Source organism: Salegentibacter lacus, from assembly GCF_020164555.1.
GTDB classification, from domain to species: domain Bacteria; phylum Bacteroidota; class Bacteroidia; order Flavobacteriales; family Flavobacteriaceae; genus Salegentibacter; species Salegentibacter lacus.
The window spans coordinates 1-57,671 of sequence record NZ_JAIQZB010000013.1 but is presented as its reverse complement, the minus strand read 5'-3'; the positions used below and the strand labels follow the sequence as shown (position 1 = coordinate 57,671).

At 35.3% G+C, this 57,671-nt stretch carries 48 protein-coding genes (1 of these 48 running past the window's edge); 28 read left to right on the top strand and 20 right to left on the bottom strand.

All coding sequences use genetic code 11. The features are described 5' to 3' along the window. Nucleotides 1–593 carry the 3' portion of a polysaccharide deacetylase family protein gene (locus tag LB465_RS11870; RefSeq protein WP_224470082.1) on the top strand. It extends 376 nt beyond the left edge of the window, so the window shows 593 of its 969 coding nt (coding positions 377–969); its start codon lies beyond the left edge, outside the window; its stop codon occupies nucleotides 591–593. Here LB465_RS11870 and LB465_RS11865 read toward each other — a convergent pair. Continuing rightward, on the bottom strand, nucleotides 567–1,526 hold the full coding sequence (locus LB465_RS11865) for a glycosyltransferase (protein WP_224470081.1): 960 nt from the start codon (nucleotides 1,524–1,526) through the stop codon (nucleotides 567–569). The two genes, LB465_RS11870 and LB465_RS11865, sit on opposite strands and share 27 nt — an antisense overlap. An 87-nt stretch (nucleotides 1,527–1,613) precedes the next feature. Between LB465_RS11865 and LB465_RS11860 the strand changes: the two genes are divergently transcribed. Genes LB465_RS11860 through LB465_RS11800 form a run of 13 tightly spaced genes read left to right on the top strand, consistent with a single transcriptional unit; the run spans nucleotide 1,614 to nucleotide 16,946 of the window. Beyond that, the gene (locus LB465_RS11860; RefSeq protein ID WP_224470080.1) at nucleotides 1,614–3,413 is read left to right on the top strand and encodes an ABC transporter ATP-binding protein; all 1,800 of its coding nucleotides are present in this window, start codon (nucleotides 1,614–1,616) and stop codon (nucleotides 3,411–3,413) included. Between the two features lies 1 nt (nucleotide 3,414). Continuing rightward, nucleotides 3,415–4,953: an aldolase catalytic domain-containing protein gene (locus tag LB465_RS11855; RefSeq protein WP_224470079.1), complete on the top strand. Its 1,539-nt coding sequence runs from the start codon at nucleotides 3,415–3,417 to the stop codon at nucleotides 4,951–4,953. Beyond that, nucleotides 4,953–5,639, top strand: coding sequence for an acylneuraminate cytidylyltransferase family protein (locus LB465_RS11850; protein ID WP_224470078.1), 687 nt, complete (start codon nucleotides 4,953–4,955; stop codon nucleotides 5,637–5,639). Before LB465_RS11855 ends, LB465_RS11850 begins: the two co-directional genes overlap by 1 nt. Further along, entirely contained in the window at nucleotides 5,620–6,243 is a 624-nt protein-coding gene (locus LB465_RS11845) for an HAD family hydrolase (RefSeq protein ID WP_224470077.1), read from the top strand. The genes LB465_RS11850 and LB465_RS11845 overlap by 20 nt, the downstream gene beginning before the upstream one ends. Next, nucleotides 6,240–6,962 (top strand): glycosyltransferase family 29 protein, encoded by a 723-nt coding sequence (locus LB465_RS11840; RefSeq protein ID WP_224470076.1) that lies wholly within the window; start codon nucleotides 6,240–6,242, stop codon nucleotides 6,960–6,962. The genes LB465_RS11845 and LB465_RS11840 overlap by 4 nt, the downstream gene beginning before the upstream one ends. Nucleotides 6,963–6,964: 2 nt before the next feature. Further along, complete coding sequence (locus LB465_RS11835; protein ID WP_224470075.1) at nucleotides 6,965–8,131, top strand: glycosyltransferase family 4 protein; 1,167 nt, start codon at nucleotides 6,965–6,967, stop codon at nucleotides 8,129–8,131. A 56-nt stretch (nucleotides 8,132–8,187) separates the two neighbouring features. Beyond that, a complete protein-coding gene (locus LB465_RS11830; RefSeq protein ID WP_224470074.1) occupies nucleotides 8,188–9,354 on the top strand; it encodes a glycosyltransferase family 4 protein in 1,167 nt (388 codons plus the stop codon). 45 nt (nucleotides 9,355–9,399) lie between these two features. Further along, on the top strand, nucleotides 9,400–10,005 hold the full coding sequence (locus LB465_RS11825; RefSeq protein ID WP_224470073.1) for a sugar transferase: 606 nt from the start codon (nucleotides 9,400–9,402) through the stop codon (nucleotides 10,003–10,005). A 1-nt stretch (nucleotide 10,006) separates the two neighbouring features. Then, on the top strand, nucleotides 10,007–10,609 hold the full coding sequence (locus LB465_RS11820; RefSeq protein WP_224470072.1) for an acetyltransferase: 603 nt from the start codon (nucleotides 10,007–10,009) through the stop codon (nucleotides 10,607–10,609). Beyond that, nucleotides 10,602–11,762, top strand: coding sequence for a DegT/DnrJ/EryC1/StrS family aminotransferase (locus LB465_RS11815; protein WP_224470071.1), 1,161 nt, complete (start codon nucleotides 10,602–10,604; stop codon nucleotides 11,760–11,762). Before LB465_RS11820 ends, LB465_RS11815 begins: the two co-directional genes overlap by 8 nt. Nucleotides 11,763–11,770: 8 nt before the next feature. Then, a complete protein-coding gene (locus LB465_RS11810) occupies nucleotides 11,771–13,747 on the top strand; it encodes a polysaccharide biosynthesis protein (RefSeq protein ID WP_224470070.1) in 1,977 nt (658 codons plus the stop codon). Nucleotides 13,748–13,757: 10 nt separating this feature from the next. Beyond that, a complete protein-coding gene (locus LB465_RS11805; protein ID WP_224470069.1) occupies nucleotides 13,758–14,540 on the top strand; it encodes a polysaccharide biosynthesis/export family protein in 783 nt (260 codons plus the stop codon). Then, nucleotides 14,541–16,946: a GumC family protein gene (locus LB465_RS11800; RefSeq protein WP_224470068.1), complete on the top strand. Its 2,406-nt coding sequence runs from the start codon at nucleotides 14,541–14,543 to the stop codon at nucleotides 16,944–16,946. 225 nt (nucleotides 16,947–17,171) lie between these two features. Here LB465_RS11800 and LB465_RS11795 read toward each other — a convergent pair whose 3' ends face one another. Then, complete coding sequence (locus tag LB465_RS11795) at nucleotides 17,172–17,903, bottom strand: tyrosine-protein phosphatase (protein ID WP_224470067.1); 732 nt, start codon at nucleotides 17,901–17,903, stop codon at nucleotides 17,172–17,174. 75 nt (nucleotides 17,904–17,978) lie between these two features. Between LB465_RS11795 and LB465_RS11790 the strand changes: the two genes are divergently transcribed. From LB465_RS11790 to LB465_RS11775, 4 genes are all read left to right on the top strand, one after another. Continuing rightward, on the top strand, nucleotides 17,979–19,337 hold the full coding sequence (locus tag LB465_RS11790; protein WP_224470066.1) for a capsule assembly Wzi family protein: 1,359 nt from the start codon (nucleotides 17,979–17,981) through the stop codon (nucleotides 19,335–19,337). A gap of 30 nt (nucleotides 19,338–19,367) precedes the next feature. Continuing rightward, nucleotides 19,368–21,539, top strand: a complete 2,172-nt coding sequence (locus tag LB465_RS11785; RefSeq protein WP_224470065.1) for a PAS domain-containing sensor histidine kinase — start codon at nucleotides 19,368–19,370, stop codon at nucleotides 21,537–21,539. A 145-nt stretch (nucleotides 21,540–21,684) separates the two neighbouring features. Continuing rightward, nucleotides 21,685–23,439, top strand: coding sequence for a PAS domain S-box protein (locus tag LB465_RS11780; protein ID WP_224470064.1), 1,755 nt, complete (start codon nucleotides 21,685–21,687; stop codon nucleotides 23,437–23,439). Between the two features lie 23 nt (nucleotides 23,440–23,462). Next, entirely contained in the window at nucleotides 23,463–23,873 is a 411-nt protein-coding gene (locus LB465_RS11775) for a response regulator (protein ID WP_224470063.1), read from the top strand. Here the strand turns inward: LB465_RS11775 and LB465_RS11770 are convergent. Beyond that, nucleotides 23,870–24,946: an endonuclease/exonuclease/phosphatase family protein gene (locus LB465_RS11770; RefSeq protein ID WP_224470062.1), complete on the bottom strand. Its 1,077-nt coding sequence runs from the start codon at nucleotides 24,944–24,946 to the stop codon at nucleotides 23,870–23,872. The two genes, LB465_RS11775 and LB465_RS11770, sit on opposite strands and share 4 nt — an antisense overlap. Before the next feature lie 11 nt (nucleotides 24,947–24,957). Next, entirely contained in the window at nucleotides 24,958–25,773 is an 816-nt protein-coding gene (locus LB465_RS11765; RefSeq protein ID WP_224470061.1) for a phosphatase PAP2 family protein, read from the bottom strand. A gap of 195 nt (nucleotides 25,774–25,968) precedes the next feature. Between LB465_RS11765 and LB465_RS11760 the strand changes: the two genes are divergently transcribed. The 6 genes from LB465_RS11760 (at nucleotide 25,969) to thrC (ending at nucleotide 34,110) form a co-directional block, all read left to right on the top strand. Beyond that, a complete protein-coding gene (locus LB465_RS11760) occupies nucleotides 25,969–27,099 on the top strand; it encodes a vWA domain-containing protein (protein WP_224470060.1) in 1,131 nt (376 codons plus the stop codon). Between the two features lie 78 nt (nucleotides 27,100–27,177). Then, nucleotides 27,178–27,543, top strand: a complete 366-nt coding sequence (locus LB465_RS11755) for an endonuclease domain-containing protein (protein WP_394370933.1) — start codon at nucleotides 27,178–27,180, stop codon at nucleotides 27,541–27,543. 102 nt (nucleotides 27,544–27,645) lie between these two features. After that, on the top strand, nucleotides 27,646–29,109 hold the full coding sequence (locus LB465_RS11750) for a magnesium chelatase (protein ID WP_224470058.1): 1,464 nt from the start codon (nucleotides 27,646–27,648) through the stop codon (nucleotides 29,107–29,109). A gap of 331 nt (nucleotides 29,110–29,440) precedes the next feature. After that, on the top strand, nucleotides 29,441–31,888 hold the full coding sequence (gene thrA / locus LB465_RS11745) for a bifunctional aspartate kinase/homoserine dehydrogenase I (RefSeq protein WP_224470057.1): 2,448 nt from the start codon (nucleotides 29,441–29,443) through the stop codon (nucleotides 31,886–31,888). Nucleotides 31,889–31,891: 3 nt separating this feature from the next. Beyond that, entirely contained in the window at nucleotides 31,892–32,815 is a 924-nt protein-coding gene (locus LB465_RS11740) for a homoserine kinase (protein WP_224470056.1), read from the top strand. Continuing rightward, nucleotides 32,815–34,110, top strand: a complete 1,296-nt coding sequence (gene thrC, locus LB465_RS11735) for a threonine synthase (protein ID WP_224470055.1) — start codon at nucleotides 32,815–32,817, stop codon at nucleotides 34,108–34,110. The genes LB465_RS11740 and thrC overlap by 1 nt, the downstream gene beginning before the upstream one ends. A 145-nt stretch (nucleotides 34,111–34,255) precedes the next feature. Here the strand turns inward: thrC and LB465_RS11730 are convergent, their stop codons facing one another. Next, a complete protein-coding gene (locus tag LB465_RS11730) occupies nucleotides 34,256–35,740 on the bottom strand; it encodes a S10 family peptidase (protein ID WP_224470054.1) in 1,485 nt (494 codons plus the stop codon). 58 nt (nucleotides 35,741–35,798) lie between these two features. Then, complete coding sequence (locus tag LB465_RS11725; protein WP_224470053.1) at nucleotides 35,799–37,469, bottom strand: ABC1 kinase family protein; 1,671 nt, start codon at nucleotides 37,467–37,469, stop codon at nucleotides 35,799–35,801. Nucleotides 37,470–37,663: 194 nt separating this feature from the next. Between LB465_RS11725 and LB465_RS11720 the strand changes: the two genes are divergently transcribed. After that, nucleotides 37,664–39,910 (top strand): bifunctional SulP family inorganic anion transporter/carbonic anhydrase, encoded by a 2,247-nt coding sequence (locus LB465_RS11720; protein WP_224470052.1) that lies wholly within the window; start codon nucleotides 37,664–37,666, stop codon nucleotides 39,908–39,910. Here LB465_RS11720 and LB465_RS11715 read toward each other — a convergent pair. The 10 genes from LB465_RS11715 to LB465_RS11670 all read right to left on the bottom strand — a co-directional run bounded on the left by LB465_RS11715 (nucleotide 39,907) and on the right by LB465_RS11670 (nucleotide 52,158). After that, entirely contained in the window at nucleotides 39,907–41,910 is a 2,004-nt protein-coding gene (locus LB465_RS11715) for a monovalent cation:proton antiporter family protein (RefSeq protein WP_224470051.1), read from the bottom strand. The genes LB465_RS11720 and LB465_RS11715 overlap by 4 nt on opposite strands. A gap of 110 nt (nucleotides 41,911–42,020) precedes the next feature. Continuing rightward, complete coding sequence (locus LB465_RS11710; protein WP_224470050.1) at nucleotides 42,021–43,886, bottom strand: M61 family metallopeptidase; 1,866 nt, start codon at nucleotides 43,884–43,886, stop codon at nucleotides 42,021–42,023. 144 nt (nucleotides 43,887–44,030) lie between these two features. After that, the gene (locus LB465_RS11705) at nucleotides 44,031–45,230 is read right to left on the bottom strand and encodes a glutamate-5-semialdehyde dehydrogenase (RefSeq protein ID WP_224470049.1); all 1,200 of its coding nucleotides are present in this window, start codon (nucleotides 45,228–45,230) and stop codon (nucleotides 44,031–44,033) included. 46 nt (nucleotides 45,231–45,276) lie between these two features. Beyond that, nucleotides 45,277–46,047 carry a glutamate 5-kinase gene (gene proB, locus LB465_RS11700; protein ID WP_224470048.1) on the bottom strand — a complete coding sequence of 257 codons (771 nt, stop codon included), beginning with the start codon at nucleotides 46,045–46,047 and terminating at the stop codon, nucleotides 45,277–45,279. Between the two features lie 40 nt (nucleotides 46,048–46,087). Continuing rightward, nucleotides 46,088–46,891 (bottom strand): pyrroline-5-carboxylate reductase, encoded by an 804-nt coding sequence (gene proC / locus LB465_RS11695; RefSeq protein ID WP_224470047.1) that lies wholly within the window; start codon nucleotides 46,889–46,891, stop codon nucleotides 46,088–46,090. Between the two features lie 465 nt (nucleotides 46,892–47,356). Further along, the gene (locus tag LB465_RS11690) at nucleotides 47,357–48,730 is read right to left on the bottom strand and encodes an MBL fold metallo-hydrolase RNA specificity domain-containing protein (protein WP_224470046.1); all 1,374 of its coding nucleotides are present in this window, start codon (nucleotides 48,728–48,730) and stop codon (nucleotides 47,357–47,359) included. A 4-nt stretch (nucleotides 48,731–48,734) separates the two neighbouring features. Then, nucleotides 48,735–49,571 (bottom strand): restriction endonuclease, encoded by an 837-nt coding sequence (locus tag LB465_RS11685; RefSeq protein WP_224470045.1) that lies wholly within the window; start codon nucleotides 49,569–49,571, stop codon nucleotides 48,735–48,737. A gap of 34 nt (nucleotides 49,572–49,605) precedes the next feature. Next, nucleotides 49,606–50,439: a universal stress protein gene (locus LB465_RS11680; protein ID WP_224470044.1), complete on the bottom strand. Its 834-nt coding sequence runs from the start codon at nucleotides 50,437–50,439 to the stop codon at nucleotides 49,606–49,608. 2 nt (nucleotides 50,440–50,441) lie between these two features. Next, nucleotides 50,442–51,290 (bottom strand): universal stress protein, encoded by an 849-nt coding sequence (locus tag LB465_RS11675; RefSeq protein WP_224470043.1) that lies wholly within the window; start codon nucleotides 51,288–51,290, stop codon nucleotides 50,442–50,444. A gap of 13 nt (nucleotides 51,291–51,303) precedes the next feature. Further along, nucleotides 51,304–52,158, bottom strand: coding sequence for a universal stress protein (locus LB465_RS11670; protein WP_224470042.1), 855 nt, complete (start codon nucleotides 52,156–52,158; stop codon nucleotides 51,304–51,306). A gap of 181 nt (nucleotides 52,159–52,339) precedes the next feature. Here LB465_RS11670 and LB465_RS11665 point away from each other — a divergent pair, with 181 nt between their 5' ends. Continuing rightward, a complete protein-coding gene (locus LB465_RS11665) occupies nucleotides 52,340–52,963 on the top strand; it encodes a WG repeat-containing protein (protein WP_224470041.1) in 624 nt (207 codons plus the stop codon). A gap of 81 nt (nucleotides 52,964–53,044) precedes the next feature. On the opposite strand, the gene LB465_RS11660 is transcribed toward LB465_RS11665, so the two are convergent. Beyond that, nucleotides 53,045–53,524: an Hsp20/alpha crystallin family protein gene (locus tag LB465_RS11660; RefSeq protein ID WP_224470040.1), complete on the bottom strand. Its 480-nt coding sequence runs from the start codon at nucleotides 53,522–53,524 to the stop codon at nucleotides 53,045–53,047. Between the two features lie 404 nt (nucleotides 53,525–53,928). Then, nucleotides 53,929–54,942, bottom strand: coding sequence for a Crp/Fnr family transcriptional regulator (locus LB465_RS11655; protein WP_224470039.1), 1,014 nt, complete (start codon nucleotides 54,940–54,942; stop codon nucleotides 53,929–53,931). Nucleotides 54,943–55,213: 271 nt separating this feature from the next. Here LB465_RS11655 and LB465_RS11650 point away from each other — a divergent pair, with 271 nt between their 5' ends. After that, nucleotides 55,214–55,642, top strand: a complete 429-nt coding sequence (locus LB465_RS11650; protein ID WP_224470038.1) for a hypothetical protein — start codon at nucleotides 55,214–55,216, stop codon at nucleotides 55,640–55,642. Nucleotides 55,643–55,668: 26 nt separating this feature from the next. Next, nucleotides 55,669–55,932, top strand: coding sequence for a zinc ribbon domain-containing protein (locus LB465_RS11645; RefSeq protein WP_224470037.1), 264 nt, complete (start codon nucleotides 55,669–55,671; stop codon nucleotides 55,930–55,932). Nucleotides 55,933–56,027: 95 nt separating this feature from the next. Here the strand turns inward: LB465_RS11645 and LB465_RS11640 are convergent, their stop codons facing one another. Continuing rightward, nucleotides 56,028–56,528 (bottom strand): hypothetical protein, encoded by a 501-nt coding sequence (locus LB465_RS11640; protein ID WP_224470036.1) that lies wholly within the window; start codon nucleotides 56,526–56,528, stop codon nucleotides 56,028–56,030. Between the two features lie 18 nt (nucleotides 56,529–56,546). Further along, nucleotides 56,547–57,536 carry an MlaD family protein gene (locus LB465_RS11635; protein WP_224470035.1) on the bottom strand — a complete coding sequence of 330 codons (990 nt, stop codon included), beginning with the start codon at nucleotides 57,534–57,536 and terminating at the stop codon, nucleotides 56,547–56,549. Between the last annotated feature and the right edge of the window lie 135 nt (nucleotides 57,537–57,671).

The following is a 57,671-nucleotide window of genomic DNA, read 5'->3' as shown; positions in this document are numbered from 1 at the left end:
ATTATTATTGCTTGGAGCCGGGACAGGATGCTTTAGCGTTTCAGGCAGATCTCCATAAAGCCTCAGAATTGGCTTCTAAATTTAGGCTTGATTTAAAGTCTTTAGTTTTTCCGAGAAATCAGTATAACGCAGCATACCTTGAAATTTGCAAAAAAAATGGAATTAATACGGTAAGAACAAATCCTAAAAATTGGTATTGGCAGGATACCCAAAAAGACGGTCTATTTCAAAAAATATTTAGAACTGGAGATGCTTATTTTGGTCTACAGGATAAAACCTATAAGTCTTCAGCGATACATAAGTTTTCTACCCAAACCACCGGTCAAATGGCCAGTAGATTGTTGAGGCCCTATTCCGGTAAAAAAGTTTTTGACAGCTTAAAAATAAAAAGAATTTATAGGGAAATGGATTATGCGGCACGAAATAAAGAAATTTATCATTTGTGGTGGCATCCACATAATTTCGGGAATAATTCAGCCGAAAATTTAAGGGAACTTGAGCAGCTCCTTGGTATTTATAAAAAACTAAAAAATAAGTATGCTATGCAGTCATTAAATATGAATCAATTAAAACCAGGTGGTTTTAAGATATAAGCTTAAAAAGTTAAAAAGCTTAATTACTTTTCTTCTTTCTGTATAGTAAGTAAAGACCATTTTTGCATAATTATTAGCCCGCACCTTAAAGTACCTGGATAGTTTTTTATTCTTTTTACGTTTATAATATTGAGATAAGTAACTATAGGTATTAAATTTTGATTTTAATTGAAGAGGTCTTTCTATCGAGCTCCACATTGCTCGTGAGTGTATCCTATAAAAGCTGGGCTTTATATCTGAAAGATATTTTCCGTCGCCATAATTTCCTAATAAACTCATCCAGAAATTGTCACCATTAAATGTTTTTGTGAACTCCAGGGGGATGTCGTCTATTAAGTTTCTAAAACACCAGGTGGAAATAGGGGGCTGAATAAGTGCATGCTGTAATTCGGTAGATGTAAAATCCCTTTCACTTATTTCTATATCTTCTTTTTTGGAAATATTTTCCCCTTTTTCATCTATTAGATTCACTTCATGATAAGTAAAACTGGTTTTAGGATTAGCGAGTAAATAATCTACCTGTTTCTGAAGTTTATATTCATCGGTCCATACATCGTCACCATCACAATAGGCTATAAATTCCCCTCTACTGGAAAATAGGTTGTATAGCGAATTAAATATTCCGGTTGGTTTTGAAGCAATACTAATATTATTCTCACGGTGATGCAGAAATAATCTAATTTTTTCGGGATATTTTTTAGCGTAGTCAATACAAATTTCCCTGGTCCCATCTAATGAGTCATCATCCCCAAGTAGCAGCTCATATTTAAAATTAGTTTTCTGGGAAAGAATGGCATCCAGACTTTTTTCTATAAAAAGTGCCTGGTTATAAGTTTGAATACATACACTAACTAGCGGAGGTTGTTGAATTTTACCGGGGTATTCAAAAACCTTTTTTTTTTCAAATAGAATTTTAAACTGGGAAAAGTTCATTAAATGATTTAATTGTAATAAACTATTTTTATCAGCCAGTAAAGATAGTATAAAATTATACCTTTGTTTGAATAATACCCCTTTAGTATGCTGCTTAAGCAATTTGTTAGAAAACAATTCAGCTATCTGCTGTTTTTTTATTCTTATCTTAAATGGAGAGTATTTCTAAGTTTTTTTCTAAGTTTTTTTACAGGTATATTAGATGGGTTGGGGCTTGCCCTTTTTATTCCACTTTTGCAAATAGTATTAAGTGAAAAGGAACAACCCGAAATACCGGGAAGTCATTTCTTAGATAAAATATTTTTTGATTGGTTAGGATTGGAAACAGAACTCTTAGATGTTTTTATGTTTATTTTCTTGTTGTTTAGTTTAAAAGGAATGGTAAAGTTCCTGGATGCTTACCTTAGAGTAGTATGGCAACAAAAAATGATGCGTAACATAAGGTTTAATAGTATCTCTCTTTTTAGTAATTATAAATATCCATCATTTGTAAGTCTTGATGCCGGAAGGGTACAAAATACCCTTGGGGGTGATGTGGCAAAAATAAGTGTGGCGTATAAATTTTATTTTAAGACTGTTAATTTTTTTGTTTTAGTACTGGCCTATTTCTCATTATCACTTGGGGTAGATTGGAAATTTACGCTATTGGTGCTAATGGGAGGTTTAATTATAAGTCTTTTTTCTAAATTTCTATATAGAAGAACTAAATATTTTTCCAGAAAACTTGTCGTAGAGACCAATTACTATCATAAATTATTGTTGGAAAATATAAATCTTTTTAAGTATCTAAAAGCCACAGGGCTAATCGAATCGTATGTAAATAAATTGAGGTTAAGTATTCTTAAAATGGAAAAGGTACAACAGCGATTGGGAATAGTAGATGCAGCCCTTTTTGGTATTAGAGAACCATTAATAATAATCGTTATTTTTGGTGCTATTTTGCTTTATGTTGAATTTTTTAATCAGGAAATTACAAGTGTATTATTAAGCTTACTTTTCATTTACAGGGCTTTCTCGTTTTTTATGGCTTCTCAACAACAATGGAATTTATTTTTGGGTAATTCAGGTAGTCTGGAAAATTTAAAAAGCTTTGATAAAGTATTGCAAAAAGATCAGGAAAATTATGGGGGCAAGAAAGTAATTAAAAAACTGAAACATGGTTTAACCTTAAAAAATGTTAGTTTTAGTTATAAAATTAATCAGGACCAGACTTTAAAAGATATATCGATAAGTATTAGAAAGAACAGCAGCGTTGCTATAGTTGGACCCAGTGGCTCTGGTAAAACCACATTGATAAATATTTTAACCGGATTATTAACGCCTGCAAGAGGAGATTTTTATGTAGATGATATTAATTTTAAGGAAATAGATCATAGATCTTACAGAAATCTATTAGGATACATAGTCCAGGATGCTACAATTTTTAATGATAGTGTATTTAATAATGTAAGTTTCTGGGAAGAAAAAAATGAATCGAACCTTATAAAATTTTATGAGGCCGTTAAGCAGGCGAATATATATGATTTTATTTTAGGTTTACCCGAAAATGAAGATACGCTTCTAGGAGTAAACGGGGTAAACATTAGCGGAGGGCAAAAACAAAGAATATCTATTGCCCGGGAACTTTATAAAAATGCTGAAATCTTATTGATGGATGAAGCCACCTCCTCTCTTGACACACAAACAGAATTTGAAATTCAAAAAAATATTGATGATTTAAAAGGAAATTATACCTTTATTATTATAGCGCACCGATTAACTACTGTAAAAAATGCCGATATGATTATTTTGTTAGAAGATGGCGAAATCAAGGCAACCGGAAGCTACGGCGAATTACTGATGTCTTCGAAATCATTTAGAAAAATGGTTGAATTACAGGAATTATAAAATGGAGAAACAATCAATAACTAATAAGCTGATAATTCTAGACTGTACTCTGCGTGATGGAGGTTATTATACTAATTGGGATTTTGATGAAAGTTTAGTAGATAATTATCTTTCAGCGATGAATAAATTACCTATAGACATTATTGAAATAGGTTATAAATCCCCTCCAAAAGAAAACTATGCCGGCGGTCATTTTTATTTACCAGATTTTTTAATTGAGAGAATTAAGAAACAGACTAAAAAGGATCTTGCGATAATATTAAATGAAAAAGATGTTCGTACGCATGAAGTTGAAGACCTTTTAACACCCTGTATAGAGAAAGTTAAATTGATTCGCCTTGCTGTTGCTCCCCAAAACTTTTTAAGAGGTATAGAATTGGCAGATAGGGTGAAAAATCTTGGTTTTGAGGTTGCTTTTAATTTGATGTATGCCAGCAAATGGGAGACTGAATTTCCAAAAAAGCAGCAACTTGAATTATTGAATAAAACATGTGATTATTTTTATGTGGTCGATTCTTATGGTGGGCTTTTCCCTCAGGATATAAAAACCATTTTTAACTACCTGAAATCAGGACTCACTATACCTCTTGGTTTTCACGGGCATAATAACCTCGAAATGGCCCTTGCTAATTCCTTAGAAGCTATCAATTGTGGAGTTCAGATTATCGATGCTACCATAGATGGAATGGGAAGAGGAGCTGGAAATCTTAAAACGGAATTGTTACTAAGTGTCTTGTACCAACGAGGAACATTGGAAATAGATTTTGATATTTTAATAAAAATAGTAGAACACTTTTTGAAACTAAAACCAAAATACAACTGGGGTACCAACCTTGCCTATATGGTTTCAGGTAGTTTTTCTCTCCCTCAGAATAAGGTAATGGAACAGGTTAACAAAAGATATTTTTCATTAAATGATATTGTACGAGAAGTCACGGCAGAGATTGATCATGTTAATAAAAAGTTGTCAATAGAGGTGTTTAAGCCTACCACCTCTTATTCTAATGTTTTAATAATTGGTGGTGGGGAGTCGGCAGAAATTCATAAGGCCGCTATTCATAGTTTTTTAAAAAGCGAACCCGAGATTCCTATAATTTTCGCCAGTTCAAAAAACTCTATAATATTCAGGGGCATAAAAAATCCACAGATTCATTTAATTCCGGGTAAGGAGTTACAGCGACTTAAAGATTATTTATCACCAGAGGAGATTAAGAATCGTTCATTGGTCGGGCCACCTTCTTTTGAAATCTTTGAAGATTTTACGGATCTTAAATTTTTTAAATTATCTGCAGAAGAAAATTATCATTTTCCTGGCTCAGTAACCGAATATTGTTTAAAAGTGGCAAAAGCTTTTAAAGCTGAGAGAATTTACCTAATTGGCTATGATGGTTATGGTAATTTATTTAATAAAGCTCAAAAAGAATTGTTTGAAGAAAATGAGATTGTTTTTAAGCATTATCTTGCAGAGGATTTTAAAATTAAAGCGATTACTCCTTCTGAATACAATATTGAAAACTCTTCAATTTATTCCTTTTTTTAATGAAATATTCCATTTTTATACCCGTAAGAAAAGGAAGTAAACGTGTTATTAAAAAGAATACTCGTGCTTTTGCTGGAATTAGCGGAGGACTGTTGTTTTTAAAATTAAGTCAGTTAATGAACCTGCCAGAAAATTTTGAACTAATAATTTCCACCAATGATAAAGCCTGTTTTGAGATTACTAAAAACTTTCAGAATAAAATAAAGAACTTGAAAATAATTGATAGGCCTAATACATTGGGTAAATCAAATACGCCTTTGGGCGAACTTATTAAGCACGCTGGAGAGGTGTGTTCCGGAGATGCTATTTTATGGACTCATGTTACTTCTCCCTTTTGCAATGCAAAGGAGTATTTAGAGGCAATTAAAAAATATGAAGATGGTTTAGGAAAAAATTATGATTCTTTGATATCAGGAAGAGATTATAAAGAATTCCTTCTTGATAAGAATTCGGGAAAAATTGTGAATAATAACACGAAATTGCCTTGGCCAAGAACTCAGGATTTATCGGAGTGGTTTGAAATAAATAACGCAATATTCTTAACTTCTCATAAAAATTTTAAAAATGGCAATAGAACCGGATCAAGACCAATTTTATACACTCAAAATAAGATGGTTTCTTTGGACATAGATTATGAAGAAGATTTTAAGATAGCAGAAGCAATTTATGAGAGATTTTATAGATAAGTCGGTATTATTATGGGATTTCGACGGGGTTATTTTAGATTCTATGCCTATAAGAGAATACGGATTTAAAAAAGTTCTGGAGAAATATCCAAATAATGAAGTTGAGGAGCTTTTAGACTTCCATGAGGAAAATGCAGGATTATCACGATATGTGAAATTTCGATATTTCTTTAAAGAAATAAGAAACGAAGCATTAAGCGAAGAAAAATTGAGTAGACTTACTGATAGTTATTCAGAAATAATGAGAGAAAAGCTGTGTTTAAGAAAAAACTTGATTTCAGAAACTATCAATTATATAAAGAAGAATAGGCATAATTATACTATGCATATCGTTTCTGGATCAGATGAAAATGAGTTAAGTTATTTATGCAATCAATTAAGTATATCTCAATATTTTAAAAGCATAGAAGGATCCCCAACCCCAAAAATAGAACTGGTAAGAAATTTGATTGAAAAATTTAATTATACCCCGAAAGAGCTTTGTCTAATTGGAGACTCTAAAAATGATTTGGAGGCTGCTGAATCAAATAAAATTGATTTCTTTGGGTATAATAATAAGTCCCTTATGGATAAGGGCAAAAATTATATAATTTCATTTCCTTGAAGCTAATTAAATCTTTTTATGCCGTTATTTTAATGTTATTATCCTTAAGGATCTTTAGCATTAAAAAGAATTTTAAAAATAAACGTGTAGCCATAGTGGGAGCTGCTGATTCGGTTTTTGATAAAAAAAGTGGGGGTGTTATAGATTCGTATGATATTGTAATTAGAATCAATAAAGCAGCCCAGGTTTGGGATGAGAAACAATCAGATTATTTGGGGACTAAATTTACTTTTCTGTTTCATAGTTTTTTTGAAAATAATTATAGTGGAGGGGGACCTATAGATTTAAAAAGATTTGAGGATTTGGGGATTCAAAAAATAATACATCCAAATTCTGATATTAAAGGGTTAATAGCCCATCTTAATTTTTATAAAAGGCATTTAAAGTGTGTAAAGACGTATATATTCTCTCCTTTATTATATAATAAAATTACTAAATCTTTGTTCGGGTTTCAACCAACCGTTGGATTTTCCACTGTTTACAGTGTATTAAATACCGAATGTAAAGAGGTATATTTGACTGGTTTCACCTTCTTTAAAACTCCTTATGTACAAGGATATAGGGATGAACTTGGAGATAAAAAGATTAATGATGAGCATATTAGAAAACAAGGGATTCATAATCCTGAGATGGAATTTAAAGTTTTTAAAGCTTTGCTACAGAAATCTAAAAGTCGAAAAATAATCCTGGATTCCAGATTGCAAAAACTGATAGAATAATTATGCGGATACTTTTTTATACAACATCATACTTTGCAAAACACGGCGGTAGTATTCAATCTATAGAATTGCATAAACATTTAAAAGAGTTTCCTGTTATTGAGGCTATTGAGGTATTTCCAAAAGTACATGAGAGAATAGCAGTTGACCGGAATATGAAAATTAATTTTAGGGATAATTTAAGAAATTTTGGGTTTCTGCAAGCTTTCTCCTTTTTTAGAAGAAACAAATTTTATTTAAAGGCTTTAAGCACAAAAATTAAGAAATTTAAACCCGATGTGGTTTTAATAAGGGTTGATTCCAACTTTCTTCAAATAGGTTATTTACGAAAAAAATTTCCCGATCTAATTATCTGTGCGCAAATTAACGGTTCCCCTTTTGATGAAAGTTATAAAAATATAGCTTTCAAAAAGTATTTTCTTAAACTCCAATACAAAGCTTATCTAAAGACTGATCTTAATATTTTTATTTCTGAATATTCAAGAAAAAATATAATGGGACCATGTTTTAAAGATGATAATAATATTGTTATTCATAATGGAACGAATGTTTCTAAGTTTTATCCTATTTCGAATAAAAAAGATTTACGTGCAAATTTAGGTTATCCCGAGAATGCTTTTATTTTTGGGTATATAGGCACTTTGGACCATCATAAAAAAATGGGAATTTTATTGAATTCTTTTTATGATTTACAGAAAAAATATGAAAATTTATTTCTAGTTATAATTGGAGATGGGCCAGCATTTAAAAAAATTAAGAAAAGTATTGATCTTCTGTCATTAGGTAGTAAAACTAGTTTGTCTGGTTGGTTAAATCATAAGGACATTAATGAGCATATAAATTGTTTTGATGTAGCTATTCATCATTATGCAAATCCTTATATGAATCCTTTAAAAATTTTTGAATATCTCTCTGCAGGTTTACCTGTTATAGCACCCGATATTCCATCTGTCAGAAATTCCTTTAAAGTGGGGGAAGATTTATTAATTACTATGGCTAATGAAGACTCTTTGATGTCTAAAATGGAAGCTATAATGAATAATCCAGTACTAAAGTCTCAATTAAGCAATAAACAGGATTTAATTAAAAAAGTGGAAAATAATTTTACCTGGCATAAGTATGCAGAGAGAATATTAACAAGCATACAGCGAATTCAAAGAAGAAGTTAAGCCATCTTAGTTTATAATAAATAGTAAATATTACTTCACAAAAGCAAATCAATCCTGTGCCCAAAAAACTCATCCGCATAACCACCATCCCACTATCCCTGGAAAAACTACTGGAAGGGCAGCTTACTTATATGAACCAGTATTACGAGGTTACCGCCGTAGCTGCTGAGAAAGAGCGTTTAGAGAAATATGGCAAAAAAAATGGGGTGCAAACTTTTTGGGTAGAAATGACCAGGGCAATTACCCCAGTACAGGATTTAAAAGCAGTTTGGAAACTTTATAACTTCTTTAAAAGAGAAAAACCTGAGATTGTTCATACGCATACACCAAAAGCAGGTATTGTTGGAATGTTGGCAGCGAAGATGGCCGGGGTGCCATTACGATTACACACAGTGGCGGGATTGCCTCTGTTGGAAACTACTGGAAACAAACGAAAAGTTTTAAATGCGGTTGAAAAGTTTACTTATAAATTAGCAACTAAAGTTTATCCCAATTCAAGGGGGCTACAAGATATTATTCTTGAGGAAGGATTTGCAAATCAATCTAAACTAAAAGTTCTAGGTAAAGGAAGCTCCAATGGAATAGACACAGGTTATTTTAGCCCTTCCCAATTTGATGAAACCCAAAAGAGAAATAAAAGACAATCGCTAGGCATTCCCCAGGAAGATTTTATCTTCATTTTTATTGGGAGATTAGTTAGTGAAAAAGGTATAAATGAATTGATTGAGGCTTTTAAAAAGTTACAGAAACAAAATCAAAATACTTCCCTGCTTTTGGTGGGGCCATTTGAGAAAGAACTGGATCCTTTAAAAGAAGAGACTTTCAAAGCCATAAAGGATCACGAAAAGATCTTTACTACCGACTATCAGGAAGATGTTCGGCCTTATTTAGCTATCTCAAACGCGCTGGCATTTCCCAGCTATCGGGAAGGTTTTCCGAATGTGGTAATGCAGGCCGGGGCAATGAACTTACCTGCAATCGTTAGCGATATTAATGGTTGTAACGAGATTATTGTTGAAGGCGTTAATGGGGTTGTAATTCCGGCAAAGAATACTTCAGCTCTTTTTACCGCCATGGAGTTGTTTGTTGAGAATGAAAATTATACCAAAAGGCTATCAACTAATGCTCGTGAAGAGATCTGTAAATACTACGAACGAAAGGAATTTTGGCAAATTTTGTTAAAGGAGTACAAAAGCTTAGAACGGGAATATATAAAATCTTAGTTTTGCAATGCCAATTTTTGCAATAATAATTTCCCGAACTCATCTATGTACAGGCACTTTTTTAAAAATTTATTGGATTTTTTTATTGCTTTTACGGCATTATTAGTGCTTAGTCCGTTATTAATTCCAATCATAGTTTTACTAGCTTTGGCGAATCGCGGAAAACCCTTTTTCTTTCAGAAAAGACCGGGTAAAGATGGGCGAATTTTCAATATCATCAAGTTCAAAACAATGACTGATGATAAGGACGATAATGGAAATTTGCACCCGGATGAAAAAAGATTAACCGCGGTCGGTAAATTTGTAAGGAAAACGTCTATAGATGAGATACCACAATTAATCAATGTATTAAAGGGAGATATGAGTTTAATTGGACCAAGGCCTTTACTTCCCCAATATTTGCCCTTATATTCTGAAAGGCAGAAAAAGCGACACGAGGTGAAACCGGGAATTACCGGTTGGGCCCAGGTTAATGGAAGAAACGCGATTAGCTGGACTAAAAAATTTGAGTATGATGTGTGGTATGTAGAAAACCTATCTTTTGGTTTAGATGTAAGTATCATCTTTAAAACAATTAAAAAGGTTGTTATTTCTGAAGGAATAAATACCGCCAATATGGCGACTACGGAAGCATTTAATGGGAAAAATTGAAATGAATATTTACGGAGCAAGTGGTCACGGAAAGGTTGTCTTTGATATTCTAAGTAGTAAGAATATTCAAGTTGATTCCATTTTTGATGATAATGAAGAAATTGAAGAATTTCTCGGATTTAAAGTAACTCACGAACCTAATGAGCATCAACTTCAAACCCCTTCTGTTTTGGCTATTGGTAACAATACAATAAGAAAACAAGTAGCCCGGAGATTTATCGGTTTAATATCTGAAGCGGTAAGTCATTCTTCAGCAATAATCTCTAAAGATATAGAGCTTGGAGAGGGTAGCGTTGTGATGCCGGGAGCTATAATTAATTCGGGTTCCGTATTAGGTAAACATTGCATTATAAATTCTGGAGCGGTTGTTGAACACGACGTTCGGCTTGAAGATTTTGTGCACATAGCGCCCAATGCTGTGTTAACCGGAAATGTAAGTGTTGGGGAAGGTACACAGGTTGGAACTGGTGCTTCAATTATCCCCGGAATAAAAATAGGTAAATGGGCCTCAGTGGGCGCAGGCGCTGTAATTATTGAAGACGTACCAGATTTTGCCGTAGTTGTTGGCAACCCTGGAAAAATTATAAAATACTTAAATGAATAAAGATAAAATTTGGTTATCATCTCCCCACATGGGCGGAAATGAGCAAAAATTCGTCAATGAGGCTTTTGAGGAAAACTGGGTGGCGCCGTTAGGTCCCAATGTTAACGGATTTGAAGAAGATATAAAAAACTATTTATTTAATGATTCCTCGAAAGAAGGAGCCGTGGCTGCTTTAAGTTCAGGAACTGCTGCTTTGCATCTGGCTTTAATAATGTTAGGAGTAAAAGCAGGAGATGAAGTGCTTTGCCAAAGTATGACTTTTGCCGCTTCCGCTAATCCTATTGCTTATTTAGGGGCTACGCCGGTGTTTATTGATAGTGAAGAAGAAACTTTAAACCTTTGTCCTAATCAGCTAAGAATAGCTATTGAAGATAGAATTTCGAAAGGAAAAAAACCAAAAGCAATAATTGCCGTACATTTATATGGCATGCCATATCAAGTAGATAAAATAAATGAAATAGCCCGGGAATTTGAAATTCCTGTGATAGAGGATGCTGCCGAAGCTCTAGGAAGCACTTATAAAGGTGAGAAGTGTGGAACTTTTGCAGACTATGCTATACTTTCTTTTAACGGAAACAAGATTATTACAACTTCCGGGGGGGGAGCTTTAGTGACTAAATCTCAGGCGGATAAAGAAAAAGCGGTTTTTTTAGCAACTCAAGCTAGAGACGCAGCACCGCATTATCAGCATAGTGAAATAGGCTATAATTATCGGCTAAGTAATATTTCAGCTGGAATTGGACGTGGACAAATGGAAGCGCTGGATAAACGAGTAGATGCAAGAAGACAAATGCACGATTTTTATGTAGATTTGTTTTCTGATATAGAAGGAGTTGAGGTTTTTAATGCTCCTAATAAAGATTATTTCGCCAATCACTGGTTAAGTGTAGTTACTCTTGATGAAGAAAAGACCGGCGGAATAAATAGGGAAAATTTACGTTTACACCTTGAAAAACTAAATATAGAAAGCAGACCTCTATGGAAACCAATGCATATGCAACCGGTTTTTGAAAATGCTCCTTTTTATGGAACAGGGGTTGCAGAACAATTATTTGAAAACGGTCTCTGTTTACCTTCGGGGTCTAATTTGACCAAGGAAGAGCAAACCCGAATTAAAACCGGAATTTTATCCTGTTTCAATAAACAGAAGTAAATAAAATTATGGGGAACAAAGTTAATAATGCATTAAGGAATATACTTTCGGGCACCGATAATGCTTTGGATTTGAGAAATATTAAATATCTTCCCAGATGGGCTGTGTATTTAATAGACCTTTCTTTAGTGGCCATTTCTACCTTGTTCACTGTTTTAATTATAGTAGATCTTACTCCTAATTACTATACCGTTCTTAGTTTTTACGACAAGGCATTTATTGTAATAGCAGTGCATATTTTTTACTTCTATGTCTTTAAAACTTATGCAGGGATTATCAGGTATTCTTCTAATATTGATGCCCTAAAGCTACTACTTGCCACTATTAGTTCCTTTCTCACCTTATTAATTATAAATTATATCAGTTATTTTGTTATAGCTGAAAAGTTGTTTTTGGTAGGTGGATTACTGATTAATCTTTGTATTTCTTTTTCTCTACTTTTTCTCTTTAGATTAGGTGTGAAACAGATTTACGAATATTTCAAATTAGTTAGTAGGGATGAAGATATTTTGAACGCAGTTATTCTTGGAGCCGATGAAAATGCTATTTCTATTGCAGGTGCTTTGGATATCGAAATTCCAAGGAGGTTTAAAATAGTTGGTTTCCTAACTAATGAAAGGCATAATAAAAGTATCAGATTGCTGGATAAGCCGGTAATTAATTATTCAGCTCAAATTCATAAGGCAGTTGAATCGGTTAATGCGGAAGCCATTATTCTTTCAGAAAATAATTTTACAGCTGAAGAGAAATTCGCATTTGTGGAAGACTGCTTAGAAAATAATATAAAGGTTTTTAACGCGCCTATTATTTCAACCTGGGGTGAAGACACTCAGCCTATTGCCAAAAAAGTAAAATCACTTCAAATCGAAGACCTTTTAGAACGCGAACCCATCAGGCTTAATCCCGAAAACAAGATCGAACAATTAACCGGAAAAACTATTTTGGTAACCGGGGGAGCTGGCTCTATTGGTAGCGAAATAGTAAGACAGGTCGCGAAATATAATCCGAAGAAATTAATAATTCTAGACCAGGCTGAAACTCCTTTACACAGTTTAAGCCTTGAGGTGAATGCTAAGTTTCCAGAGCTTAGTTGTAAGTTTATTATTTGCGATGTTGGTAACCTTAAGCGTTTGGAGCTGATGTTCCAAAATCAGTCGATTGACGTAGTTTATCACGCAGCAGCTTACAAGCACGTTCCTTTAATGGAGGAGAATCCACATGAAGCCGTTTTTGTAAATATTCAGGGAACTAAAAATCTGGCAGATCTTTCATTGAAGTATAAAGCTTCACATTTTGTAATGGTCTCAACCGATAAAGCGGTGAATCCGAGTAATGTAATGGGAGCTTCCAAAAGAGCTGCTGAAATGTACGTGCAGTCACTTTATCATTCAAGTATTAAAGAAAATCCGGAAACCACAAAATTTATTACCACCCGTTTTGGGAATGTTTTAGGCTCGAATGGTTCCGTAGTGCCATTGTTTAAAAAGCAGATTGAAAAAGGCGGTCCGGTCACTATAACACATCCCGATATTATTAGGTATTTTATGACTATCCCGGAGGCCTGTCAGCTGGTTTTAGAAGCTGGTGCAATGGGCAAGGGAGGAGAGATTTTTATTTTTGATATGGGCGAACCGGTGAAAATTATGGATTTAGCAATAAAAATGATTAAACTTGCCGGTTACGATCCAAATAAAAATATTAAAGTAAAAATTACGGGACTAAGACCTGGGGAAAAACTTTATGAAGAATTGCTAAATGATGAATGTAAAACCCTACCAACACATCATAAGAAAATAATGATAGGCCAGGAGGTGGTTAGAGATTATGAGCATATTAGTGACAGAATAGAAAGTATTATCAAATCAGCGAACTCTTTCAAAGCCGATAAGATGGTTAAAAAATTAAAAATTCTTATTCCGGAGTTTAAGAGTAATAATTCATTATTCGAAAGTTTGGATAATAAAGAAGAAGTAATAAGTAAATAAAAATAACTGCATGTTTAAATCAATTAGGAAACTTGGATTGTTTCTTATTTCGAGTCTAATAATATCAAGTTGTGCCACCAAAGATGATGTGGTTTATTTTAATAATTCTGAAAGCCTTGAAGGAAAGGAAAACCTTTTGGATTATGAACCAAGAATTGAAGCTAATGATGTACTAAGAATTAATGTTTCCTCTTCTTCAGTAAATGAAGAAATTGTTGCTCCCTTTCAAATGAATCAACAAGGAGGTCAATCTGGCGGGGGTGGAGGCCAAAATCTTTCTTTAACCGGTTATTTGGTGAGTCCACAAGGAACTATAAACTTCCCTGTTCTTGGAACGGTAGAAGTAGAAGGCCTTAGCAGAACTGAAATACAACATAAGCTGCAAGAACAAATTACGGAATATGTTCGGGACCCTGTAGTTGATGTTAGAATTGTAAATTTTAGTGTTACTGTTTTAGGAGAAATAGGTTCTCCGGGTAGAAAGCAAATTACAGATGGAAGAATTACGATGCCTGAATTGATTGCAATTAGTGGAGATATAACTTATAATGGGAAACGTGAAAATATTAAGATAATCAGGGAAGTTGACGGCGTTAAAACAGTAGGGTATATTGATATGACCGAATCAGATCTATTTGATAGCCCGTTTTATTATCTAAAACAAAATGATTTAGTCTATGTTGAACCTACTTACAGAACGGTTAAATCAGCGGGGTTTTTTAGCAGTTACCAGGGGATAATTTCAGTCGGCACCACAATTATTAGTCTTTACTTTTTAATTAATAGTCTTTAAATGGATGAATTAAACGATTTCACTGAAGAGAGGGAAGAATCGACTTTTGATTTGAAGGCAGAACTTTTCAAATATCTTACGTATTGGAAATGGATTTTTCTGGGTTTTCTTATTGGAGGTTTAATAGCTTATCTATATAATAGGTATACTATACCTAAATATAATACTGAAGCTACGATGATGATCGTGGATGATCAGGAGAAAAATGCAATGAACGCCACCCCTTCCGGGGGCGGAGCTATTTTTTCTCTGGAAGATGATGGTATTCAAAACCATATCGAAAAATTAAAGTCCAAACAATTAGTAGAAAGTGTTGTAGATGAACTGGACCATAATATCAGTTACTTTATTGAGGGTAATGTAATTACGGTAGAGGCGTACAAATCAAGTCCTGTTCTAATTGAATTCATTACTCCCGATAGTATTATTCATTTTACCTCAAAAAATTTAAAAGTTACTCCGACTTCAGATATTGCCTTTAAACTCGAAGAGGAAGCAAGTGGTTATTCAGAAAGTCACAATATTGGTGAACTAATCAAATTGGATAATATTCAATTCACTATTTTACCAAAATCAGGTGAAGAAGAAGGAACTTTTAGAAAAACCAGTTCTGTAAATATAAAAATTCAGCCCTTGAGACAGGTGGCTGCTGATTATATTTCAAAACTGCAAATTGCTCAAAAAGGACAGGCCAAAGATATACTCGCTTTAAGTTTAGTTCAACCAACTCCAGAAGAATCTGAGGACTTCCTTAATAAATTGATGGAACGTTTTAATGAAGAAGGGGTAAAGGATAAGCAGGAGGTAGCTGAGAATACTACTCAATTTATCCAGGATAGGCTTGAAATGATTACCACAGAATTGGATTCAGTAGAAGTAGGTATAGCCGAATTTAAACGAGAGAATCGTTTAATGGATATTTCTAGTGGTGCATCAGAATTTCAATCAAAATTTTCTGCAGCCGAACAGGAAATTTTTACTCTTGAAACAGAGCTTTCTCTTCTTGAATCTATTGAAGAGGTTCTAAGAAATCAGGGTAATTATGAATTATTACCAGAGGTAGGAATAAGCGAGGGTGGAGTTTCTGGTTTAATAAATTCATATAATACGCTTGTGATGGAGCGTAATATGTATTTGAAAGCAGGAACTGAAAAAAATCCTCTCGTAGAAACTATAACTGAACAACTTGATAGTTTACGGGAAAATCTTTATGAAAATATTGAAAGTACAAGGCGTTCCTTAAATGTACGGTTAAGGGAACTTAATCAACGGGAAAATGTTGCCCAGGGGCAATTTAGCAACTTTCCCGGTTTAGAGAAGGGGATGAGGAGCATTGAGCGGCAACAACAAATAAAGGAGCAACTTTATTTATTCCTGCTACAAAGAAGGGAAGAAGCAGCAATTTCCTTTGCTGCAACTGCTTCTGTAGCCCGTGTAATTGATGCGGCTTTTACCAACAATGCACCGGTAGATCCAAAACCCTGGTTAATTTTAGTTGGTGGATTTATTATTGGGTTAATTATTCCAATTCTTATAATTTTTCTAAAAAATATGTTGGACACTAAAGTGCATCATAAAGGAGAATTGCAGAGCTTAACTAAACATGTACCGTTTATAGGGGAAGTTCCTAGGATTACGGGAGAACAAAGTGAGCAGATAGAACTAAATGATCGCTCCCCATTAGCGGAGTCTTTTAGAATCCTGAGAACTAACCTTGCTTATTTGATTCAAAATAAAAATAAAGATCGGGGCGAAGTAATTTTTATTACTTCCACAATTAAAGGTGAGGGAAAAACTTTTATTTCTTACAATATGGCTAGAACATTAGGCAGCACGGGGAAAAAAGTACTTTTAATTGGAGCAGATATTAGAAATCCGAAATTACATAGGTATGCCGATGTTGCTATGGGAGAGAAGGGACTGTCCGACTACCTATATGATTTTGAAGTAACGGAAAATCAAATAATTTCAAAAGATCAAAGTGGAAGTATAAAAATTGATATGGCCCTTTCAGGGCCGATTCCTCCTAATCCCGCTGAATTACTAATGAATGATCGTATGGAGCAGCTTATTAAATACGCTTCCAAAATATATGATTATGTTCTTGTAGATACAGCGCCTACGATGATTGTAACTGATACCTTACTTATAAGTCCTTTGGCTGATACAACTCTCTATGTTGTTCGTGCTGATTTGACCGATAAGAAAATGCTAGATTTCCCTAAAGAACTTAAGCAACAGGGGAAGATTAAAAGCCCAGCCATTATTTTAAACGATGTGGATTACTCGAAGTTTTCTTATGGAGCTAAATACGGTTATTCCTATGGATATGGTTATGGCTATGGAGTGGATAGAGAATCCCGCTGGCAACGAATAAAGAATAGAATGACGGGAAAGAAATCATAATCTCTTATCATTTTGCCGTCAAGCTGAACTTGTTTCAGCTTCTAACTTGTTTTGATTATCCATATCTTAGATTCTGAAACAAGTTCAAAATGATGATTTAAAAAACTTTTAGACAGCCTCAAGGAAAATCACACAATTTTCTCAATCGTCAGGTCGAGTTGCGTTATTTGAGTCTTAAGCGAAAATAACGCAGTATCGAGACCCGTTAGAAGTTAAAATGAAGAATCAAACAAACAAAGCTTTGGATTTTTCTATTACCGGCTCAATAACGTTAAGCTGTTTTTTCTTAAGCTTTATATTCCCAATTTTTTCAAGATGTTCCATACGGTGGGCGTCGCTACTAATAAAATCGATCATCCCGTTTTCCAGGAGTTGGAAGGCAGTTTTCTGCATACTAATTCCGTAGTGAGGAGTAAGTGACAACATATTTAGCTGAAAATGACATCCGCGTGCTTTTAGATCTTCATATTTACTAAGATTACTTCCATGATAAAAAGCATAACGCTCGGGATGGGCTAAAATAGGTTTTAGGTTTCTATTCTGGATTTTAAATAAAATTTCAGCTAAGTTAATAGGTGCCTGGAAATAAGACATTTCAACTAAAACATAATTATCTACCACGTTTAAAACATTCTCATTTTCCAGTTGATCTATTAAAAACTGATCCATCATATATTCTCCCGCAGCTTTTATTGAGTTTCCGTCAGGTAAATTCTTTTCCACTTGTTCCAGAGCAGGGAGAATGGTTTCCGGAATATTAGGGTAAAACTCCCCCATTACGTGAGGGCTTGCTACAAAATTAGTTACTCCAAATTCATTAAACTTCTTTATCATCGCTATAGACTCCTCAACACTTTTAGCCCCATCGTCTATTCCAGGTAATAAGTGATTGTGGAAATCGGTAAAACCGTCCAGTAAATCGGCTAAAAATATTTTTTTCTGAAAAATGGATAGCATTTCTAAGTTTTAGAAGCATAAAATTACATATTTTTAAATCAAATTAAGCATATTTAAATCTCTTACAGCCTACTTATGAAACAACGATTACTTACTATTTTATTTATTTTGTTTTTCTTATCGGTTAATGCCCAACAAATAGATTTTCGGGGCAATTTAAATACCACCGGCTTAATATATAATGATGAAAATTCGCCTTTTTGGTTACATACCAATCAAAGAGGAAGAATAGATGAACTAACCAATTTTTCTGGCTTTATAAATGCTTCAGGAATCTATAGATTTTCAGAAAATGCTAGTGTAGAGGTAGGAGTGGGAGCACTTTATCAGGATGGTTATGCGGACAAACTGCAGTTAGATGAAGCCTATCTAGCTTTTAATAACTCCTGGCTGGGAATTGTTGCTGGACGCAAACAGCGCAAGGAATTATATCGTGGTTTAAGTGTGACTAATCAAAGTATTTTATGGTCTTTGAATGCGAGACCACTTCCGGGAATCAGACTTTTTACCAATCGACCAATATTTTTTAAGAATAATCGCGGACTCGGTTTTGAAGCTTCGTTGGAAGAATATTTTATGGATGATGAGCGATATGTAGAGAACACTAGGCTTCATCATAAAAGTTTTCATTTAGTTTATAAATTTTCACCTCGTTTCCAAATTTCTGCAGGATTAAGGCATTTTGTTCAGTGGGGTGGTACTCATCCCGAATTTGGTGATTTACCTTCAGATTTTGAAGCTTACAGCAGAGCGGTAACCGGAAGAGGAGTAGGAGATGATGCCGGCGACGGAGTTTCAGAACAGGAAATTAACGGATTAGGAAACCATTTAGGTAGTTACGAGATCAATATCAAAACCATTTTGGCCGGTTATAATGTTGAAGTTATCTACAATCATTTATTCGAAGACGGCTCGGGAAGCCTTCTTAGAAATACACCCGATGGTCGGTATGGGATTTTTATAGAAGATCCTGCGGCTCCGGTAGATTCCTGGTTTCAGGCGGTGATGTATGAGTTTTATTATACCAAAAACCAGAGTAAAAATACCCCAACTACCGATGGGGAAGATAATTACTTCAATAATAATCTATACCGTTCCGGTTGGACTTACGAAAATCGGGTGCTTGGTCTACCATTCATTACATTGGGGCCTGATCGATTTCGAATAAACAACAACAAAATTCTTGCGCATCATATCGGTTTAAGCGGGATGGCTTTTAAGAAAGTTCCCTATAGATTTCTGGGGAGTTTTAGAAAAAACTATGGTGGAAAAGGTAGTAGCAATACAAATGGAAAACACGTGCTTTCTACCTATCTTGACTTGAATCTCTTGCAAAACATTGTTAATCTCAATCTTCAGTTGGGGACTGATTTTAGTGAAATTGACGGACCTAATTTTGGTGCCGGGATTTCTATTTCTAAATCCTTTTTATAATAAATTTCAGCAATTTTAAACTTCACCCCAATGAAGCAAATAGCTACGCCTGTTTTAAAAATCAACCGAGATTTTGAAATTATATCATGGAATTCCTCTGCAGAAAGTTTTGTGAGCGATAATTTCAGCAAAAGATTAAAAGCTCAACTGAGTATTACGAAGATTTTTTCTTCGGAAATTTCTAATAAACTCCAAAATTATTTTACATCTGGTGATGCTGTTTTTCAATGTGATTTTCTTTTTTCAGAAACAAAAAACTTAGAGTTAACATGCAGTCCTTGTTTAGATACTCAGGGAGCTATTGACGGTTTTTCTATATGTTTAAAATTAACATCTCAAACGAAGACTACATCGCCGGAGACTATTATCCAACTTAGAAATATTCTCGAAAATTCTTCTTTGGCCATTTTTTTAACTGATCCCGCTGGACCAATATTAGATGTAAATAAGGCAGCCTGTAGAATGTTCGGTTATACTTTTGAAGAGCTCACGAATTTAAGTCGTGAAGATATAATGCAAAAAAACACCGATTTGAAAGAGGCGGTTTGGCAACGAAATGAAACCGGGGAATTAAGGAGGGAATTAACAGGAATAAAAAAGAATGGCGAGACTTTCCCTTGTGAAGTACATTCGGTTATCTATACCAATAATGAAGGTAAAAAGAGAACCAGTACTGCAATTGTAGATATTTCAGAAAGAAAACATCAGGAGGTAATGGTCGAAAATAGTAAGCAGGCTTTTCAATCTCTTTTTGATTATAATCCCGATGCTGTTTATTCTTTCGATTTGAAAGGGAATTTCCTGAGTCTTAATGATGGTGCCACAAAACTTGGTGAAGCCACCAGGGAGGAATTACTTGATATGACTTTTCTCCCATTAATTCCAGCAAAAGATAGGGCTCGAGTTATGGATTATTTCAATAAAGCAGCCGCAGGGGAAATACAAAATTATCAAACCAATTTTGAAAGCTTAAAAGGGACAAAGAAGCTTATAGAAGTAACTAATTTTCCCATATATGTAAATAAGAAAATAACCGGGGTTTACGGAATTGCCAAAGACATCACTAAACAGATGGAAATAGAGCAGAAACTTCGGGAAGAACATAATATGTTCAGGGCAATTATAGATTATATTCCAGATCATATTTTTGTGGTAAATGAAAAGCACGAAACTATTTTAACCAACCATAGTTTTTATAAGAATTATTACGGGGTTGAAAATGAACAGGAAAGTTTAGGGCTAACGGCCTTAGAATTTTTTGAGAAAGAAGAAGCTATCAAAGTACTCGAAGATAACACACAGGTTATGAATAATGGTATTCCTGTAATCAATCGAGAGGATATAGTTCAGGATTTTAGAGGTGAAAAAAATTATAGCCTTTTGACCAAAGTCCCTTTTAAATTTGGAGATAATAAAAAAGGCCTGGTTGGGATTTCAAGGAATATTACTGAAATTAAAGAGAAAGAAAAGGCTTTAGAGGAATTAAACGCGGTGCTTAAAGAACATGCAGATGAATTGGCATTATCTAACAAAGAACTGGAACAATTTGCTTATATCGCTTCGCACGATCTTCAGGAGCCACTTAGGATGGTCACTAGTTTTCTTACGCAGCTTAAGAAAAAATACAATAATCAACTTGATGAAAAAGCACAGCAATATATTTATTTTGCTCACGATGGTGCTACCAGAATGCGCCAGATAATATTAGACTTACTTGAATATTCCAGGGTGGGTAGAGCAGCGTATAAAGTTACTGAAGTCAATATTAAAGATTTAATTTCAGAAGTTATATTGCTGCAGAAAAGATGCATAGAAGCGAAAAATGCTAAAATTGAAATAGGTCCCCTGCCCAATTTAAAGGCCGAAGAGGCTCCTCTAAGACAGTTATTTTCTAATTTAATAGGAAATGCCTTAAAATATCATTCAAAAGAGCGTGTGCCCAAAATAGGTATTTCAGCCATAGAAAAAGAAAATTACTGGGAATTTAAAATAAGTGATAATGGAATAGGAATCGAAGAAGAATTTAAAGAAAAGATATTTGTAATTTTTCAACGTTTGCACCCGCGTGAAGAATATGAAGGCACGGGAATAGGATTAGCGATTTGTAAAAAAATTGTAGAGCATTTTGGTGGGGAAATTTGGGTAGATTCAGTGTTCGGAAAGGGTAGTAGCTTTTATTTTACAATCCCCAAACAATTTTAGTATATTTACTAAAGAAGTAAGATTTAAAATGCTTTGATATTTTAAGACCAATGTTTTTGGTCTGTTCAATTTTATAGTTTTTGTTTTATCTTCATCCAATTATTCGGTTAATAAAATTCTTACATATAGTTTTAAATTATTTTAAATGAGGAAAAATTCCGGGGAATTAAAAATCTTGGTTATTGAAGACAACCCAGGTGATTTTATGCTTATTCAAGATTACCTGTCTGAAGAACACCATGCCCTGGAAATACAGCGTGCCGAAAACTTTAAAGTAGCGAAAGAAATTCTTCAGAATCATTCAAATTTCAATACCGTACTGCTCGATTTATCACTTCCAGATATTAATAATACCGAATTACTTGTAAAAAATATCCTCTCTATCTCAAATGGTGCTCCAGTAGTGGTGCTTACTGGGTATACAGATAAAGATTATGGCGCTAAAACCCTTTCCTGGGGAGTTTCAGATTATTTGTTGAAAGATGAAATTAATGCCTCTAATCTTTCAAAAAGCATCCATTATAGTATGGAGCGGAAGAAAGTACAGCGACAACTATACGAATCTGAAGAAAAATACCGCACCCTTTTTGATTCCAGTCCTTTGCCTATGTGGGTCTTAGACAGGCATACCTTAGAGTTCTTAAGCGTAAACCAGGCGGCAACTAAACTTTATGGCTATTCCCGAGAAGAATTCATGAAAATGACGGTTAGGGATTTATGGGCCGAAGAAGACGATAGAATTGAGAAAGTAGTTCAAGATAATTTTCATGAGTTATTTACTGTTAAAGTAAAGCATTTTACAAAAAATAGAGAGACTCTTTACATAGATGTGCAGAGCAACCCTATTTTATTTGGAGGCCGGGAAGCACGGGTTACGCTGGCGCATAATATAACTGAAAAGCTTAAGGCTGAAGAAAAGTTAAAACATAGTCAGCAACGTTTTAAGGCGCTTGTTCAGGATGGTAGTGATCTTATAAGTATTATAGATGAAAACTTTAATTATTCTTATATAAGCCCTAGTGTGGAGAATGTTTTGGGGGTAAATCCTGAAGGGATGGAAGGTAAGAATGTTTTTCAATATATGCATAAAGAAGACCGTGAACGAATAAAAGATAAAATTAAATATTTAGGAAAGAAAAAATCTTATCAATTACCATCTTATAGATATAAAGACGGCGCTGGAGGATGGCGCTGGTTGGAAACCATTATTAGCGATCTAAGACATGATTCCTCAATAAACGGTTTGGTAGCAAATTCAAGAGATATAACGAAATTCAAAATACAGGAAAGACAGTTAAGGGAAAGCCTGGAACGCTATGATATAGTTGCTAAAGCTACCAGCGACCTGATCACTGATTATAATATTGAAAAGGATGTTTTTCAGTATAGCAATGCGATTCACGAAATTTTCGGCTATTCTCAGAATGAATTAGGATTCTCGAAAAAATGGTGGCAGGAGCAAATTCATCCTGATGATAGATTACGCGTAGTTGAGGCTGCCAATTCAATTTATGAACGAGGGCAGAAATTATTAAACATTGAATACCGTTTTCAATGTTTAGATGGCAGCTATAAATATGTCCTGGATCGTAGCTATGTAATTACCGACGATAGTGGGAACCCATCACGTATAATTGGTTCTATACAGGATATTACCGAAAGAAGAAATTACATAAACGCTATAGAACGCAGTAACTCAAGACTTCGTGAAATTGCCTGGACACAGTCTCACGTAGTGAGAGCTCCTTTAGCAAGAATCATGGGTTTAATAGATTTGTTGAAGAACCAACGAAATAACCTCGATAATATTGAGGAAATCATAGATAATATCTTAAATTCGTCTGAAGAGCTTGATAAGGTGATTAGAAAAATCACGATTAAGACTGAAGAGGAATTCTAAGCTCCTGCCCTAAATTCTTTTATATGCTTGAAGTACTTATCGTAGATGACGATCAAATTGTGGTATTCATTCAAAAGAAAATGATGAACAATCACGAGATCGCTCAAAACCCTATTAGTTTTGGTAAGGCTGCAGATGCTTTAGATTATATTATACAAGAACAAAAGCTCTCTCAACAAAAAGATTTTCTTATTCTTTTAGACATTAATATGCCTAATATGAATGGCTGGGATTTTTTGAAATGTTTAGAAAGTCACGAACAAAAATCTAAATACCATGTTATTATGGTAACTTCTTCTATAGACAGGAAAGACAAAGAGAAGGCTAAAAACTTTAGTACGGTACGTTCTTTTATAGAAAAACCTATTTCTGCTTCAGATTGTGATAAGATTAAAGAAATTTCAGAAATAAGTCATTTTTTTGAGCCGGTTTAGACTCCCTTTTGCCTGGGTTCTGCATCATCAATTTTATCCTGGGCCCATTCTTTTTCTTCTTCCTCAGCTTCAGGTTTCTCTTGTTCCTGTTCGGCCCGGCGTTCAAAATTCAAATTAATATACATTGGAAAATGATCAGATCCCATAGGTTTTTCGCGTGCAATTTCTATTAAAGTAAAATCGTTGCTGTGAAAAACGTGGTCAAGCGGCCATCTCAAAAATCGATGACCAGCATGGAAAGTATTAAAAAACCCACGACCTATCCTGGGGTCTAATAAACCACTCATTTGCTGAAATAATCTGGTAGTTCTGGACCAGGCTACATCGTTTAAATCCCCAAAAACCAGAACGCTTTTATCCTGATCCTTTACATCTCTACCCAGCATTAGCAATTCGGCGTCACGGTTGGTAGAAGTATCGGCTTCAGAAGGACTGGGAGGTTTTGGATGCATACAGTGAATTCTAATTTTGCTATTATCATCCAACCGAACAAATCCATGAATAGAAGGAATATCATTTCTTACCAAATACCTAATTTCGGTTTCTTCTAACTTAAGTTTAGAGTAAAGATGCATTCCGTAGAGATTATCCTGCGGAACTTTTACGGTGTATTTATATTCTTTTTCCAATTCTTTTAAGGCATCTTCCCATTTCTTGTCAGATTCCAGGGTAAGTAGAATATCGGGCTGTCTTCTGTTTACAATTTCAAGAAGTTTATGGTATTTGTTGTTTGTGGTAAGTACATTGCTTACTAAAAGAGAAATATTATCGCTGGGATCTTCATCTTCAAATTCCATCACCTCTTTTTTCGCAAGCGAGGTATATGGATAAATTTTATGGAGTTGATAGATAAGACTCAGTATAAGCAAGCCAATGGCTATAAAATGAATTAGTTCAGAAAAATCAAAAACAATAATACCAATTATAATTACCGAGATAATAAGTATTGAAATTTGAATACGTGGAAAATCGAAAGCACGAATCCACCATTGATCAAAACGTGTGGCAGATGCCAGGCTGGGGATTAGAAATAATCCACAAAAAACAAGCATTATTATTTCTGAAATTTCCATAGATAATAAACTTAAAATTTATAAGATAATGCAAGGCCTTTAGTGTTTATTCCTGTGCCGTTAACATTAAAACTGGCCGTAGGATAAAGATCTATATTCTCTTTCCCTTTTTTGTGTAATTCAGGAATTAAGATTCCGCTTGCTGCGCCCACTATTGCACCTACAATATTATCGGTTAAAAAATGTTTACCCGCTTTTGTTCTCAAATAACCCATTAATACCGATACTCCTGTAGCACCGCCCCATACATAAGGGATAGCTTTAGAGTCTGGATGAAAATCATTAAAAATCTTAGCTGCAAAAAAACTTCCGGCAGAAGCTACCGCGGTGTGACCGGCAATAAAAGAGCGTTGCGCGCCACCTTCTGCACGCTCACCAAAAGGAAGATCTTCGTTGTAAACTAACGGCCTGCTTTTATCTATTAAACCGGCAGTAATTGTATAAAAAACACCGGTAGTAGCCATGGTTTCAACAAATAAAACACTTATTTGTCCAAAATTATTTCTCTCTGCCTCGCCGGGTAACAAAAACAGAGGTGCTCCCAAAGCAGCATAGAAAGGAATATAACTTAATGCATCGGCATTTTTAGAATAATTCCCTGCAGCCCAGCGATCTATTCCCCAAATATCATTTTTATCTAAAGCAGCAATTTCAGCTTCGGTAAGAGCTTCTTTATTTTGAATAAAAGTAAACCCTAGCACATTTAATCCCACAGCACCGGCAATATAGGCCCCATCTTTCCAACCATCAGTTTTATAGGGAGAATCTTGGGAATAACTATTATAACTAAGAGCGAAACAAAAAAGAATTAAAAGTAATTTCTTCATTAATCTGTTATTTATTGTAGGTTTAATTATTTTCAAATCTCTTAACTACATTATAAACACTGAAGTATTTAAGAAAAGAATAACAATATTCACAACATAATTAGACCATAAACAAATTTATAGATTAACATAAGTTTAATTCCTGTTGCAGCCAAAGACTTTCCAATTCTATCTAAAATACCGTAATTTTAGAATATGAAGAAGAAAGATTACAGACAGGGAAGCGGTTTTGTCTTTAATAAATTTGAAGAGCCTAAAAAATCACCATTTGACAGGTTATTCGAGGTTTTTAAGGAACTAATTACGCATACCTCAGGAGATTTAGATGAAGCTTTAGACTGGTTAAAACAGTTGGACGAAGAATATAAATTATCTACAGAAGATTATACGCTGGATGATTTTGTAGAAGATCTTAAAAAGAAAGGTTACATAAAAGAGGAGAATGAAGAAGAAGGCGGCGGAATGGCAATCACTGCTAAAACCGAACGTGCAATTAGAAAACAGGCTTTAGACCAAATCTTTGGAAAATTAAAGAAAAGTGCCTCCGGAAGCCATAGAACAAATCACGTAGGTAGAGGAGACGAACACACCGGCGATTTTAGGGCATTTCAATTTGGGGATTCGCCCGATAAGATTTCGGTAACCGAAAGTCTTCGGAATGCTCAAATTAACCACGGTATCGGGAATTTTAATATGACCGAAGAGGACTTGGTGATAGAAGAAACCCATTACAAATCTCGAATGAGCACGGTGTTAATGATAGATATCAGCCATAGTATGATTTTATATGGTGAAGATCGAATTACTCCGGCGAAAAAAGTAGCGATGGCTTTAGCCGAACTCATCACTACCCGATATCCAAAAGACAGCCTTGATATTATTGTTTTTGGGGATGACGCCTGGCCGGTTTCAATTGCTGATCTACCTTATCTTAAAGTTGGACCTTATCATACCAATACCGTTGCAGGTTTAAAACTGGCTATGGATATTCTTAGAAGAAAGCGAAGCACCAACCGTCAGATCTTTATGATCACCGACGGAAAACCGAGTTGCCTACATGAACGCGACGGCTCTTATTATAAAAATAGTATGGGACTCGATCCTTATATTCTGGGAAAATGTTATACAATGGCCCGGCAGGCGCGAAAATTACATATTCCCATCACCACGTTTATGATTGCGCAAGATCCTTATTTAATGCAGTTTGTAAGGGAGTTCACATACGCTAATCAGGGAAAAGCATTTTACACCGGCTTAAAAGGTCTCGGGGAAATGATTTTTGAGGATTACGAAACCAATAGAAAAAAGAGAATTAGAGGAAATTGATCAAACTCTCCGTTTTGGTTTACAACCAAACTTCCCCTCTTTATCTAAAGAGGAGAGCAGTCAAAGAAAAAATAATTGATAAGGAAACAGATACATACACGTCAGGAATTAAAAGGATATCGAAAAATCCTCAGAGAGAGCCTGACACCGGCTGAAGCTTTTCTATGGAATTTTTTAAAAGCCAGAAAGCTTGAAGGTAAAAGATTTACAAGACAACATAGTATTGGGAACTATATAGTAGATTTTTACTGTGCTTCAGAAAAATTAATTGTTGAATTGGATGGAGAAGTGCATTTAAATAGTACCGCAGAGGAAAAGGATTCAAAACGTTCGGAGTATTTACAAGGATTAGGATTTAAAGTTATTCGTTTTGAAAATAAAATGGTATTCGACTTTCTGCCTTCAGTATTAAAGGAAATTACAGATAGTTTTAAACCCAATTAAAGCTCCTCCCTTTTTTAAAGGGAGGTGGCTGAATTTTCATAAAAATTCAGGCGGAGGGTTTAAATAGCCATAGGATTTAAACAAAAATAAAAAATAATGAACATGAAAATAGAAAATATAAACACGCTTGGCGAATTAAAGAAATCCGGATATAAAAGTCGGGGAATTAAAGAGGAGCTCAGGGAAAATTTAATTGAAAAAATAAAGAAAAACGAACCTACTTTTCCCGGGATTCACGGTTATGAAGATAGTGTAATCCCGGAATTAGAACGGGCAATTTTATCACGACATAATATTAATTTGCTCGGTTTAAGAGGTCAGGCGAAAACAAGGCTCGCTCGTTTAATGGTGAATTTACTGGATGAATATATGCCGGTGATCCAGGGGTCAGAGATAAATGATGATCCGTTAAATCCAATTTCCCGTTACGCCACGGAACTGGTAAAAGAAAAAGCAGATGAAACCCCAATAAGCTGGGTTCATAGAGATGAACGTTTTTTTGAGAAACTGGCTACACCTGATGTTACGGTAGCCGATTTAATTGGGGATGTGGATCCCATTAAAGCTGCAAATTTAAAGTTGAGTTATGCTGATGATCGCGTAATTCACTTCGGAATGATTCCGCGCGCAAATAGAAGTATTTTTGTAATAAACGAGTTGCCCGATTTGCAGGCGCGTATCCAGGTGGCTTTGTTCAATATTCTTCAGGAAGGCGATATTCAAATTCGCGGATTTAAATTAAGATTACCACTAGATCTTCAATTTGTATTCACTGCAAACCCGGAAGATTATACCAATAGGGGAAGTATCGTAACTCCGCTAAAAGATAGAATTGGCTCTCAAATATTAACGCATTATCCAGATAGTATTGAGGTAGCGAAAACTATCACCGCCCAGGAAGCAAAACTCGATAAAAGACAAAGTGATTTGGTTCACGTCCCTGAACTCGCTAAAGATCTTTTGGAACAAATCAGTTTTGAAGCCCGTGAAAGTGAATTTATAGATGAAAAAAGTGGGATTAGCGCCAGGCTCAGTATCACAGCTTACGAAAACCTCTTAAGTACCGCAGAAAGGCGTTCGCTAAAATCTGGTGACGATCAAACCTTGTTGAGGTTTGGTGACTTTCTTGGAGTTGTTCCTTCTATTACCGGAAAAGTAGAACTCGTTTACGAAGGAGAGGAAGAAGGAGCAGCAAGTGTCGCACTTCAGTTAATAGGTGAGTCTGTAAAAACTTTATTTCCACTGTATTTTCCAAAAATAGAAAAACTGCAAAAACCAGATGAAACCACGCCTTATGACGATCTGGTTGAATGGTTTTTCGAAGAAAGCGGTTTTGAGTTACCCGATGATCTTACCGATGCGGAATACAAAAAGAAATTAGATTCTGTAAAACCTTTAAATGAGCTTATTAAGAAATACCAGCCTGAAATTTCAGAGAAAGACGCTTATTTTTTAAAGGAGTTTTTGCTTTGGGCATTGGTAGAATATAAGAAGCTTAGCAAACATCGTTTTGCCACAGGTGTTCAGTTTAAAGACCTCTACGGAAGTTATATAAGTGATCTTTAGGTAATTATTGAAATAAAACGAAAAAATACCCGGTTAAATTATTAATTGGGTATTTTTTTTATGGAATAAAAAGAAATTCATAATTCTTCTCCGAAAGCCTCCTTTTTGTTTTTATTACCCCTAAAATTATATACTTTTATCACCAGAATATGGTCAAAAATGAGGATTACAGAAAATATTAATTTCAGCACTTCAACAGGCATTTTCGGCCTTGGCACATCTGGCATGACTATTATTCGTATTACCCCTTTTGGGGTATAATTCTACATAGCACCTGCGTACACACCTGTTTTTTTAAAACAAAATCATTCTAATTTAACCAATCTGACTTATGAAAGTCCTAAAATTCGGAGGTACCTCTTTGGCATCTCCAGAGCGTATAAAACTCGTAGCTAAAACAGTACAAAAACATTTAAAGGAAGACAAAACCCTCGTAGTCTTTTCCGCATTTGGCGGAGTTACCAACGATTTGCTGGAAATGGCCGATCTTGCTTCCCGTGAAGATCTTGCCTACAAAGATATTCTTATAAAAAACGAAAAGAGACATCTTGAAGCGGTACGGGAATTAATCCCGGTAAATGCGCAAAGCAGTATTTTGAGCAAGGTAAAAACCGAATTAAATCGCCTTGAAACTTTATATGAAGGTGTTTACCTGCTTAACGAATTATCCAATAAAACACGCCACGTGGTAGCTGGTTTTGGGGAAGTTTTATCTTCATTAATTATTGCTGAATATTTCAAAAACCTGGGGATTAATTCTCAATATGTTGATTCGCGTGAACTTATTGTATGTAAAAATACGAATGAAAAGGTGCAGGTTAATTATCAGTTAACCAATAAAAATATCGACAAGTATTTTGCTGAAAAAGATGCTTCCCTGTATATAGCACCAGGTTTTGTTTCGCGAAACGAACAGGGGGTTCCAAGCACGCTCGGCCGAGGTGGTTCAGACTTTACAGCTGCGCTATATGGTGCTGCTTTAGATGTAAAAGAAGTACTTATTTATACTGATGTAAACGGCATGTACACGGCCAATCCGCAAATTGTGCCGCACGCTTATCCGCTTAAAGATATTTCTTACCAGGAAGCGATGGAATTGTCGCACTTTGGCGCAAAAGTCCTTTATCCGCCAACGCTTCAACCTTTGCTCGATAAACAAATTAATATACTTATTAAAAACACATTTAAACCCGATGAAGAAGGAACTTTAATTTCAAAATCTTCAGAAAAGAACTTCCGTTGGGTTACCGGGATTACCCATATAGATTCTATAAAGTTGCTGAATATTGAAGGCAGTGGAATGGTTGGCATCCCCGGTTTTTCCAAGCGTTTTTTCGAAGTGCTTTTCCAGGAAAACATTAATGTGGTTTTGATTACCCAGGCTTCTTCTGAACATAGTATTTGTATCGCGGTTAAAGATGATGAAGCTGAACTGGCTAAAGAAGCGCTCGATGAAGCTTTTGAAGTGGAAATTCAGTATAAGAAGATCAAACCGGTAGAGATTGAAGATAATGTTGCTATTGTAGCCCTAGTAGGGGACCGGATGAAAAGCCACCACGGTTTAAGCGGAAAAATGTTTAGTGCCTTAGGGAATAACAATATCAATATTCGGGCAATCGCACAGGGTTCTTCAGAACGTAATATTTCTGCAGTAATCGCTAAGAAAGATGTAAAGAAAGCGCTCAACACTCTACACGAGCAATTCTTTGAAGTGCCTTCAAAAGAACTCAATTTATTTATTACCGGCGTTGGAAATGTGGGAAGTAAATTATTAAACCAATTAAAGAAACAGGAGAAATTCCTATTGGAGAAGTTAAGACTGAAAGTTCGCGTACACGGACTCTCAAATTCAAGAAAAATGCTTTTTGATGAAAATGGTATTGATCTTCAAAACTGGGAAGAAGCTTTAGAGAAAGGAGAAAAAGCCGATAAAGCTGAATTCTTTAAAAAAGTTGACGAATTTAACCTTAGGAATAGCATTTTTGTAGATAACACCGCAAGTGCCGAAATTTCGGCCTGGTATAGAGAATATTTAGCGAATTCAGTTTCAGTTGTAACCTGTAATAAAATCGCCTGCGCCGATAGTTTTGAAAACTACCAGGAATTGCAAACCCTGGCCCGGGAATATGGAGCTTCATTTTTATATGAAACCAATGTGGGTGCAGGATTGCCAATTATTGATACCCTTAAAAACCTAATTGCTTCAGGGGATAGGATCACCAAAATACAGGCTGTGCTTTCCGGAAGTTTGAATTTCGTATTCAATACCTATAAAGGAGAAGATCCTTTTTATAAAACCGTTGAAATGGCGATGGAAGAAGGTTATACCGAACCCGATCCTAAAATTGATTTGAGTGGGGTAGATGTGGCGCGAAAAATATTAATTCTTGCCCGCGAAAGTGGATATGAAATGGAACTGGAAGATATTGAAAGTAAAGATTTCCTATCTGAAGAAAGTTTGGCGACCACCAATAATGAAGACTTTTTCGAACTCCTGAAAAAGGATGAACCTAAATTCCAGGAAATTTATAAATCGGCTGCTGAAAAAGGAGAACAGTTAAAATACGTGGCGCAACTCGAAGATGGAAAAGCTGTTGTAGGTTTACAATCGGTAGATGCTCAACATCCTTTTTATAACCTTAGCGGTAGCGATAATATCGTGTTATTCTTTACGGAACGTTATCCGGAACAACCTTTAATTGTAAAAGGTGCCGGTGCAGGAGCAGAGGTAACTGCTTCGGGAATTTTTGCTGATGTTATAAGAATAGGAAAGAAATAGGCTATGGATACAATAAAACTGTTTGCACCGGCAACTGTAGCCAACCTTTCCTGCGGATTCGACGTTTTGGGCTGTTGCTTAGACGGTGTGGGTGATGAGATGATCATTTCTAAAAATTCAGAACAGAAACTTAGAATTACCAAAATTACCGGTCAGGATCTTCCTTTGGAGGTTGATGAAAATGTGGCCGGGGTTTCTGCAAAAGCAATGTTGGCTGCCCTTGATAAAAAACAGGGTTTCGATATAGAAATAAAGAAAAATATTAAAGCCGGTAGCGGAATTGGGAGCAGCGCGGCTAGTGCTGCAGGTGCCGTTTTTGGAATCAATAAATTACTGGGAGAACCTTTTTCAGCAAACGAATTGATAAGATTTGCGATGGAAGGCGAACGTCTTGCCAGCGGAAATGCCCATGCCGATAATGTTGCACCGGCACTACTTGGCGGGTTTAGCCTGGTGAAAAGTTATGAACCGCTGGAAATTATAAGTTTACCAAGTTTACCGGAATTGCGAATGTTGGTGTTGCATCCACTAATCGAACTTAAAACCCGGGATTCTCGGTCAGTTATCAGGCAGAATGTTGAACTTAAAAAGGCAATTAGCCAATGGGGTAATTTAGCCGCTTTGGTAAGTGCGTTGTACACAAAAGATTACGAACTTTTAGGCAGGAGTTTAAAAGATGAAATTATAGAGCCGGTTCGTTCTATTTTAATTCCATATTTCGACGATCTTAAAGCTTTGGCTTCCGCCAACGGCGCTCTTGGTTTCGGGATTTCAGGATCTGGACCTTCTGTTTTTGCTTTGTGTAAAGGTGATACTGTTGCCGAAAAAGTGAAAGCCGAATTTCAGGAATTTTACCAGGATAAAAATATAGGTTTTGACCTGCATCTATCTAAAATCAATTCCGAAGGAATAAAAATACTTAACTAATGAAATATTTCAGCTTAAACGATAAAAATCATAAAGTTTCCTTCGAAGATGCAGTTGTTCGCGGACTTGCACCGGGAAAAGCACTCTATTTTCCAGAAGAAATCCCGGCTTTACCCAATGATTTCTTCCAGCACCTGGAAAAACTATCCAAAGAGGAAATTGCTTACGAAGCGATAAAACCGTTCGTTGGCGATGAAATTGATAAAAATAGTCTACAGGAAATCCTGAAAAAAACACTGGATTTTGAGTTTCCAGTAGTTCCGATTTCAGAAAATATTGGAACACTGGAGCTATTTCACGGACCAACGCTGGCATTTAAAGATGTAGGAGCAGGATTTATGGCAGGTTGCCTGGGCCATTTTGTAAAAAAAGGAAATCTGGGGAAAATCACGGTGTTGGTTGCTACTTCTGGTGATACCGGAGGGGCAGTAGCCAACGGATTTTTAGGAGTCGAAGGTATAGATGTAGTAATCTTATATCCTAAAGGAAAAGTAAGTGAAATTCAGGAAAAACAGCTAACTACTTTGGGTCAAAATATTACGGCATTGGAAGTTAATGGTAATTTTGACGATTGCCAGGATATGGTGAAAAAAGCATTTTCCGATTCAGAAATTAGTGAGAAACGCCAGCTTACTTCGGCTAACTCCATTAACGTAGCGCGCTGGCTGCCACAAATGTTTTATTATTTTTTTGCTTATAAACAATTGGCAGAAAAATCTCAAAAGCTGGCTTTTTCAGTACCTAGTGGGAACTTTGGAAATATTTGCGCCGGGATGTTGGCGGAAAAGATGGGGCTGCCTATTGATCATTTTATCGCTTCAAACAATGAAAATAATGTAGTTACCCGTTATTTGCAATCGCAGGAATATAGTCCAAAGCCTAGTGTGCAAACTATTTCTAACGCAATGGATGTTGGGAACCCAAGTAATTTTGTACGAATCCTGGAATTGTTTGAGAACGAATTTAAGCCGCTGTCAAAACAACTTTCTTCTTTTAGTTATTCTGATGAAGAAACCAGAAAAGCTATAAAAGAAGTAAAGCAGATGTATGATTATGTAATGGATCCCCACGGAGCGGTTGGCTATCTTGGTCTTCAGGAGTTTTTAACTAAAAACCCTGATTACCACGGTACATTTTTGGAAACGGCACATCCGGTTAAGTTTCTGGAAACTGTTGAGGAGGTGATAGAAGAAAAAGTGGAAATTCCTGCTTCGATTAAAGAAGCGATGGATAAAGCGAAGAAATCCATCGAAATTTCAGATTACTCTGAATTGAAGGAATATTTGATTCAGTAGTTTTATATAAAATTGTTTGGGAAGCTTGCTTTAATTATCGTCATTCTGAATTTATTTCAGAATCTAGGTTGAAATAATAGTTAGACCATGAAACAAGTCCAGGGTGACGTTAAAAAGGAAATAACTTCCCAAACAATTTATTACTTTAATACTTAGCAGGAACACCTTCTTCTGGAAGGCTGTTTTCTATAAATTCCCGAATATCTTCATTTGCATTTTTAAGATCCTCAGCTCTTAAATACATCATATGCCCGCTTTCATAACCTTTAAAACTAAGTCGGTCTTTCATTTTTCCGCTTGGGTCTAATTGCCACATCGTATATTTTGCATTGAAATAGGTAGTTGCACCATCAAAATACCCAGATTGTATCATTACATCTAAATTCGGGTTCTGAGCCATTGCCTGTCTTAGATTTTCACCGGTATTGTTACCGCCGCGATCCCAGGGATGTACAGGGCCAAACATAAAATATTTAAGGTCTGTCTCAAAATTGAGATCCTGTCTCAAGTAATGATTTATTGCCGGTGTAAACGAATGTAACCAGGAAGTCAGTTCAGCATTATAATCGGGAGAATCCCCGGATTCTTTAGCGTCTATTCCAAGATACCTGGAGTCAAGTCGGCCAATTGTGGTTCCTTCTTTTCGCTTTAATTCTTTCCAGAAAAAACGATAATCTACATCAAGGTTGTTTTGTAGAATAACCTCCTTAGAAATTCCGGAATAATAAGCCATTTTTTCGGCTGCTTTCTCTTTTTTAGCAGTTTCAGTAAAACCACCTTTTACGAGTATTGGCGTTAATTCATTTATAGTATAGCTTTCAACTTCTTCCAGTAAATCTTCTAATTCTTTATTCTGAAGCTCTGCCGGTAAAGCATCGTGATACCAGGCAGCGGCCGCGAAATAAGGCAATCTATTGGCGATACCTACGGGGCCGTCGCGTTCAATCCCAATTTCTGTAGGTGAAACTAAAATAACTCCGTTAAGATACATCCACTGGCTGTTTTGCAATTCTAATGCTAAGCCTGAAACACGAGTGGTTCCGTAACTTTCTCCAATAAGATATTTAGGCGATAACCAACGTTCGTTTCTACTCATAAAGGTATTTAGCCATTCTGCTAAATATTTAATATCGGCTTGTACGCCAAAGAACTTTTCTCTATCAACTTTTCCTTCTTCATCTGGAATAGGGCGGGAGTAACCGGTATTTACCGGGTTTACGTATACAATATCGGCAACATCTAAAATAGAATGTGGATTTTCTTTTATTCCGTAAGGTTGAACCGGAAAACCTTCATCATCGATTTTTAAGACCCTGGGACCGGTATAAGCGATATGCATCCATACTGAGGCTGAACCTGGTCCGCCATTAAAGGAAATAACCAATGGGCGGTTTTCGGTATTTTTTATATCGCTTCTTTTGTAATACGTATAGAATAAGCTGGCTATGGGTTCACCATCACTGTTCCAAACCGGCTGCATTCCCGTGGTAGCGGTGTAATCTATATTTTCTGAATTAATAGTTACCGAATGCTTGGTTGTTACCGTGGTATCAACCGGAATTTCGACTTTTTGGCTCGAGGCCGTGGCGATAAAAACAATTAAAAATAGAGGGGTAAAGATATTTCTCATGTGGTTCTAATTTTTTAGAACTGAAAAATACACTGAAATACACAATTCCCCAAATGTGCTAATCTTTATTATTAAGATTTTCGTCCCTGAAAATAATGATATAACTAAGAACAATCCCACCAATTGCGGCTAACAGGAAAAATAGCATTGCAAGACCTGGATATCCAAAAATAGTAAAATCTGAAGGAACCTGCATTAACATTGACGCACCTATAATCATTGCTGCTATAATTAAGCCTAAGGTAATGCGGTTGGCCACTTTCTGAAAACCATCGGTAACCCGTTTTTCATCAAAAGCTTCGATTTTAATTTTAAATTCGTTTTCAGCAAGGTTTTTTGAAATTATATTTAAACGATCGGGTAAATATTCCAGGAATTTCTTTGAGGCCAGGATGGATGAGAAGAAGTTTTCAGGCTTTAATTCTTCATACATTTTATCGCGCATCATTTTACTGGAGTGACGTTTTATAGCATCTCTAAGATCAAAATCGGGATCTAAAACAGCGATAATTTGATCCATATTTAAAAGGATCTTTCCTAGAATATTTACTTCTACAGGAAGGTGAATTCCGCAATTGGCTGCGAGTCGGTTTAATTGGATAAGCAGGCGGCCTGTTTGCATATCTTTTGCCCTACTATGCTCGCTATCCATTATAATATCGCTGATGGTCTTCCTGAAGAATTTTAAATTAGCATCTTCGGTAAGCTCACTCATACTTAACAAAACGCGAGCGGTTTCTTCGCCATTATTTTTACTAATAGCCATTAAAAGCTCTAAAATAAATTCTTTGATTGCCGGGCTGAACTTAGCCACCATTCCAAGATCTATAAGAGCAATTTTGTCATCTTTTGTAAATTGAATATTTCCCGGATGTGGATCGGCGTGTACAAATCCATCATTGATTACCTGCTGTAAATAGGCTTTTACCAGCTGATCTACAAGAGACGAATAATCTACTTCAATTTGTTTAAGTGGTGATATTGAAGTGATCTTTTTGCCTTCAATATATTCCATGGTGAGTACCTTGGCAGCAGAATAATCCTGAATAGGTTGCGGAACAATTAAATATTCAAAATCCTTTAAATTGTCACCAAGCGTGATTAAGTTTTGAGCTTCCCGATGGTAATCTAACTCCTGTAATAGAATACGTCTTAATTCGGTTAAAACATCATCAAAAGCATATTTTTGAGCGGTTGTACTATGTTTAACAGCAAGATCGGCCAGCTCTTTTAAAGTATCTAAATCTGAAAGGAACTGTTTTTTAATTCCCGGCCTTTGAATTTTTACCGCCACCGGTTTACCAGATCTTAGGGTAGCTTTATGCACCTGCCCAATAGAAGCGCTGGCAAGAGGTTCTTTATCAAAACTTTCAAAAGCTTTGGAGATCCTGGTTCCAATTTCTTCTTCCACAATACGATGTACTTCCTCATAAGGAATTGCCGGTACATCATCCTGTAAAGTAGCTAAAGCTTCTAAATAAGCGTCTGGAAGAAGATCTGGGCGGGTAGAAAGCAGTTGACCCATTTTTATATAGGTTGGGCCCATGTTTTTTAAGTCTTCAACAAGTTCATCGGGAGTTTGATCGTAAGTATGGTGGGCGTTATTTTTTTCTGAAGTTTCATCCATTGCTTGAGAAGCCGTGTTTGAAAACAAATCGCTGTTCCCATATTTTAGCATAAAACCTATAAATTTCCGGTAACGCAAAAGATTGTCAGGCAGTACAGACATATAATTATTGGTTGTAGGTTATTAATTTTAAAGATATCTATTTATAATTATAACACCAATAAGAGTAGAATTGCATCATATTTTTTTGGTATTATTTAAGAAAGCTTTTGAATGTTTTACAGAAATTAGGTTGGTAATCACTAAATTTCCTATTTTCAGTAATTAATTTTAATCATTCCTTATACTTAAATTTAGTGGGCAAAAACGGTAATTTTAATTTCAAGGAAAGGGTAGATCAATCTGCTTTGAGCAAACCATTGTTTTCCCGCCTGGATAAGGATATTCCTTCCAGTATTGTAGTGTTTCTTGTGGCTCTTCCTTTATGTCTTGGAATTGCCCTCGCTAGTGGTGCACCTTTGGTGTCGGGACTAATCTCTGGGATTATTGGCGGAATTGTAATAGGAAGTGTTAGTCATTCTTCGGTAAGTGTAAGTGGGCCTGCTGCCAGCTTAACAGCGGTGGTTTTAGCCTCTATAGCTTCTCTTGGAAGTTTTGATGTGTTTTTAATGGCTGTGGTGCTCGGTGGAATTTTTCAGTTTATTTTGGGAATTCTTAAAGCCGGACTTATTGCTGATTATATGCCTTCAAATATTATTAAAGGTTTACTTGCCGCCATTGGAATTATTTTAATCATAGCTCAATTGCCTTATGCTATTGGGTTTGTAGAAGATTCCGGTGCCAGTTTTGGTGTAAGAGATAATATGTTTGCACAGGCATCAGCTATGTTTAAAAACTTTTTTTACTCCCTGCATCCCGGTGCGGTAGTTTTATCGTTAATTTCACTTGCCATCATTATATTCTGGGAGAAAAGTCCGTTGAAAAACTTTAAGCTTTTACCGCCATCTTTAATTGTGGTAATTCTTGGCGTATTTTTAAACCTGCTTTTTAAATATATCGCACCGGTTCTTCATTTAGGAGAAGAATATTTGGTGAATATTCCGAAAATAGACAGGGTAAGCGAACTTGTTACCTTTCCAGATTTCAATTCAATTACCAATCCAGAAGTTTGGGGTGTGGCAATTACGATAACACTTATTGCTTCTATAGCCAGTTTATTGGCCATTGAAGCTGCAGATGAGATTGACCCACATAAACGAAAAACTCCACCCAACCGGGAATTAGTTGCCCAGGGAGTTGGGAATACTTTAGCGGGATTGGTAGGTGGTATTCCATTAACCTCGGTGATTGTTAGAAGTTCAGTAAATATAAATGCGGGTGCCGAAACAAAGCTTTCCACAATTTTACATGGGATTTTTCTCCTATTAAGCGTTTTATTTCTAAGTACCATTCTGAACCTTATTCCGCTTTCCAGCCTGGCAGTTATTTTGTTGGTAGTTGGTTATAAACTGGCTTCGTGGGATGTAATTAGCACGATGTATAAAAAGGGATGGAACCAGTTTATTCCTTTTGTGGTAACCGTGGTGGCAATTATTCTAACCGATCTATTAATTGGTATATTCATAGGCTCGCTGGTGAGTATTTTCTTTTTACTTCGTAGCAATTATCATAATGCCTTTTTTATTGAAAACACTAAGATTTTTAGAGGAGAAACCATAAGGCTGGAGCTTTCTAACGAAGTTTCATTTTTTAATAAAGCTTCGATTAAAAACAGTCTTTGGCATGTTCCGAAAAATTCTAACGTGATCATTGATGCAACTTTTGCCAGCTATATAGACCACGATATTTTAGAGATTTTTGAAGATTTTAAAACTACTTTCGCCGAAGAGAATAATATAAATGTAAGTATCATTGGGCTTAAAGATAAATATTCGGCAGGGAAGGAATTGGACTTTGTTCGGGAAGATATTGAAGAATCTAAAGAAAAATCTACTCCACACGAAATTCTTGAATATTTAAAGGATGGAAATTCTCGTTATATAGATGGAAAACTCGTTTCCAGACGCCTGCGGAATAAAGAATTAATGGATTTTATTAATTCGCCACCCCTTGCTACCGTTGTTAATTGTATAGATTTGAGAGAGCCTTTAAATGTGATGATGAATACCGGAATTGGGGATCTGATTCCAATTAGGGCGGCCGGAAACCTGGTAGATAGCCATATCATTAAAAGTATAGAAATTGCCTGTAAGCAGCAGGGAGCTCGTTTGATTCTGATGATGGGAAATTCTTCTAATAAAATTTATTTGGAAGCTTTGAAGGAGTATAAGGAAAATGGATACCAAAACCCTGATTCGCTAATTGTTGAAGCTTTAAAAGCAAAACAAATTCCTGCTCAATTAGAGGAGAAAGATTTTTACATTTATGCCGATCTTTTGACAAGATGGAGCCTTAAAGAATCACAGAAAAGAATTATGAAACAAAGTCAATACCTAAACCAACGAATTACTCAAGGTAAAATAGGCCTGGCCACTGCATTTTTTCATCGTGAAAATGGGAATATTGAATTTTCTGAATTATACGATCCCACAAAGGTTTCTTAATACGAAAGCGCTTCGTTTAATCTATTTATATTCACAGGGTTCCCAAAAATATATAATAAATCCCCTTGTTTAATCTTGGTATCTGGAAGGATTTCGGTTATGTATTGGGTATCTCTTTTTATTGCCAGCACGGTAACCCTAAAATTCTTACCAATTCCTGAGGTTTGAATACTTTTCCCCACAATATCACTGTTATTTTGCTGAACACTTAAAGTTACAATTTCACGATTGGGAATGTGCAAATGTTGTAATGAGGGTTTATGGGGCCTGCCTTTTACTGATGTTAACATCTCATAGTCTGAAGAGCGTATGCTCGCGGTAAAATCCATTATTTCGTTATAGGGCACTAGGTATTTTTTAAGTACACGATTAAAGATTTCAATAGAAGTTTCAAATTCTTCCGGGATCACTTCATCGGCACCCAGTTTAATATTTTCTTCAATCTCTCTAACGTAGCGTGTTCTTACAATAATAAAAGCGGTTTTAGAATATAAACGCACATTGCTGATAATCTTTTTAGTTGCACCGGGATCTGAAATAGCAATTACTACAACACGGGCATCCTGAACGTGAAGATGTTTCAAGATTAGCGAGTTTGTAGCATCCCCAAAAATTATAGGTTCATTGTTATTCTTTGCTTTTTTAAATGTAACCGGATCGGTATCTAAAATCACATAGGGAATTTCAGCGTTTCGGGCTGCTTTCGCAATATTTTCACCGTTAATTCCGTAGCCGATAATAATTAAATGATCTTCCAGGTTCTTTGCTTCCTGGGTTTCATCAGTAGTTTTATGTTTATTAAGACTTTCCAATCTATGTCTTACTGAAGATGGGACCCTGGCCTTTAAAATTGAATACGTAATTTTTGGCGCGGCTGCTATTAGAAAAGGGGTCAAGCCCATAGTAATGATCGAAATTGCCAGGAAATACTGGTAAATACTATCTGGAATAATATTATTATCCAATCCAACTCCGGAAAGCAATAAAGAAAACTCCCCTACCTGGAATAAGCTAAATAAACTTAAAAAGACTGTTCTTGGAGGGTATTTAAGCAACATAACCGTTAAACCCACTACCAACATTTTTAAAAATACAACTCCAATGACCAGGAGCAGGATCATTAAAATGTTTTGGATGAAGAATTCTAAATTCAGCAATGTTCCTACCGAGATAAAAAAGAAGCTAATAAAGATCTCTCTAAAAGGCAAAACATTTACGGTAGCCTGGTGGCTGTATTCCGATTCAGAAATAATAAGTCCCGCAAAAAAAGCACCTAAAGCCAGCGATAATCCAACCGAAGAAGTTAGCCACGCAATGGCAAAACAGAAAACTACAGTAGTTAAAATAAAAAGTTCTTTACTTTTTGTTTTTACCACCATACTAAAAATTCGAGGTACAATATACCGCGCCAATAAATAGATTACTACGCCAACTCCAACAATTTTAGCGATAAGTATAAGCACAGTGGTAAGAAGATCGCCACCGTCACCTGCCAAAATCGGGGTAAGCAACATCATAGGAACCACGATTATATCCTGGAAAATAAGAATACCAAGTGCCACCCGACCGTGAGGAGCGGTAATTTCGCCGCGTTCCTGAATAAGCTTTAAAACAATTGCCGTACTACTTAAAGAGAATAGAAACCCTAAGAATACAGCGGAATTTAAAGGTAAACCAAAAAAATACGCAACTATTGTGGTAAACAGAATAGTACCACCAACCTGAAGACCACCGCCAATTAAGACCGTGTTTTTCATGGCAAGAAGCTCTTTTATCGAGAGTTCAATTCCAATAACAAAAAGCAGGAAAATAATCCCAATTTCAGAAAGTAATTCTACTTCGTGTGAGGAACTTATAAGATTGAAAGCATGTGGGCCTGCAATAATTCCCGCCAGAAGAAATCCCAGGATTGATGGCACTTTTATCTTTTGAAATAAAAGGATAATCAAAATTGAGAGTCCCAGAATAATAACAATATCCTGTAAGATAGGAATTTCCATAAATTAATCTTCAAGTTGGTTAGCCGCCCTAATTTAGTAGATAAAACCCGATTATGGAAATAAAAAGCGGCGGGAATTCCCGCCGCTACAAATACTTAAATTAAAATCTATTAACCTTTTAACCAAGCATTTCTAAGTTTTACTTCTTCGCTGCTTTCGGGCAGGTCTTTTTCAGTAATTGTAGTATCGGTATCTGTGGGCTGTGCTGTAGTGGCAGTAAGTTCTAGCTCTTCCCCGTCTCGAATCACTACAAAAGTAACTTCCTGACCTTCTTCCCAGGATTCAGCTTTCATAATTAGATTATAAACATTTTGAATATTATATTCTTCACCGTTTACAGATTTAATTATATCGCCACCTTCAATACCAAGTTCCTGTAAAAAGGAATTAAACTGAATATTTTCTCTAAAGAATAATTCACCTTTAGCAGGGTCACCATCTATATATGGGGTTTGTCCTTTTATAAAGTAGCCGGTGTTGATTTCAGTTTCAGATTCTTCAAGACCTACTTTTGCGAAAAATTCATTGTATGGAATTGGCGTAGAGCCGCTAACATACGTTTCCAGGAAAGTTCTTATTTCAGGATAGGTGAGTTCAACGATATCATCAAATAATTCTTCATCTTCAAAAGGTTTATCCATTCCGTATTTATCGCTAAGCGCTTTCATAAGGTCAAGAATTCCCATTTCTCCATTGCTTAATTCCCTTAAACGAATATCCAAAGCCATCCCAATTAGAGCTCCTTTTTGATATACATTATAATAACTGTCTTTGTAAGGATCTTCCAGGATATTTTTGCTCATTTCAGTAAATGGCATCGTGTCGTCAAACTGTTGTGCCGATTTTATCTTATCTGAAATCCTATCGTAAAAATCCTGCTTTTCTATAAGCTCCTGATTGATTTGAAAAAGGTTTGCGAAATATTCAGTCACACCTTCATACATCCATAAGTGTTGAGACATTTTAGGATCGTTATAATCAAAATAATGAACTTCTTCAGAATGAACGTTTAGCGGAGTCAAAATGTGAAAGAATTCGTGCGAAACCACATCAGTCATTGTCTTTTGCAATTGTTCAGGTTGCATAGATTCAGGAAGAACAACTACGGTAGAAGTATGATGCTCTAAAGCACCAAAACCACGAGCATCCTGAGTTTCACTATCTGAAAGATATAATAAAATGGCATATTTTCCGGTATTATCTACTTCACCTAAAAAGCGTTTCTGCGCGCTAATCATTTCTTCAATCCCGGGTTTTATACTTTCTGAAGTATATTTTTCGTTGGGAGAATAAACATTGATAAGTACTTCCATGCCTTCTATCATAAAACTGGTAGTATCGGGTTTGGCGTACATAATCGGGTTGTCTATAACTTCAAAATAGCGACCTAAAGAATAAATATCTTCTTTAAACGACATATCTTCTGAAGCTGCAACCGTTTTGCTTAAGGCCGTCCCGGGAATAAGATCCTGCGGTCTTTTAATTTCTAAACGATACGGTTCTTCCTGTTCATTTTCGAAATACCCAACAAAACCGTGCAGGTTAAGCATAAAGTTTTCTCCGGCTTCAATATTAGTTCCCGATGGTGAAAAAACACCTTCTTCACCTTCAATATCATAAGTATCGTTAACCTGATAGCTTACTTTATCTAAGTTTGCGGCGTTTGGAATAGTCCAGGAATTATCGTCAATTTTTTCAAACTCCAATTCATTTCCATCATAATCTAGGGCTTTAAAATTTTCGATAAATTTTCCGTAGTTATCGGTAGAGTAGGTGCCGGGAACGGTTTTAGGAATGTAAAAGATAGTATTTTCAGTAGTGAACCTATCGGGATCAACAATTACCGAAACTTTGTCTTCCTCAACATTTACAAGGTCTATGCTTGCAATTACCGGTTGAGCTTTCTCTGAGGTTTGTGTGGTTTTACAGCTGTAAAGTGCGCCAATAAAGGCCAGCGTATAAATAGCTTTTTTCATTGATAAACGTTTCTTTATATAATAGGACTCTAAAAGTGCGTAAACGTTACATCTATCAAGGAAAGAATTGGGATTTATATAAAATTGGGTATTAAAAAACCGCTGATAAATTCAGCGGTTTTTTAAGTTTATTAAGAGAATAAATTACTCTCTAATATGACCTTCACCTAAAACATAATATTTATTGGTAACCAATTGTTTTAAACCAAGTGGCCCACGGTGGTGAAGTTTATCGGTACTAATAGCGAGTTCTGCTCCAACGCCCATTTGACCACCATCGGTGAAACGGGTGGAAGCGTTATGATAAACAGCGGCGCTATCTACCTGCTCCATAAAGTTTGCGGCTTCTTCCTTATCTTTTGTAATAATCACGGCAGAGTGCCCACCTGAATATTTATTGATCTTATCCATTGCGGCGTCAGTGCCATCTATAGCTCCAAGTACAATTCTCATTGCAAGAAATTCTTCGTACCACGTGTCTTCTGAAGGTATTTTTTCTTCATTTGGAAGTACTTTGGCGATATCATCATCTACCTGAATCTGTACTTTGTTTTGAGTGAACATATCATAAAGTTCTTTTACTCTTTTTTCAAAGTCTGGAAGGTTTTTATCGATTAATACCTTATCTAATGCATTACATCCTGAAATCTTATCGATTTTAGCATTCAGCATTACTTTTTTAGCGGTATCAAAATCGGCGTTTTTAGAAACATAAAGGAAATTATTTCCTCGTCCGCTTACCAGTACAGCACCAGTGGAATGTTCTTTTACAAATGCGATAAGTTTCTCTCCTCCTCTTGGCACCACTAAATCGATATGCTGTGGTGGATTTTTAAGGAATTCCTGGGTTTCGGTTCTATTCATTTGCAATAACTCGATCCAGTCTTTTTCTAAACCGTTTTCCTGAAGCGCTTCGTGCCAGCATTCCTCAAGAATTCTGTTGGAGAAATTGGCTTCTTTCCCACCTTTTAGATAGATTTTGTTATTTGCTTTAAATGCAAGCACCGCAGCTTCAATTGTTACATCGGGACGAGATTCATAAATAATCATAATCGTTCCAAATGGTGCGGTTTTATTGGTGATGTCTAATCCGGTGTCCAATCTTCTATGCTCTATAGTTTGGCCTACAGGATCTTCCTGGTCCATAACTTCTTTTACAGAGCGCATCATATCGTCTACCTTGGCATTATTTACTACCAATCTATCACGCATAGCCTGATCTCCATCGCCAAAAGCGTCAAGATCTTTTTTATTTGCGGCTACAATTTCCTCACGTCTTTTATCCAGGATATTGATCATGGATTGCAGGACGTTATTTTTGGTTTTAGAATCTAATAATTTCATTACTTAAATATATTTTAGTTTGATTAAACTTCAATTTTATCGTGTACTAAGCGGTAAATTTGGTACCCACCGGTTTTCCGGCTACGATATCAAGGATCACATTATGCTGCTTACCATTAGCGATATAAGTGGTAATGTTTTTGGCTGCGGTTCCTTTGGCAATCTTAATTTTAGACTCCATACCACCACGGCCTTCACCTTCGCCTTTTCCGGATTCCTGTACGTATTTTTCAACGTTTTCATCAACCGTAACTTTATTCAGTTTTTCTGATTCGTCGTCTCCGGGATGACCGGTGTATAGACCATCAGTATCACTTAGAATAATTAAGGAATCGGCATTTATCAGTTCAGCAACAAGGCTGGCAAGTTCATCATTATCAGAGAACATGGACATGGTTACTGATACTGCATCATCTTCATTAGCAATTGGGATAATCCCTTCAGATAATAAAGATTCGTAGCAGTTAATCATATTTTCGCGGTGAATTCCCGGGCTAAAATCTCTTTTGGTAGCCAGTACCTGAGCACAACGCATTCCGTAATCATGAAAAATACTATAATAGTGACGCATCATACGCGGTTGTCCTACCGCAGAAAATACTTGTCTTCTTTTAGAGGCATCTTCTATATCTACATCTCCAAGCACTTCTTTTCCGGCGATCGCCGACCCTGAAGAAACGAGAACTACCATAATATCTTCTTCATAAAGTGTAGCTATTTGTTCTACAAGATGTTTTAGTACGGGGCCTAAAATCCTGTTATCTTTATTGGTCATTACATTAGTTCCGACCTTAACTACGATTCTCTTTTTTTCCATTTTATAAAGTTATATTTAAACTTCTTTTTTTAGACTTAGATTACTCTTTCCCTAATTCCACAGCTCTGTCAAATGCCGCGTAGGCCGCATCTTTAATTAATTCTTCAATGTTATTATCGTCCATAGAATCTAAAGCTGCACGAGTTGTTCCTCCTTTAGAAGCAACGCGATCCATCCAGGTACTAGGAGAAAGATCTGAATCATTAAAAAGTTTTACAGCACCTTCAAATGTTTGGCTTACCAATACTTTTGAATCGTTTTTGGAAAAGCCCATTTTTAAGGCGGCTTCCATCATAGAGTTCATGAAGTAAAAAACGTAGGCTGGTCCGCTTCCTGAAATTCCTGTAGAAGCATCGATAAATTTTTCTGTTTCTACGTGAATTGAGGCTCCGGTAGTATCCAGTAAGTTTCTTACCATAAGAAGTTCTACTCTGGATATTTCTTTAGCTTCGGTAAACGAAGTAACTCCTTTTCCTACCTGTGCAGGAAGGTTAGGCATAGAACGAACCACTTTTTTAACACCTAATCCTTGTTGTATCTTATCGATGGTTATTCCGGCCATCAGGGAAACAAAGATTTGCTGATCGTTTACTAAAGGTTTAATTTCTTCAAATAAAGCATCACAGTGATATGGTTTTACAGCCAGAAATACGATGTCTGCCTTTGGAAGACATTCTTCTATATCATCATATACATCAAAATGATCTACTTTACTCAGCGTGGTGATTATCTCAGCCGATTTATCGAAAATCATAAGATTTCGGTGATTAAGAAAACTAGACTTCGCCATTCCTTCGGCGTATGTAAGTCCCATATTTCCTGCTCCAATAACTAATACTTTCATTCTTTATTTTTTGGTTAATTAATTCATTTTCGACGTTGGGATCTTTAAATCCATTCTATAAAGAACAAAGACTATGCAATGTTTAGGGTAAAAACATTGTACTTGGGCCAAACGCCAAATGGAAATTAATTTAATTTAAGCGGAAATAATAAAATTTTAGGTTAAACTAATGTAAAAAAAGCTGTTGCTACTGGGGATGCAAATATATTCAAATAGCGCTTAGGCCTTATAATAAGGTAGATTGAAAGCTTTTCTTAATTAGCTTTTGGTATAATTTATAATATGAAAAACGTTAAGAATCATTGCTTATGGGCATTTTTCATCTTAGGTTTTAGCTGAAGTAGGAAGTTTAGGTAATTTTTTATTTGAATTTTGTTCCAATAGGAAACTGACATTTTCACTGCCATTATTGCAGAGAACGTGTGCTAAATTGAACGAAAAGGTTTTCGTTATGGAATTTAGAATTTAAAACTTTAAACCTATAATATCTTTAAGTGCAGGGATTGTAACTTTATATTTATATCGATCTTTAATTTTTACCCTTAATGAATCTAAAGCTGTGGGTTCTCCATGAATTAAAAAAACCTGTTGCGGTATATTCTTTATTTCTGAAATCCAATTCAATAATTCCTGTTGATCTGCATGAGCAGAAAGACTTTCCATTTTTAAGATTTTTGCTTTTACAGGGCAGTATTTTCCAAAGATTTTCACCTCAGAAGCTCCATTTTCCAGTTGTCTTCCTCTTGTGCCTTCAGCCTGGTATCCTGCTAATAGAACAGTAGTTTCGGGTTTATCTATTAAATATCTTAGGTAGGTGAGGACCCGGCCACCGGTTACCATTCCACTTCCGGCAATTACAATTTTAGACCTGTTTTCATCTAGGGTTTTCCAGGTATCCCGGTAAGAAGTGATAATATTAAAATAGGAAAGCATTTTTCTAAATTCTGCCGGCTCTATTTTGTGCCACTTGCTGAACCCTTCAAATAAGCCCAACACTTCATTGCCCATTGGGCTATCTATGTAAATAGGAATTTCAGGAATTTTATTTTTTTTGATTAAAAGATAAAGTTTGTACATAATTCCCTGTAAACGTTCTACAGCGAAACTTGGAATAATAAGGTTTCCTTTTTTATTGACTGTATTTTTAATGGCTTCAATAAGTATTTCATCTGAATCATCTTGGGGATGAAGCCTGTCGCCATAAGTGCTCTCTAAAAAGAGATAATCGGCCCATTCCGGCTTATTAGGTGCTTCAAGAAGTAAATCTTTTTCGCGGCCCACATCTCCCGAAAACACAAAACGCTTTTCAAAAATGTCTAATTCAATAAAACCCGAACCTAAAATATGGCCGTTGGCCTGGTAGCGATATTTAATATGTTCTGAAACCTGATACCATTCATTCAGATTAATACTTTTAAATAAACCAATCGTTTTTTCCGCATCACTCGTGGTATATAACGGTAGAGCGGGTTGATGTTTAGAGTATTCTTCTTTATTGGCTCTTTCAGCATCTTCTTCCTGGATTTTAGCGCTATCCTTCAAAATCACGCCGGCAATTCCCAAAGTTGGTGGTGTACCTAAAATTGGATTTACATAACCCTGGTTTACCAAACGTGGTAAATAACCCGTGTGATCCAGGTGCCCGTGGGTAAGTAAAATGAGATCTATAGCTTTTGGATCAAACGGGAAATCTTTCCAGTTGAGTTCGCGTAAACTTTTAATTCCCTGGAAAAGTCCGCAGTCTATTAAAATATTTAATTCCGGTGTTTCCAGCAGAAACTTAGATCCGGTAACAGTACCCGATGCGCCAAGAAAATGAATTTTAACTTGATTTTCCATTTTTTTAATGTTTACAGAGTTCTTTCATTTCGTCTAGAATCCTCTTTTTACGCGGATTATTAATTCCTAAGTGATCCAGGTAAAAAGTGTCATTTATAAGTTCCCGGCACAAAACCACATCCCGACTCAACAAAAAGTTTTTTTCCCGTTCTGATAGCAGGGTAGAAACGGTTATGGGATAGAGTCCTAATTTGTCTATCTTATCTTTAATACCTTCACCTTTTGGATAATCCCAGCTTAACAATTTGAGATTGGCACATTTTGCATATCTTACTGCATCAGACGTAAATCTTGTGTTGGTAACTACCCAACCTTCTTCAAAATCTAGCTTATTATTTCCGTTTTTTCTGAAGTTTTTTATATCCCGAAATCTTGAATCTATATAAAGTGGAATTTTTACATCGCAATTTCTACCGGCATTATGAAATTTGCATTCTATTAAAACCAGTTTTGAATCTGATTTCGCCTCTACATCAATTTCATGGGTAACACATTTTCCCTGGTAGATTTTTCCGATTTCGGTTTTATAACCACTATGACTTAAAAGCGCTGCAATAAATTTTTCAAAAGGAAATCCTGTTGGGCCCAATTCATAAATAGCGGTTTTTAACTTATACTTTAAAGCACTGGTTTTATTACCCTTTTTAAGCAAATTAAAAGCACGATTGTAAATTTCTTTGGTAGTAATACCTTCATAAAGCTCGGCTTTTAATTTCTCCAGTGTTTTTTGAATCAGTTCTTCATTAGCACCAGATCGTCTCAAAGATTCTGCAACTCTGTCAATAGAAAAATTAGCTTTTTCACCTGAAGCTTTTATAATTTTTAAGTTGGAGATATCCATTTCGGCGGGTTTTTTAAGAATATGATTTCTAAAATTATAAATCTGAAGGCATAAAAAGCATCGGAATTTGAGGCTTCTTTCCTAATTCTTTAAGTAAGGATTTTGAGAAAAGATTTTTAAAAAAACCTCTTTTTTTATGGTTTAATACCAGCACATCACTATTTCTGCTTTGTGTAAAACTATGAATTCCTTTGGTAACTGCTATATTGGTTAACGTGTGAAAACTATGGGAAACATCCTTAAAATAGTCGTGTAATTCTTCTTTTGTATTTTTCTGTTCGTCAGAAAGATTTTCGGTATCCTGAATATAAAGAATTCTAATACTGGCTTTAAACTTTTTAGCCATATCTATTAAAAAGTTTATTTCATAATCTGAAAATGATTTATCAAAACGAGTGGCCAGTACCAATTCTTTCTTCACTTCGGGCACAAAAACACTATTGTCGGGTATTAGTAAAACGGGCATATGATCTACGTTTTCTATAACGTTCATGCTATTGGTGCCAAAGATTCTGTCGTCGGGTTCGGTTTCCCCTTTTGTTCCCATCACAATGAGATCAAAAATTATTTCTTCTTGAATTTCAACGACCGCATCGTTCAACCAGGATTCTATAATTAAGGATTTAAACCTATGATTTTGGTTCTGGTTTATTACCGCCACTTCTTTCAGCAGCTTATTCATCAATATTTTATTTTCGGCTTTAGCCCGTAATAAACTATCTCCATTAATATCTGGAGTATAAAATTCGGGTTTGCAGGCATTTAAAAAATAAAAATTACAAAGCTCGTTTTGAAATAAACTAAAGGCATAGACAGTAGCTTTCCAGGCGTTAGCCGAAAAATCGGTGGGGATGAGGATATTTTTCATAACTAGTTGAATTTTCCTGATGGGATAACCATAAATGGTACTTTAATATGAAAACCTATTTTATTCACTACCGGCCTAAATAGCAGGTTTTCAAAGAAGCTACGTTTATTATTCACCATAAAAAGTAAATCTACTCCATTTTGTTCCTGATATTTTTTAATGGCTTTAGGAACACTTTTGTCTTCAATAGTATAAAATTGATGCGGAGTTTCTTCCAGAACTTTACTGAGGTATTTCTTATTCTTTTCCTGTTTTTCGTCCAGGTCTTTTCCAAAATAAACGTGTAAAATATTAAGTTTTGAAGTATGATTTTTTACTAAATTTAAAATTGGCTCCAATTGAGCAGCACTAAAATTTAATTCAAAATCTGTAGGAAATAGGATGTTTACAGGTGGATGATATTCATAATCTGAAGGAATCATTAATAAAGGAACTTTTAATTTGTTTATAGCGTGTACACTATTGGTGCCGATTAAAATTTCTTCGGCGCCGGTTGCTCCCTGGGTTCCCATAATTACCAGGTCTATTTCTTTAGACTTCAGTTGTTCTTTCATCTCGTCTATTAATAGATTGAAAGCTGAAATTTTCTCGAAACGATGTTTTGGGTTTTTAAAATCGCGATTAATTTTTCGTTCTACTTTTCGCAGTCCGCTGAGGGAATTTTTTTTATAAGCTTCAGCGAGATTGGGTTGTGTGCTGTTATATAAAATATATTCAGAATCATATAAAACCGGTGTATAAGTATTCAGAAGATAAAAAGTACATTCTTCATCTTTAAACGCTTTAATTGCATACGCAATTGCGTTATAAGCGTTTTCTGAAAAATCTGTGGGTAAGAGTATTTTTTTCATGATTTCTAAATTTTCAAGTGCATTCTCGATTAAAATTTTGCAAAGCAAGAAGTGGAACTTTTGGGTGTAAACCCACTTTATCTATGGTGGAGGTAAGTAGGAAATCTTCTAAATAAGTGTGGCGAGAATTTACCATTACCAAAAGGTCTATTTTATTGGTAGCAATAAATTCTTCTATAGCTTTTTCTTTCTGCAATTCCTCACTTTGGTGTTCTTCTAACCTAATATTATAGAACTGTTGTTTTAGAAATTCCAGGTTGTCTTTCTGCCTTGCTGAAGTTGCTTTATGTTTAGACAAATAGAGAAAATGAATAATAGATTTAAAATCCCGAGCAATTTCCCCAACAATCTTTAATTCGCGTTTTTGATAAGGAATTAAAAAATTGGTTGGAAATAAGATGTTTTTTGGTTCCTGATAACTAAAATTCGCAGGAATAGCCAGAACAGGGCATTGCACATATTTTAATACGAGTAAGGTGTTACTTCCAAAACCAAGACCTCTATCGTTGGTGGCCCCACGGGTTCCCATGATAACGAGATCGGCATTTTCTGAATTCACCAGGCTATTAACCTCATCTACCAAATCGCCAAACGCCGCTATAGATCTAATGCTATGCCTGGGATTGCAGAATTCATCGTGAATTTTGGAACTTATTTCTTTCAGTGCAAACTCTGCCTTTGTCTTGGTAACCGCTTTTAGCTCATCTATTAATTCTTTACTTAGCAAATTTTCATCGGTATAAATCTTTTCTGCATAAGTGTTTAAAAGAATTATTTCGCTCTTTTCATACTTAAAAAGCTGGCAGGCATATCGCAGAGCGTTATAAGCATTTTCTGAAAAATCGGTGGGTAAAATTATCTTTCTCATCTTCTGAAACTTTGAATATTAAAGTTAAGAGAACAACTAAGTTTAAACTATGAGGAAAATCAGTTTGTATCTGAATTTTAAGCTTTTACAGTTAAAAACAGCTTTAGCTTAGTATGATAGGTATCATATTTACTCTCAACACTTTGCAATATATTTAGAGGTAATTTTAAAACTTCTTACGATGAAAAATTTAATATTAGGAATCTTACTAAGTATTCCGTTTGTGTTATTCGCACAAGAGCCAAAAGAGTTTGATTTTGTATCTGACCAGCAAGATGGATTTACCGCGGTAAAGCAAGGTAGTAATTGGGGTTTTTTAAATACCAGTGGCGAGCTGTTATTTGAGCTAAGAAATGATCTTGTTGCCAATGAAAATCCCAAAAGTGATAAGATTGGCGTTGCGGGGGTAAAATATCCGCAATTAAAAGAAGAACGAGCCATTATTAGAAAGCAGAAAGATGGCGTTAATTATTACGGTTTTATTAATGCTGAAGGAAAAACAATCATTGAACCTGAATTTTTGAATGTGAGCAACTTCTCTAACGGCAAAGCTGTGGCCTTAAAACTGGAAGAAGAGCGTCTTGGTGAGAATCAGCTACTGGGAAAGAATGTAATTTCTTATAAATATGATGTGGTTCTTATAGATAAAACCGGGGAAGTCCTAAAATATTTAGAAGGGCCTTTTCCTGTTTCTGTATCTAAAGAAAAATTAAGAGATGCTCCAGCAATTAATGCGAAATGGTTGGGAGAGAATGTAGTAAGCGTAAAAGGACCCAATAAAAAATGGCGAGTTCATAAACTTTAAAACTGAAGCCGCTATCTGTTAGTAGTAACTTTAATTCCAAAATGGAACAATCCCGAAAATTTCGGGATTGTTCCATTTTTTCTAAGACACATTTACAGTTTTGGTCTTTTTAGACTTATCGGTTTTTCTTTTTTTAAGGCTCATTTTTAAGATGCCTTCTTTGTATTTCGCTTCAACTTCTTTTTCCATATCTACCTCTTTGGGTAGCGTAATATTTCGGGAAAAACTGTTGTAGCTAAATTCGTTTCTAATAAAACCTTCTTTTTCTTCTTCGATTTTGTTTTCTTTTTCTGCCGAGATGGATAGAATACCATCCTCGATAGAAATTTTAAAATCTTCTTTCGAAAGTCCCGGAGCAGCGAGTTCTATTTCAAACTCATTATCCTTTTCCTTTACATTCAATGCCGGAAACAGATCCTGGTCTAAATCTCCATTAAAGAACCTGTTGAGGTTAAAGATTCCTCTTTTAGTAGCCATTAATTCAGAAAAGAATGGATCGTTAGCTAAAAATGAACTTCCTAATGCAGGATTTCTGCGATTGCTAGATTTAGTAATTGACATGATATTAAAAATTTAAATGGTTAATAATTTACTTTGCAATACACTAATTTAAAAGCAAAAAATTAAATTTAATATGATGAAAATCAGTAATTTAAAATTAAAAAAATAAAATGTGAAGGTTTTAAAACACAGAAACAGGAGACCATTGCCTCCTGTTTCCTAAGAAGATATTAAGTTTACTCTTTAACACTAGTTTGATATCAGTGATCTTACATAAAGTAAAATTTGTATATCCGGTTAAAAAATACCTTTGATATCTTCTAATTTGATTTCCAACTCTGGGAGTTAGGAAAAACAAATTATTTGAATATATATAGATAAATTTACTTCATTAAAAATAGAAGAATTCATCTATCTAAAAAATGATAAATGTCAGAAAATCAGTATTTAACAAAAAATTAGGATTATATAATTTCCTGTAATTTTTCTGGTTTTAGAATATTTATTTTTCTTCCTTTTATAGCGATAATTCCCTCTTTTTTAAGACTTGAAAGACTGCGTATAAAACTTTCCGGAGAAATACCCGCCATACTGGCCAAATCAGTTCTGGAGATATTTAAACCATTATATTCAGGATTTTGAAATTCGTTGGCAAATTGAAGAATTGTGTTAGAAGTTTTCTTTAAAACCGATGCATAGGCCATTTCCAGCAGTTGTGACTTCAGGGCCAGGACTGTGTCAGTCAAATATTGAGCAAGATCCAGGCTTAACTCCTGGTTTTCTTGTAGTATTTCCCTGAAATCTTTATGCAAAATCCTATAAAATTTAGAGGGTTCTAAAGTAGATGCCATTTCGGTAGCTACAGGATTTTTATGAAACCCATATAAGCCCAGCAAGTCATTTTTACGATAAATCCCAGTAATTAATTCTTTACCCAGTTGGTCCATCCTGGAGGTTTTAACCAGACCCTTGTTAATTAGATAGATAAAACTGGAATGCCTGTTTTCCCGAAATAAAATTTTATGCTTATCCAGACTTATCAAATCCCCCTTTGTTTCAATAAAACGTTTTAAAGCTGCAATATTTGGAATAGTGGACTTATCAATCTTATTGCTTGTTTTAAAATTCTCATTTTTTGAATTTGTTAGAGATGTTATTTTGTGTAAAAGCTCATCCTGTGAATGGGAAATTGGTAAATAATGGTGTTTAGCGTGAAGTGGATCCCGAGTTTCAAACTTATCTTCAGGAATAATTGAAAGTATTGGGAGGTTATAAAATTCCGGATTGCTATTTAAAACTTCAGAAGAAAGTTTGCCATAATTAGCCCAGATAATCAAATCGGGTTTATTCTCTATAAAAAGCCTTCTTAAGCTTTTTAGCGAATAGGTTAGGATCCATTCATAATTTTTTAATACCGTTAGTTCATCTTGCTTAAGATGGTCGGAATTTTTACCTGATATATATAGAATACGCTTCATCCCTGGAGAGCTTAATATTATTAATAAGTTAACTGGGATTGTTTTGCATTTCCAATTGGGGGTAAGTAGGGCAGGAATGCCTTAACAATATATAAATATACAAAGTTATTTTTTATAAATCATAAAAGATTAAAATGACTTAAATAGCTTAAATACAGTGTATTGTATGTTTTCTGTGTATTTTATTGCATGTTGCTTCTATCTAAAAACTGATTTTTATCATTTTTAGCTAAGTGGCTTAGACTTATCTTTAAGAGGTAAAACTTTAATTATGGAACTTTCTAATAAACAGCTGCTCACCGAAGAATTTTATAAAAATATTGGAATGCTTTTTTATGCAATTGCAGCCTCAGATAAAGTGGTGCAAGCCGAAGAAATAAAAACATTAAAAGAACTTGTTCAGAAAAAATGGGTTCCAATAGACACTCTAACCGATGAATACGGAACCGATGAAGCCTTTAAAATTGAAATGATCTTTGATTGGCTTGAGGAAAATTCACCGGAAGCAGATTGGGCATTTAAGGAGTTTAAAGAGTATAAAAAGGAAAATGAACAATTATTTACCTTGCAAATTAACCAGTTAATCTGGGAAACGGCTGATGCAATTGCGGCTTCATTTTCAGGAAAGAATAAATCTGAGCTCATCATGCTTTCAAAATTAAAAACATTACTCACTACTGGAGATAATAGAAATAACTAATCAAATATTATAATAAAAATCAGGAGATGAAAACACTAATCTGCCAGAGCTGTGGATGGCCGTTTACAACAGCTACCGCGGGCACAAATCGCGATAAATCGGAAAATTTGGATTATTGCCGGGATTGCTACCAGGTTGGTGCTTTTACCGATAAATCCCTTAATTTACATGAATTGGAGGTGAAATTACTGGAAATGGCCGAAGTGCACGAGGATATCAGTCTGGAAGAAGCACAGCAACTCATCAAGAAGCTTCCTGAACTCAAAAGATGGCGAATGGATCATATTTAACTTCACTAACCAACGTACAATGCTCAATTAATACTGGTGCTTTTTTGGTTTTTTATGTCTATAAATTTTTGATACAACGCGAGGTGGGATTATAATTATTGCGCTTTAAAACCCATCTTATTTTTTATGATAGGAACTTCCCATTTAATCATTTCTTTTAGGAATTCATCTATCTTTTCCACGATTAGCTTTTCAGTAATGTCCCGGGGTGAAAAAACACCCAGCTCCACAATTTCATTTTCTGAAAGAATCCAATTCTCAAGAATAGGGAAAGTGACAATTATTTCTATATCCCCATTGTGTAATTGAGAAAAAACGAGCGCGCCCCCTTGTAAAAATTGATAGGTTGGTATTTTATTGGTGAAATCTATAAGATCGGCAGGAAATGAATCAAAAGTAATATTGACGGCTTCGTTGGTGTGTATCCATTTTAATTCCTGCACTTTCCATCCTACTGGATAGGCAGTTTCGACCTTTCTTAAAGTTTCAACAATTAGCTTTTTAGTATTGTTTTCCCAGGTAATACGTTTGTTTACCACTGTTTTTATCGAACTTTTATATTCGTTGATGCGCTCTTCCAAATGTTCCAGTTTCATAATAAACCATTTAAAATTTTATTGATTTTGTTTTTCTTCTCTGGCCTTTTGGCGTTCCAGTTTTCTAAAATAGCCACGAAATAAAATATTATGCTTTAATGCTTCCATATTCTGATTAAAGCGATGCGTAGCTTCTTCAATATTTTCCATACTTTGGTCGAGGTTGTTTACAAAGCTGGTATCTTTTACTACATAATTAAGCACACCTTTTTCTGAATTTAGGTTATTTGAAAACTGTCCCAAATCGGCACTAATTTCCTTTATTTGGGAAGATGTACTCTGCAAATCTTCAATAATGGTACTAAAGCTATTTTGAGCGGTAGAATCGCTGAGGAGTAAACCGGCTACACTGTTTTCGTAATCTACTTCGTTCAAAATACTATTTAGTTTTGCAAGTCCTGACTTAGCAGACCTGGTTGTTTGATTTAAATTTGCTGCACTTTCCTGAATGTTTTTTGCCAGGGTTTCATTTTTAAGCAAATTGCCTAAGACTCCTTTTCCAGCATTTATGCTGTTGGTGATCTTCAATAGATCTTCGGTTAAAAGAGCGGCATTTTCATTGGTTTTGCTCAGGGTGTTTAGCATATCGGCAGTAGCAACCTGGCTAAGGGAGGCAAGTGTATCGCCTTCTTCTATAGTTCTGGATGGTGTTTTATTGGTAGGTAGAATATTTAAAACCATACTTCCAACCAATCCGTCTGAATTTATGGTCGCCACAGAACTATATTTTATAAGGTTTCCGGCTTCCCGATTTATAAGCATATCTACACAAATCGCTGTGTCATTTAAAAATTTTAATTCTTTTATGGTTCCTACGTTTACGCCGGAGTATCGAACATTATTACCAGATTGCAATCCATTTACATTTTTAAAAACAGAACTAACCAAAATAGAATCTCCAAACAGGTTTTGCTTATTCCCAATAAAAAAAACTCCCAGGGTAAAGATTATAAGCCCCGAAACAATGAGAATGCCCAATTTTATATTTTGTGATGAATTTGATTTCATAGTATTTTATCAGTAGTGTCCGATAAAGATTTTTAAAAGCGGGATTTCCTAAAAAGGATTTCCCGCTTATTTTATATCTTGTTTTTACCACAAAACCAGATATATGAACAAAAGTAACAACTTTAGCGGACAGCC

Excerpts from the sequence above, each read along its gene's own strand:
- LB465_RS11670 (WP_224470042.1), bottom strand. The coding sequence starts at position 52,158 with ATGAGAAAGATAATTTTACCCACCGATTTTTCAGAAAATGCTTATAAC.
- LB465_RS11635 (WP_224470035.1), bottom strand. The coding sequence starts at position 57,536 with ATGAAATCAAATTCATCACAAAATATAAAATTGGGCATTCTCATTGTT.
- LB465_RS11750 (WP_224470058.1), top strand. The coding sequence starts at position 27,646 with ATGAAAATAGAAAATATAAACACGCTTGGCGAATTAAAGAAATCCGGA.
- LB465_RS11785 (WP_224470065.1), top strand. The coding sequence starts at position 19,368 with ATGAAGCAAATAGCTACGCCTGTTTTAAAAATCAACCGAGATTTTGAA.
- LB465_RS11835 (WP_224470075.1), top strand. The coding sequence starts at position 6,965 with ATGCGGATACTTTTTTATACAACATCATACTTTGCAAAACACGGCGGT.
- LB465_RS11680 (WP_224470044.1), bottom strand. The coding sequence starts at position 50,439 with ATGAAAAATATCCTCATCCCCACCGATTTTTCGGCTAACGCCTGGAAA.
- LB465_RS11730 (WP_224470054.1), bottom strand. The coding sequence starts at position 35,740 with ATGAGAAATATCTTTACCCCTCTATTTTTAATTGTTTTTATCGCCACG.
- LB465_RS11665 (WP_224470041.1), top strand. The coding sequence starts at position 52,340 with ATGAAAAATTTAATATTAGGAATCTTACTAAGTATTCCGTTTGTGTTA.
- thrA (WP_224470057.1), top strand. The coding sequence starts at position 29,441 with ATGAAAGTCCTAAAATTCGGAGGTACCTCTTTGGCATCTCCAGAGCGT.
- LB465_RS11645 (WP_224470037.1), top strand. The coding sequence starts at position 55,669 with ATGAAAACACTAATCTGCCAGAGCTGTGGATGGCCGTTTACAACAGCT.
- LB465_RS11825 (WP_224470073.1), top strand. The coding sequence starts at position 9,400 with ATGTACAGGCACTTTTTTAAAAATTTATTGGATTTTTTTATTGCTTTT.
- LB465_RS11800 (WP_224470068.1), top strand. The coding sequence starts at position 14,541 with ATGGATGAATTAAACGATTTCACTGAAGAGAGGGAAGAATCGACTTTT.
- LB465_RS11860 (WP_224470080.1), top strand. The coding sequence starts at position 1,614 with ATGCTGCTTAAGCAATTTGTTAGAAAACAATTCAGCTATCTGCTGTTT.
- LB465_RS11765 (WP_224470061.1), bottom strand. The coding sequence starts at position 25,773 with ATGAAGAAATTACTTTTAATTCTTTTTTGTTTCGCTCTTAGTTATAAT.
- LB465_RS11820 (WP_224470072.1), top strand. The coding sequence starts at position 10,007 with ATGAATATTTACGGAGCAAGTGGTCACGGAAAGGTTGTCTTTGATATT.
- thrC (WP_224470055.1), top strand. The coding sequence starts at position 32,815 with ATGAAATATTTCAGCTTAAACGATAAAAATCATAAAGTTTCCTTCGAA.
- LB465_RS11760 (WP_224470060.1), top strand. The coding sequence starts at position 25,969 with ATGAAGAAGAAAGATTACAGACAGGGAAGCGGTTTTGTCTTTAATAAA.
- LB465_RS11780 (WP_224470064.1), top strand. The coding sequence starts at position 21,685 with ATGAGGAAAAATTCCGGGGAATTAAAAATCTTGGTTATTGAAGACAAC.
- LB465_RS11640 (WP_224470036.1), bottom strand. The coding sequence starts at position 56,528 with ATGAAACTGGAACATTTGGAAGAGCGCATCAACGAATATAAAAGTTCG.
- LB465_RS11740 (WP_224470056.1), top strand. The coding sequence starts at position 31,892 with ATGGATACAATAAAACTGTTTGCACCGGCAACTGTAGCCAACCTTTCC.
- LB465_RS11675 (WP_224470043.1), bottom strand. The coding sequence starts at position 51,290 with ATGAAAAAAATACTCTTACCCACAGATTTTTCAGAAAACGCTTATAAC.
- LB465_RS11775 (WP_224470063.1), top strand. The coding sequence starts at position 23,463 with ATGCTTGAAGTACTTATCGTAGATGACGATCAAATTGTGGTATTCATT.
- LB465_RS11710 (WP_224470050.1), bottom strand. The coding sequence starts at position 43,886 with ATGAAAAAAGCTATTTATACGCTGGCCTTTATTGGCGCACTTTACAGC.
- LB465_RS11790 (WP_224470066.1), top strand. The coding sequence starts at position 17,979 with ATGAAACAACGATTACTTACTATTTTATTTATTTTGTTTTTCTTATCG.
- LB465_RS11705 (WP_224470049.1), bottom strand. The coding sequence starts at position 45,230 with ATGAAATTATTAGATTCTAAAACCAAAAATAACGTCCTGCAATCCATG.
- LB465_RS11650 (WP_224470038.1), top strand. The coding sequence starts at position 55,214 with ATGGAACTTTCTAATAAACAGCTGCTCACCGAAGAATTTTATAAAAAT.
- proC (WP_224470047.1), bottom strand. The coding sequence starts at position 46,891 with ATGAAAGTATTAGTTATTGGAGCAGGAAATATGGGACTTACATACGCC.
- LB465_RS11660 (WP_224470040.1), bottom strand. The coding sequence starts at position 53,524 with ATGTCAATTACTAAATCTAGCAATCGCAGAAATCCTGCATTAGGAAGT.
- LB465_RS11865 (WP_224470081.1), bottom strand. The coding sequence starts at position 1,526 with ATGAACTTTTCCCAGTTTAAAATTCTATTTGAAAAAAAAAAGGTTTTT.
- proB (WP_224470048.1), bottom strand. The coding sequence starts at position 46,047 with ATGGAAAAAAAGAGAATCGTAGTTAAGGTCGGAACTAATGTAATGACC.
- LB465_RS11715 (WP_224470051.1), bottom strand. The coding sequence starts at position 41,910 with ATGGAAATTCCTATCTTACAGGATATTGTTATTATTCTGGGACTCTCA.
- LB465_RS11690 (WP_224470046.1), bottom strand. The coding sequence starts at position 48,730 with ATGGAAAATCAAGTTAAAATTCATTTTCTTGGCGCATCGGGTACTGTT.
- LB465_RS11685 (WP_224470045.1), bottom strand. The coding sequence starts at position 49,571 with ATGGATATCTCCAACTTAAAAATTATAAAAGCTTCAGGTGAAAAAGCT.
- LB465_RS11805 (WP_224470069.1), top strand. The coding sequence starts at position 13,758 with ATGTTTAAATCAATTAGGAAACTTGGATTGTTTCTTATTTCGAGTCTA.
- LB465_RS11815 (WP_224470071.1), top strand. The coding sequence starts at position 10,602 with ATGAATAAAGATAAAATTTGGTTATCATCTCCCCACATGGGCGGAAAT.
- LB465_RS11855 (WP_224470079.1), top strand. The coding sequence starts at position 3,415 with ATGGAGAAACAATCAATAACTAATAAGCTGATAATTCTAGACTGTACT.
- LB465_RS11770 (WP_224470062.1), bottom strand. The coding sequence starts at position 24,946 with ATGGAAATTTCAGAAATAATAATGCTTGTTTTTTGTGGATTATTTCTA.
- LB465_RS11725 (WP_224470053.1), bottom strand. The coding sequence starts at position 37,469 with ATGTCTGTACTGCCTGACAATCTTTTGCGTTACCGGAAATTTATAGGT.
- LB465_RS11655 (WP_224470039.1), bottom strand. The coding sequence starts at position 54,942 with ATGAAGCGTATTCTATATATATCAGGTAAAAATTCCGACCATCTTAAG.
- LB465_RS11845 (WP_224470077.1), top strand. The coding sequence starts at position 5,620 with ATGAGAGATTTTATAGATAAGTCGGTATTATTATGGGATTTCGACGGG.
- LB465_RS11795 (WP_224470067.1), bottom strand. The coding sequence starts at position 17,903 with ATGCTATCCATTTTTCAGAAAAAAATATTTTTAGCCGATTTACTGGAC.
- LB465_RS11810 (WP_224470070.1), top strand. The coding sequence starts at position 11,771 with ATGGGGAACAAAGTTAATAATGCATTAAGGAATATACTTTCGGGCACC.
- LB465_RS11850 (WP_224470078.1), top strand. The coding sequence starts at position 4,953 with ATGAAATATTCCATTTTTATACCCGTAAGAAAAGGAAGTAAACGTGTT.